The 55,077-nt window shown below is 69.7% G+C and carries 56 protein-coding genes, 2 tRNA genes and 3 pseudogenes (1 of these 61 only partly in view); 14 read left to right on the forward strand and 47 right to left on the reverse strand.

The window, feature by feature from the left end:
• The 13 genes and pseudogenes from AVW11_RS37075 to folC all read right to left on the reverse strand — a co-directional run.
• Positions 1–575 (reverse strand): annotated as a pseudogene (locus AVW11_RS37075) (hypothetical protein); the annotation flags it as partial.
• A 234-nt stretch (positions 576–809) separates the two neighbouring features.
• Positions 810–1,589 carry a TIGR03936 family radical SAM-associated protein gene (locus tag AVW11_RS06130; RefSeq protein ID WP_030840799.1) on the reverse strand — a complete coding sequence of 260 codons (780 nt, stop codon included), beginning with the start codon at positions 1,587–1,589 and terminating at the stop codon, positions 810–812.
• Between the two features lie 110 nt (positions 1,590–1,699).
• Complete coding sequence (locus AVW11_RS06135) at positions 1,700–2,785, reverse strand: hypothetical protein (protein WP_076043453.1); 1,086 nt, start codon at positions 2,783–2,785, stop codon at positions 1,700–1,702.
• Positions 2,786–2,848: 63 nt separating this feature from the next.
• Positions 2,849–4,774 (reverse strand): TIGR03960 family B12-binding radical SAM protein, encoded by a 1,926-nt coding sequence (locus tag AVW11_RS06140; RefSeq protein ID WP_183065374.1) that lies wholly within the window; start codon positions 4,772–4,774, stop codon positions 2,849–2,851.
• A gap of 73 nt (positions 4,775–4,847) precedes the next feature.
• Positions 4,848–6,368: a CYTH and CHAD domain-containing protein gene (locus AVW11_RS06145; RefSeq protein WP_076043455.1), complete on the reverse strand. Its 1,521-nt coding sequence runs from the start codon at positions 6,366–6,368 to the stop codon at positions 4,848–4,850.
• A gap of 49 nt (positions 6,369–6,417) precedes the next feature.
• On the reverse strand, positions 6,418–7,617 hold the full coding sequence (gene rodA, locus AVW11_RS06150; RefSeq protein WP_060178037.1) for a rod shape-determining protein RodA: 1,200 nt from the start codon (positions 7,615–7,617) through the stop codon (positions 6,418–6,420).
• A 15-nt stretch (positions 7,618–7,632) separates the two neighbouring features.
• Positions 7,633–9,804, reverse strand: coding sequence for a penicillin-binding protein 2 (mrdA, locus tag AVW11_RS06155; RefSeq protein ID WP_060178036.1), 2,172 nt, complete (start codon positions 9,802–9,804; stop codon positions 7,633–7,635).
• A gap of 13 nt (positions 9,805–9,817) precedes the next feature.
• Entirely contained in the window at positions 9,818–10,525 is a 708-nt protein-coding gene (mreD, locus tag AVW11_RS06160; protein ID WP_060178035.1) for a rod shape-determining protein MreD, read from the reverse strand.
• Between the two features lie 13 nt (positions 10,526–10,538).
• Complete coding sequence (gene mreC, locus AVW11_RS06165; protein ID WP_030840773.1) at positions 10,539–11,486, reverse strand: rod shape-determining protein MreC; 948 nt, start codon at positions 11,484–11,486, stop codon at positions 10,539–10,541.
• 134 nt (positions 11,487–11,620) lie between these two features.
• On the reverse strand, positions 11,621–12,640 hold the full coding sequence (locus AVW11_RS06170; protein ID WP_008738981.1) for a rod shape-determining protein: 1,020 nt from the start codon (positions 12,638–12,640) through the stop codon (positions 11,621–11,623).
• 295 nt (positions 12,641–12,935) lie between these two features.
• Positions 12,936–13,346, reverse strand: coding sequence for a nucleoside-diphosphate kinase (gene ndk / locus AVW11_RS06175; protein ID WP_076043456.1), 411 nt, complete (start codon positions 13,344–13,346; stop codon positions 12,936–12,938).
• A gap of 99 nt (positions 13,347–13,445) precedes the next feature.
• On the reverse strand, positions 13,446–13,814 hold the full coding sequence (locus tag AVW11_RS06180; RefSeq protein ID WP_030840770.1) for a DUF4233 domain-containing protein: 369 nt from the start codon (positions 13,812–13,814) through the stop codon (positions 13,446–13,448).
• 2 nt (positions 13,815–13,816) lie between these two features.
• Positions 13,817–15,364, reverse strand: coding sequence for a bifunctional tetrahydrofolate synthase/dihydrofolate synthase (gene folC / locus AVW11_RS06185; RefSeq protein ID WP_030840761.1), 1,548 nt, complete (start codon positions 15,362–15,364; stop codon positions 13,817–13,819).
• 117 nt (positions 15,365–15,481) lie between these two features.
• Here folC and AVW11_RS06190 point away from each other — a divergent pair, with 117 nt between their 5' ends.
• Positions 15,482–16,531 carry a rod shape-determining protein gene (locus tag AVW11_RS06190; RefSeq protein WP_076043457.1) on the forward strand — a complete coding sequence of 350 codons (1,050 nt, stop codon included), beginning with the start codon at positions 15,482–15,484 and terminating at the stop codon, positions 16,529–16,531.
• Positions 16,532–16,570: 39 nt separating this feature from the next.
• Here the strand turns inward: AVW11_RS06190 and AVW11_RS06195 are convergent, their stop codons facing one another.
• Together AVW11_RS06195 and AVW11_RS06200 are read right to left on the reverse strand one after the other, a co-directional pair.
• A complete protein-coding gene (locus AVW11_RS06195) occupies positions 16,571–17,719 on the reverse strand; it encodes a sensor histidine kinase (RefSeq protein ID WP_076043497.1) in 1,149 nt (382 codons plus the stop codon).
• A gap of 317 nt (positions 17,720–18,036) precedes the next feature.
• Positions 18,037–20,658: a valine--tRNA ligase gene (locus AVW11_RS06200; protein ID WP_030840757.1), complete on the reverse strand. Its 2,622-nt coding sequence runs from the start codon at positions 20,656–20,658 to the stop codon at positions 18,037–18,039.
• 127 nt (positions 20,659–20,785) lie between these two features.
• On the opposite strand from AVW11_RS06200, the gene AVW11_RS06205 reads away from it, so the two are divergent.
• A complete protein-coding gene (locus AVW11_RS06205; protein WP_076043458.1) occupies positions 20,786–21,718 on the forward strand; it encodes a hypothetical protein in 933 nt (310 codons plus the stop codon).
• A gap of 68 nt (positions 21,719–21,786) precedes the next feature.
• Here AVW11_RS06205 and clpX read toward each other — a convergent pair whose 3' ends face one another.
• The 5 genes from clpX to AVW11_RS06230 all read right to left on the reverse strand — a co-directional run bounded on the left by clpX (position 21,787) and on the right by AVW11_RS06230 (position 26,489).
• On the reverse strand, positions 21,787–23,073 hold the full coding sequence (gene clpX / locus AVW11_RS06210; RefSeq protein WP_030840753.1) for an ATP-dependent Clp protease ATP-binding subunit ClpX: 1,287 nt from the start codon (positions 23,071–23,073) through the stop codon (positions 21,787–21,789).
• A gap of 153 nt (positions 23,074–23,226) precedes the next feature.
• Positions 23,227–23,895, reverse strand: a complete 669-nt coding sequence (locus tag AVW11_RS06215; protein ID WP_030649987.1) for an ATP-dependent Clp protease proteolytic subunit — start codon at positions 23,893–23,895, stop codon at positions 23,227–23,229.
• Between the two features lie 55 nt (positions 23,896–23,950).
• Positions 23,951–24,568, reverse strand: coding sequence for an ATP-dependent Clp protease proteolytic subunit (locus AVW11_RS06220; protein ID WP_030760907.1), 618 nt, complete (start codon positions 24,566–24,568; stop codon positions 23,951–23,953).
• A gap of 297 nt (positions 24,569–24,865) precedes the next feature.
• Positions 24,866–26,260, reverse strand: a complete 1,395-nt coding sequence (gene tig, locus AVW11_RS06225) for a trigger factor (RefSeq protein WP_030840747.1) — start codon at positions 26,258–26,260, stop codon at positions 24,866–24,868.
• Between the two features lie 152 nt (positions 26,261–26,412).
• Positions 26,413–26,489: transfer RNA gene (locus AVW11_RS06230), tRNA-Pro, on the reverse strand.
• A gap of 168 nt (positions 26,490–26,657) precedes the next feature.
• Here AVW11_RS06230 and AVW11_RS06235 point away from each other — a divergent pair.
• Positions 26,658–26,728 (forward strand) — tRNA-Gly (locus tag AVW11_RS06235).
• Positions 26,729–26,803: 75 nt separating this feature from the next.
• Here AVW11_RS06235 and AVW11_RS06240 read toward each other — a convergent pair.
• The 11 genes from AVW11_RS06240 to AVW11_RS06285 form a co-directional block, all read right to left on the reverse strand.
• The gene (locus AVW11_RS06240) at positions 26,804–27,943 is read right to left on the reverse strand and encodes a tyrosine-type recombinase/integrase (protein WP_076043459.1); all 1,140 of its coding nucleotides are present in this window, start codon (positions 27,941–27,943) and stop codon (positions 26,804–26,806) included.
• A complete protein-coding gene (locus AVW11_RS06245) occupies positions 27,943–28,146 on the reverse strand; it encodes an excisionase family DNA-binding protein (RefSeq protein ID WP_030819205.1) in 204 nt (67 codons plus the stop codon). Before AVW11_RS06245 ends, AVW11_RS06240 begins: the two co-directional genes overlap by 1 nt.
• Complete coding sequence (gene repSA / locus AVW11_RS06250) at positions 28,139–29,464, reverse strand: replication initiator protein RepSA (protein ID WP_076043498.1); 1,326 nt, start codon at positions 29,462–29,464, stop codon at positions 28,139–28,141. The genes AVW11_RS06245 and repSA overlap by 8 nt, the downstream gene beginning before the upstream one ends.
• A 47-nt stretch (positions 29,465–29,511) precedes the next feature.
• Positions 29,512–29,697 carry a hypothetical protein gene (locus AVW11_RS06255; protein ID WP_076043460.1) on the reverse strand — a complete coding sequence of 62 codons (186 nt, stop codon included), beginning with the start codon at positions 29,695–29,697 and terminating at the stop codon, positions 29,512–29,514.
• Between the two features lie 90 nt (positions 29,698–29,787).
• Positions 29,788–30,123, reverse strand: coding sequence for a SpdD-like protein (locus AVW11_RS06260; protein WP_076043461.1), 336 nt, complete (start codon positions 30,121–30,123; stop codon positions 29,788–29,790).
• A gap of 22 nt (positions 30,124–30,145) precedes the next feature.
• Positions 30,146–30,304, reverse strand: a complete 159-nt coding sequence (locus AVW11_RS36385) for a hypothetical protein (protein ID WP_107048169.1) — start codon at positions 30,302–30,304, stop codon at positions 30,146–30,148.
• Positions 30,305–30,323: 19 nt separating this feature from the next.
• Entirely contained in the window at positions 30,324–30,515 is a 192-nt protein-coding gene (locus AVW11_RS06265) for a mobile element transfer protein (RefSeq protein ID WP_030650006.1), read from the reverse strand.
• 9 nt (positions 30,516–30,524) lie between these two features.
• Positions 30,525–31,172, reverse strand: coding sequence for a DUF2637 domain-containing protein (locus AVW11_RS06270; protein ID WP_076043462.1), 648 nt, complete (start codon positions 31,170–31,172; stop codon positions 30,525–30,527).
• A 78-nt stretch (positions 31,173–31,250) separates the two neighbouring features.
• Complete coding sequence (locus tag AVW11_RS06275) at positions 31,251–32,609, reverse strand: FtsK/SpoIIIE domain-containing protein (protein WP_076043463.1); 1,359 nt, start codon at positions 32,607–32,609, stop codon at positions 31,251–31,253.
• Between the two features lie 2 nt (positions 32,610–32,611).
• Positions 32,612–32,950, reverse strand: a complete 339-nt coding sequence (locus tag AVW11_RS06280; protein WP_030650012.1) for an SCO3933 family regulatory protein — start codon at positions 32,948–32,950, stop codon at positions 32,612–32,614.
• A 139-nt stretch (positions 32,951–33,089) separates the two neighbouring features.
• Complete coding sequence (locus tag AVW11_RS06285; RefSeq protein ID WP_076043464.1) at positions 33,090–33,872, reverse strand: GntR family transcriptional regulator; 783 nt, start codon at positions 33,870–33,872, stop codon at positions 33,090–33,092.
• Between the two features lie 18 nt (positions 33,873–33,890).
• Between AVW11_RS06285 and AVW11_RS06290 the strand changes: the two genes are divergently transcribed.
• Entirely contained in the window at positions 33,891–34,355 is a 465-nt protein-coding gene (locus tag AVW11_RS06290) for an NUDIX hydrolase (RefSeq protein ID WP_076043465.1), read from the forward strand.
• The gene (locus AVW11_RS06295; RefSeq protein ID WP_076043466.1) at positions 34,352–34,561 is read left to right on the forward strand and encodes a hypothetical protein; all 210 of its coding nucleotides are present in this window, start codon (positions 34,352–34,354) and stop codon (positions 34,559–34,561) included. Before AVW11_RS06290 ends, AVW11_RS06295 begins: the two co-directional genes overlap by 4 nt.
• 372 nt (positions 34,562–34,933) lie before the next feature.
• Here AVW11_RS06295 and AVW11_RS06300 read toward each other — a convergent pair whose 3' ends face one another.
• The 7 genes and pseudogenes from AVW11_RS06300 to AVW11_RS06330 all read right to left on the reverse strand — a co-directional run bounded on the left by AVW11_RS06300 (position 34,934) and on the right by AVW11_RS06330 (position 39,281).
• Positions 34,934–35,671 carry an HNH endonuclease signature motif containing protein gene (locus AVW11_RS06300; protein WP_143568813.1) on the reverse strand — a complete coding sequence of 246 codons (738 nt, stop codon included), beginning with the start codon at positions 35,669–35,671 and terminating at the stop codon, positions 34,934–34,936.
• Between the two features lie 26 nt (positions 35,672–35,697).
• Positions 35,698–36,969, reverse strand: a complete 1,272-nt coding sequence (locus AVW11_RS06305; RefSeq protein WP_076043468.1) for an AAA family ATPase — start codon at positions 36,967–36,969, stop codon at positions 35,698–35,700.
• Between the two features lie 547 nt (positions 36,970–37,516).
• Entirely contained in the window at positions 37,517–37,804 is a 288-nt protein-coding gene (locus AVW11_RS06310) for a hypothetical protein (protein WP_076043469.1), read from the reverse strand.
• Positions 37,801–38,235, reverse strand: a complete 435-nt coding sequence (locus AVW11_RS39190; protein ID WP_420856367.1) for a UTRA domain-containing protein — start codon at positions 38,233–38,235, stop codon at positions 37,801–37,803. The genes AVW11_RS06310 and AVW11_RS39190 overlap by 4 nt, the downstream gene beginning before the upstream one ends.
• Positions 38,236–38,440: 205 nt before the next feature.
• Positions 38,441–38,533 (reverse strand): annotated as a pseudogene (locus AVW11_RS39195) (GntR family transcriptional regulator); the annotation flags it as partial.
• A complete protein-coding gene (locus AVW11_RS06320) occupies positions 38,527–38,691 on the reverse strand; it encodes a hypothetical protein (RefSeq protein ID WP_318658163.1) in 165 nt (54 codons plus the stop codon). The pseudogene AVW11_RS39195 and the gene AVW11_RS06320, both read right to left, overlap by 7 nt.
• Positions 38,692–39,002: 311 nt before the next feature.
• Entirely contained in the window at positions 39,003–39,281 is a 279-nt protein-coding gene (locus AVW11_RS06330) for a hypothetical protein (RefSeq protein ID WP_076043472.1), read from the reverse strand.
• 76 nt (positions 39,282–39,357) lie between these two features.
• Between AVW11_RS06330 and AVW11_RS06335 the strand changes: the two genes are divergently transcribed.
• Both AVW11_RS06335 and AVW11_RS06340 read left to right on the forward strand, forming a co-directional pair.
• Positions 39,358–40,113: a GntR family transcriptional regulator gene (locus tag AVW11_RS06335; protein WP_076043473.1), complete on the forward strand. Its 756-nt coding sequence runs from the start codon at positions 39,358–39,360 to the stop codon at positions 40,111–40,113.
• A 29-nt stretch (positions 40,114–40,142) separates the two neighbouring features.
• Entirely contained in the window at positions 40,143–40,412 is a 270-nt protein-coding gene (locus AVW11_RS06340; protein ID WP_076043474.1) for a hypothetical protein, read from the forward strand.
• Positions 40,413–40,428: 16 nt separating this feature from the next.
• Here AVW11_RS06340 and AVW11_RS06345 read toward each other — a convergent pair whose 3' ends face one another.
• Positions 40,429–40,785 carry a hypothetical protein gene (locus AVW11_RS06345; protein ID WP_076043475.1) on the reverse strand — a complete coding sequence of 119 codons (357 nt, stop codon included), beginning with the start codon at positions 40,783–40,785 and terminating at the stop codon, positions 40,429–40,431.
• A 69-nt stretch (positions 40,786–40,854) separates the two neighbouring features.
• On the opposite strand from AVW11_RS06345, the gene AVW11_RS06350 reads away from it, so the two are divergent.
• Together AVW11_RS06350 and AVW11_RS38240 are read left to right on the forward strand one after the other, a co-directional pair.
• Positions 40,855–41,055: a dehydrogenase gene (locus tag AVW11_RS06350; protein ID WP_076043499.1), complete on the forward strand. Its 201-nt coding sequence runs from the start codon at positions 40,855–40,857 to the stop codon at positions 41,053–41,055.
• Between the two features lie 424 nt (positions 41,056–41,479).
• Positions 41,480–41,836: pseudogene (locus tag AVW11_RS38240) on the forward strand (DUF6578 domain-containing protein); the annotation flags it as partial.
• Positions 41,837–42,175: 339 nt separating this feature from the next.
• Here AVW11_RS38240 and AVW11_RS06355 read toward each other — a convergent pair.
• The 6 genes from AVW11_RS06355 to AVW11_RS06380 form a co-directional block, all read right to left on the reverse strand.
• Entirely contained in the window at positions 42,176–42,370 is a 195-nt protein-coding gene (locus AVW11_RS06355) for a membrane protein (RefSeq protein ID WP_030026959.1), read from the reverse strand.
• Between the two features lie 156 nt (positions 42,371–42,526).
• The gene (locus tag AVW11_RS06360) at positions 42,527–42,982 is read right to left on the reverse strand and encodes an HD domain-containing protein (protein WP_076043476.1); all 456 of its coding nucleotides are present in this window, start codon (positions 42,980–42,982) and stop codon (positions 42,527–42,529) included.
• Entirely contained in the window at positions 42,979–44,367 is a 1,389-nt protein-coding gene (locus tag AVW11_RS06365; protein ID WP_076043477.1) for a pyridoxal phosphate-dependent decarboxylase family protein, read from the reverse strand. Before AVW11_RS06365 ends, AVW11_RS06360 begins: the two co-directional genes overlap by 4 nt.
• 118 nt (positions 44,368–44,485) lie before the next feature.
• Positions 44,486–45,628, reverse strand: a complete 1,143-nt coding sequence (locus AVW11_RS06370; RefSeq protein ID WP_060177981.1) for a PP2C family protein-serine/threonine phosphatase — start codon at positions 45,626–45,628, stop codon at positions 44,486–44,488.
• A 209-nt stretch (positions 45,629–45,837) separates the two neighbouring features.
• Positions 45,838–46,647: an Fpg/Nei family DNA glycosylase gene (locus AVW11_RS06375; protein WP_076043478.1), complete on the reverse strand. Its 810-nt coding sequence runs from the start codon at positions 46,645–46,647 to the stop codon at positions 45,838–45,840.
• 97 nt (positions 46,648–46,744) lie between these two features.
• A complete protein-coding gene (locus tag AVW11_RS06380) occupies positions 46,745–47,230 on the reverse strand; it encodes a ribose-5-phosphate isomerase (protein WP_046774897.1) in 486 nt (161 codons plus the stop codon).
• Between the two features lie 220 nt (positions 47,231–47,450).
• On the opposite strand from AVW11_RS06380, the gene AVW11_RS06385 reads away from it, so the two are divergent.
• Complete coding sequence (locus AVW11_RS06385; RefSeq protein WP_076043479.1) at positions 47,451–48,890, forward strand: amino acid permease; 1,440 nt, start codon at positions 47,451–47,453, stop codon at positions 48,888–48,890.
• Positions 48,891–48,982: 92 nt separating this feature from the next.
• Here the strand turns inward: AVW11_RS06385 and AVW11_RS06390 are convergent, their stop codons facing one another.
• Positions 48,983–49,567: a biotin transporter BioY gene (locus tag AVW11_RS06390; RefSeq protein ID WP_030840723.1), complete on the reverse strand. Its 585-nt coding sequence runs from the start codon at positions 49,565–49,567 to the stop codon at positions 48,983–48,985.
• A 284-nt stretch (positions 49,568–49,851) separates the two neighbouring features.
• Between AVW11_RS06390 and AVW11_RS06395 the strand changes: the two genes are divergently transcribed.
• The 3 genes from AVW11_RS06395 to AVW11_RS06405 all read left to right on the forward strand — a co-directional run bounded on the left by AVW11_RS06395 (position 49,852) and on the right by AVW11_RS06405 (position 53,690).
• Positions 49,852–51,270: an amino acid permease gene (locus AVW11_RS06395; protein WP_060177978.1), complete on the forward strand. Its 1,419-nt coding sequence runs from the start codon at positions 49,852–49,854 to the stop codon at positions 51,268–51,270.
• A 199-nt stretch (positions 51,271–51,469) separates the two neighbouring features.
• Positions 51,470–52,873 (forward strand): amino acid permease, encoded by a 1,404-nt coding sequence (locus tag AVW11_RS06400; RefSeq protein ID WP_076043480.1) that lies wholly within the window; start codon positions 51,470–51,472, stop codon positions 52,871–52,873.
• 160 nt (positions 52,874–53,033) lie between these two features.
• Positions 53,034–53,690, forward strand: a complete 657-nt coding sequence (locus AVW11_RS06405) for a superoxide dismutase (protein WP_030840714.1) — start codon at positions 53,034–53,036, stop codon at positions 53,688–53,690.
• Positions 53,691–53,814: 124 nt separating this feature from the next.
• On the opposite strand, the gene AVW11_RS06410 is transcribed toward AVW11_RS06405, so the two are convergent.
• Positions 53,815–54,465 (reverse strand): mycothiol-dependent nitroreductase Rv2466c family protein, encoded by a 651-nt coding sequence (locus AVW11_RS06410; RefSeq protein ID WP_030840711.1) that lies wholly within the window; start codon positions 54,463–54,465, stop codon positions 53,815–53,817.
• Between the two features lie 138 nt (positions 54,466–54,603).
• On the opposite strand from AVW11_RS06410, the gene pepN reads away from it, so the two are divergent.
• Positions 54,604–55,077 carry the 5' portion of an aminopeptidase N gene (gene pepN / locus AVW11_RS06415; RefSeq protein WP_076043481.1) on the forward strand. 2,085 nt of this gene lie beyond the right edge of the window, so the window shows 474 of its 2,559 coding nt (coding positions 1–474); the start codon lies at positions 54,604–54,606; its stop codon lies off the right edge, out of view.

Consider the following 55,077-nt stretch of genomic DNA (forward strand, 5'->3'; position numbering starts at 1 on the left):
GCGGCAGCCTCGGCGGCAGCCGGAGCCTCCGCAACCGGAACCTCGGCAGCCTCAGCGGCCGGGGCGGCCACGGCACGGGTCGCACGACGACGGACCCGCGGAGCCGGAGCCGCAGCAGCCTCCTCCACGACCGGAGCGGCAGCCTCGGCGGCAGCCGGAGCCTCCGCAACCGGAACCTCGGCAGCCTCAGCGGCCGGGGCGGCCACGGCACGGGTCGCACGACGACGGACCCGAGGAGCCGGAGCCGCAGCAGCCTCCTCCACGACCGGGGCGGCAGCCTCGGCGACCGGGGTCTCGGCGGCGGGCTCGACGACGACGGCCTCCACGGCCTGCGTCTTCGGAGCGGCCACGGCGCGGGTCGCGCGGCGGCGGGGACGGGCGGGTGCGGCGGCCGGAGCTGCCTCCTCGACGGGGGCGGGCTCCGTCACCGCAGTCACCTCGGCGGCAGGGGTGCCGCCGGGCGGACCGGCCGGCCGGGAAGCGGCGCGGCGACGCCTGCGCGGGGGCAGGTTGTCGCTGGGGCTGCCGCTGTCGGCGCCGGCGGAGTTGGTGGTGTCGTTCTCGTTGTTGAGCATTGCGGGCGGTTCTCCCGTCACGCTCCCGGGCGCCGCGGCTGACTTCCGGTCCGGCACGGCTCCGCACGATGCGCGGAGCCGGCCTCCGGGGCGCGTTCGCCACACGGGAGCTGTAGTCCATGGCCGCCGGTTCCGTACGTGTTTGCCCGTACGGCCTGGCGGAAGTCTTCAGGTCTGTACGCGGCCCGACCCAGGTGGCTCCCGAGTACCAGGGCTGCGCGACGACGACGATCCCTACGCGGCGGGACCTTCCGGCGCCTTCGCGTCGGCGGTCACGGCGACCGTGGGTGGGGCGGCCGTGTCTGCCTCGCGGTCGGGCGCGAGCGGGTCGGTCACCGTGCCGGACTCCTCGTCGAAGAGCCCCTGCGCCAGCCTGGTCACCGCAGAGGGGACCGGCGGCGCCAGGTCGGCCACAGCTCGGAGACCGGACAGGACGTCGTCGGGTCGCACGGCAGGTGTCAGATGCCGAACAACCAGCCGCAGTATCGCACAGGCATTGTCCAGCGGCCTATCAGCCGGCGCCGGAAGCGCTTCGAGGCTGACGACCGCGCCGCGGGTGTCGAAGGTCCGCACCCCGTTCTTGGTCTTGCGCTGCACCTCGACGCTCTCGGCGGCGAGGAAGACCTCCACGGCCCGCTCGGCCTCGGCGAGCTCCACGCCGTCCAGGCGCAGCTCCCACACGGAGGCGGTCAGCCGGTCGGCCAGGCCCGAGGTGCGGGCCTCGACGGCGTCGATGATGTCGAGTCCGGCCGGCATCGACTCGTCGAGCAGCTCGCGGAGCTTCTCGGGGTCGCGCGGCGCGGCGAGGCCGATCTCCAGGTATTCGGCCTCGCTGCCGGTCCCGGTCGGGGCGGCGTTCGCGTAGCTGACGCGCGGGTGCGGGGTGAAGCCCGCCGAGTACGCCATCGGCACCTCGGCGCGGCGCAGGGCCCGCTCGAAGGCGCGCTGAAAGTCTCGGTGGCTGGTGAACCGGAGGCGGCCGCGCTTGGTGTAGCGCAGTCGGATGCGCTGCACCACCGGTGCGGGAGGCGGGCCTTCGGGCTGTCGCTTGCCCAGTGGTTCTTCTCCTTGTGCGGGGCTCCGCGGCTCGCGCATCGCCCTGAGGTCTGTCGACCCGCTCCGGCTCACCCCTGCCGTCGGGGCAGGGAGATCTCGTCTGCGGGTGCCGCGTCGGCGGCTGTCGTACTACCCAGAGTACGCGCCCGTGACCTCGCCGGTTCCACGGGAGGAGTACCGAAGAGCGCACGGCGTACGGTGGCGCGTGCCTCGCGGACGGCGGCGCGGCCGGTCCGCCAGACCTCGCGCGCGGCGTGGCCGACGGGGGTGAGGACGTGCCGGTACACCCGGGAGGCGGGCCACCCGACCAGCACCCGGCCGACCAGCTTGAGCCCGCGCCACAGGGCGGCGACGATCCGCCCGGCCACGTGCCAGGCCCACACGAGGACCTGCCCGAGCGGGGTGAGGAGGTACCGGTACAGGGCTGCCGCGAGCCATGCGATGCCGAGCCCGACAGGCCGCAGCAGATACCGGTACAGGGCGGCCACGAGCCAGGCCAGCCCCACCCCGACGGGCCGCAGCAGGTACCGGAACACCGCGACGAGGAGCCATACGAGGCCGTGCCCGACGGGGGTGAGCACGTACCGGTACACCGCCGCGGCCAGCCAGGCGATCCCGCGGCCGACGGGTGTGAGCACGTACCGCCACAGCGCGACCCACGGCCAGACGAACAGGGTCATGCCGACGGCCCAGGCGATCCAGGCGACGCCCTTGGCGAGGGGCGCGAGCAGGTAGCGCATACCGCCCCGGCCCAGCCAGGCCAGCCCCGCCCCGAGGGGACGCAGCAGGTGGCTGGTCAGGAACCGGCCGGCCGGCGCCAGCGCCTGGTCGTACAGCCCGCGTGCCAGCCACGCCAGTCCCTGCCCGACCGGGACGAGCAGGTACCGCCACAACCCGATCCACGGCCAGACGAACACCAGCTTGAGCAGGGTGGTCAGCAGCCACCCCAGCGCACGCAGCAGCGGCTCGACGACATGGATGTACAGCGGCCCGAGCACATGCCGGTGCACGGCCCGGGCCGCGGCGACCAGCAGTTCCCACACCACTCGTACGGGCAGTACGACGAGTACGGCGACGATCTTCACGGGGATCCTGATGACGCCCACCAGGCACCCCTCGCCGCCGCCGGCGGGAGCCCGTTTGTCCATGTCCATGCCGTCAAGGACACGACGGAGGCCCCCACCCGTTGCGGGCGGGGGCCTCTCGTGACCCAAGGGTTACTTCACGACCGACAGCGGCAGCAGCTTCTTGCCGGTCGGGCCGATCTGGATCTCGGTCTGCATCTGCGGGCAGACGCCGCAGTCGAAGCACGGGGTCCAGCGGCAGTCGTCGACCTCGGTCTCGTCCAGGGCGTCCTGCCAGTCCTCCCAGAGCCAGTCCTTGTCGAGACCGGAGTCCAGGTGGTCCCAGGGCAGGACCTCCTCGTAGGTGCGCTCACGCGTGGTGTACCAGGCCACGTCCACGCCGTAGGCGGGCAGCGTCTTCTCCGCGGCCTGCATCCAGCGGTCGTAGCTGAAGTGCTCGCGCCAGCCGTCGAAGCGGCCGCCGTCCTCGTAGACGGCGCGGATGACGTCGCCGATGCGGCGGTCACCGCGCGAGAGGAGGCCCTCGACGATGCCCGGCTTGCCGTCGTGGTAGCGGAAGCCGATGGAGCGGCCGTACTTCTTGTCGCCGCGGATCTTGTCGCGGAGCTTGCCCAGGCGGGCGTCCGTCTCCTCGGCCGACAGCTGCGGCGCCCACTGGAACGGGGTGTGCGGCTTGGGTACGAACCCGCCGATGGACACCGTGCAGCGGATGTCGTTCTGGCCGGAGACCTCGCGGCCCTTGGCGATGACGTTGACGGCCATGTCGCCGATCTGGAGCACGTCCTCGTCGGTCTCGGTGGGCAGGCCGCACATGAAGTACAGCTTCACCTGGCGCCAGCCGTTGCCGTAGGCGGTGGCGACGGTCCGGATCAGGTCCTCCTCCGAGACCATCTTGTTGATGACCTTGCGCATGCGCTCGGAGCCGCCCTCGGGGGCGAAGGTCAGACCGGAGCGGCGACCGTTGCGGGTCAGCTCGTTGGCCAGGTCCACGTTGAAGGCGTCCACGCGGGTCGACGGCAGGGACAGGCCCACCTTGTCGTCCGAGTAGCGGTCCGCGAGGCCCTTGGCGATGTCGGCGATCTCGGTGTGGTCCGCGGAGGACAGCGAGAGCAGGCCGACCTCCTCGAACCCGGTCGCCTTGAGGCCCTTCTCGACCATCTCGCCGATGCCGGTGATGCTTCGCTCCCGCACGGGGCGCGTGATCATGCCGGCCTGGCAGAAACGGCAGCCGCGGGTGCAGCCGCGGAAGATCTCCACGGACATGCGCTCGTGGACGGTCTCGGCGAGCGGGACCAGGGGCTGCTTGGGGTAGGGCCACTCGTCGAGGTCCATGACGGTGTGCTTGGACACGCGCCAGGGCACGCCGGACCGGTTGGGCACGACGCGGCCGATACGGCCGTCCGGGAGGTACTCGACGTCGTAGAAGCCGGGGACGTAGACGTTGCCGGTCTTGGCGAGGCGGAGGAGGACCTCCTCGCGGCCGCCCGGCCTGCCCTCGGCCTTCCAGGTGCGGATGATCTCGGTCATGTCGAGGACGGCCTGCTCGCCGTCGCCGATGACCGCGCAGTCGATGAACTCCGCGATCGGCTCCGGGTTGAAGGCCGCGTGGCCGCCCGCGAGGACGATCGGGTGGTCCACCGTGCGGTTCCGGGCCTCCAGCGGGATGCCCGCGAGGTCCAGGGCCGTGAGCATGTTGGTGTAGCCCAGCTCCGTGGAGAAGGACAGGCCGAACACGTCGAAGGCGGAGACGGGGCGGTGGCTGTCCACGGTGAACTGCGGCACCTTGTGCTCGCGCATCAGCTCTTCGAGGTCCGGCCACACGCTGTAGGTGCGCTCGGCGAGGACGCCCTCGCGCTCGTTGAGCACCTCGTACAGGATCATGACGCCCTGGTTGGGCAGCCCGACTTCGTATGCGTCCGGGTACATCAGCGCCCAGCGGACGTCGCAGCTCTCCCACGGCTTCACCGTGGAGTTGAGTTCACCGCCGACGTACTGGATGGGCTTCTGCACGTGCGGAAGCAGGGCCTCAAGCTGAGGGAAGACCGACTCGGTCATCACGCGACTTTCGTGAAGCGGGCAGGGGGCAGCTATCTAGCGTACCCCGACGGCTCAGCCGCCCCCACCCGCATGATCACTGGAGGGCCGCCCGCAGGGCGGGGGCCGAGGCCTTCGCCCAGAGGTCCGGAAGCTCCCGCTCGCGCCGCTCGGCCAGGGCCTCCTCGCGGCCGTAGAGCACGCCCCAGGTGAAAGCGGACTCCCCGGCGTCGGCCGCCTGGGCGGCGAGGCCGCGCAGGGCGTCGCGGGCCACGACGCTGTCCTGGTGGTCGCCGAGCAGGGTCTGGACCTTCTTCACGGCCTTGGCCAGGTGTTTCGCCGGCTTGCCGAGCTCGGGCTCGGCCGACTCCGCCGCGTAGCGGACGCGCTTGGCCGCCTTGCGTGCCTCGTGCAGGGCCACGTCCCGCTCCTTGCCGGCGTCGAGGGCGAGGGCGCTGTCGATGCGGGTGGCGAGGCGGGCGTAGTCGCGGAGCACCGCCTTGGGCAGGACCTTCTTCGGGGACTTGGCGGCGCCCGCCAGCAGCGGGGGCGCGTCCAGCAGGGCGTCGAGGGAGTTCAGCAGGGTGACGTAGCGGTCGCTGTCGAGGGCGGCCAGGGCCCTGCGGCGCGAGCCGGAGCGCCGGGCGGTGTTCCATGTCCGCAGCCGGCTGCGGACGGGGCCGGTCAGCAGGGTGCGCGGCAGTTCGGCGAGGTGCGACTGGAGGCGCTCCATGAGGACCTCCTGGTCGCGGTCGACCCCGAGTTCGGCGGCCAGCCAGCGCAGCTCCTCGCCGATCGGGTCGGTGACCTCGCGGTCCAGGACCTTGCGGTAGGTCTTGAAGGCGCTGCGCAGCCGGCGGGTGGCGACCCGCATCTGGTGGACGGAGTCCGGCAGGTTCCGCCGTACGGCCGGGTCCTGGGCGACGAGGGCGTCGCGCTGCTCGGCGAGGTACGCCACGACGTGCGCGCCGGCGGTGCCCTCGGGGCCGCCTCCGGCGGGCCGGGCGGGGGGCTCGGCGTCGGTCTCGGCGAGGGCGCGGGCGAGTTTGGAGGGGGCGTCGGAGACCTTGAGCCCGGCCTTGCGGAAGGTCTTCTCGACGGCGTCGAGCAGGTCGGGGTCGACGCCGTCGGCGAGTTCCACCTCGACCTCGGTCCAGCCGGCGGTGGTGTCGCCGCGCTCGGCCAGGACCTCGTCGGTGCTCAGTTCGGCGAGGAGTGCTCCGTCGGCGTCGAGCAGGTGGCTGACGCGGCGCGAGGAGACCAGGCGGACCTGCGGCCCGAGGCCGGCGTCGCGGACGCGGGAGCGTACGAGGGCGGCCAGGGCGGGTGGGACGGTGTCGCTGAGCTCCGCCCCGACCTCGTCGCGCACCCCCGGGGAGACGGGCAGTTTGAGGTGCCAGCCCTCGTCGGCGCCGCCCGTTCTGCGCCGGAGGGTGAGGCCGTCGGCTGCGAGCCGCTGGTCGGGGGTGTCGTAGTAGACGGCGTCGAGGTCCACGGTGCCCTGGTCGGTGACGGCCGCGATCGCGGCCGTCCCCGTCAGGTCCGGCACCCCGCGCCGGGCAGATTTGGCCTTGGAGAACTCGAATTTCCGCTCGATCTCGCGCTTTGTGTCCGCCATGTACCGAACTTAGTCCTGAACGGAACACGTCTGCAGGATGAACGGAACATCAGGCTGACAATGGCCGCTGGACCTTGATCGACTGGAGGAGTCCGACCGCTATCCACACGGCGAACATCGAGGAGCCTCCGTAGGACACGAACGGCAGCGGCAGACCGGCGACGGGCATGATGCCGAGGGTCATCCCGATGTTCTCGAAGGACTGGAAGGCGAACCAGGCGATGATGCCGGCGCACACGATGGTCCCGTAGAGCTCGGTGGTCTCCCGGGCGATCACGCAGGCCCGCCAGAGGATGACGCCCAGCAGCACGAGGATCAGTCCGGCCCCGACGAAGCCGAGCTCCTCGCCGGCCACGGTGAAGACGAAGTCCGTCTGCTGCTCGGGCACGAACTGGCCGGTGGTCTGGGAGCCCTTGAAGAGCCCGGAGCCGGTCAGGCCGCCGGAGCCGATCGCGATGCGCGCCTGGTTGGTGTTGTAGCCGACGCCGGCGGGGTCGAGCTCGGGGTTGGCGAAGGCCGCGAAGCGGTTGATCTGGTACTCGTCGAGCACGCCGAGCTGCCATATCAGGACGGCTCCGCCGACGCCGGAGGCGAGGAGGCCGATGACCCAGCGGTTGGAGGCCCCGGAGGCGAGCAGCACGCCGAGCACGATGACGACCATGACCATGACGGAGCCGAGGTCGGGCATCAGCATGACGATGCCCATCGGGGCGGCGGCCAGGCAGAGCGCCTTGACGACCGTGCGGTGGTCGGGGTGGGCGAGGTCGCCCGCGTCCACCCGGGTGGCGAGCAGCATCGCCATGACCAGGATGATCGTGATCTTCACGAACTCGGACGGCTGGAGGGAGAATCCGCCGCCGATCACGATCCACGCGTGGGCGCCGTTGATGGTGGCGCCGAGCGGGGTCAGCACGGCGAGGATGAGCACGAGGGAGAGGCCGTAGAGGACGGGCACGGCGCCGCGCAGGGTGCGGTGGCCGAGCCAGACGGTGCCGATCATCAGCACCAGGCCGATGCCGGTGTTCAGGGCGTGCCGGGCGAGGAAGTAGTAGGGGTCGCCCTGGTTCAGGGTGGTCCTGTTGCGGGTGGCCGACCACACGAGCAGGGCGCCGAGGAAGGACAGGGCGAGCGAGGAGAGCAGGATCGGCCAGTCGAGCCGGCGCAGCACGGAGTCGCGGGCGGTGAGCTTGGCCATCGGGCCGCGCTCGGGCGCGTACCGGGAGACGGAGAACTTGTTGGCGGTTGGCATGTCGGTATGGGGTCCTCAGTCGTGCCGTGTCGGGGGAGGCCCGGCGAGTGCCGGCGGTTCCAGTTCCTCCGGGGACGGCGGTACGTACGGCCGGATCTCGGGGGAGTCGATGGAGCCGTCGGGGTTGATCTTGGGCAGTTTCGCCTCCGGGGCCGGCAGCAGGGCCTTCTTCAGGTCCTGCTTCCCGTCCATGGTCAGACCGTAGAGGGCGTTGTAGAGGTTGCGGACGGCGGGGCCGGAGGCTCCTGAGCCGGTGCCGCCCTGGGAGATCGTCATGACGATCGTGAAGTCCTTGGTGTAGGTGGCCAGCCAGGAGGTGGTCTGCTTGCCGTAGACCTGGGCGGTACCCGTCTTCGCGTGCATCGGGATCTTGTCCTGGGGCCAGCCGCCGAAGCGCCAGGCGGCGGTGCCGCCGGGCTCGACGACCATGCGCAGGCCCTTGTCGAGGTCCGCGACGGTCTGGGCGGCGATGGGGAGCCTGCCGTGGGACTGGGGCTTGATCATCTCGATGCGCTTGCCGTCGGGGCTGATCACGGCCTTGCCGACGGTGGGGTTGTAGAGCGTGCCGCCGTTGCTGATGGCGGAGTAGGCGGTGGCCATCTGGATGGGGGTGACGAGGACGTCGCCCTGGCCGATGGCGAAGTTGATGCTGTCGTACGCCTTGAGCTGGTTGCCTTCCAGGCAGCTCTCGTAGGCGATCTGCTCGACGTAGGTGCCGCCCCGCTTGCCCTGCTTGCACCAGGAGTTCTTGTTGGCCGCCCAGAAGCTCTGCTTCCACTGGCGGTCGGGGATGCGGCCCTTGACCTCGTTGGGCAGGTCGATCCCGGTCTCGGAGCCGAGGCCGAACTCGCGGGCGGTCCGGTAGAACCAGTCGTGGGCGTCCTTCTTGGGGCTGAGGCCTCCGTCGCGCTGCCACTCCTTGTGCCCGAGGGCGTAGAAGACGGTGTTGCAGGAGAACTTGAGGGCTTCGCCGAGGGTGATGGGGCCGTGCCCCTTGGACTCGAAGTTCGCGAAGCTGCGGCCGCCGAGGCTGTAGGAGCTGCTGCAGTTGTACTTGTCGTTGAACTTGTAGCCGGCCCGGACCGCGGCGCTCGCGGAGACCACCTTGAAGATGGAGCCGGCGGGGGCCATGCCCTGGATGGCCCGGTTGAGCAGCGGGTAGTTGGAGCTCTTGCTGGTGAGCTTGGCGTAGTCCGCGCCGGAGATGCCGCCGACCCAGGCGTTGGGGTCGTAGTCGGGCTGGGAGGCCATCGCGACGATGCGGCCGGTCTTGGCCTCCATGACGACGACGGCGCCCGAGTCGGCCTCGTACTTGCGGCCGGTGATGTTGTCGGTCTCGTTGCGGACGACCTTCATCGCCTGCTGGAGCTCGAATTCGGCGACGGCCTGGACGCGGGCGTCGATGCTGGTGACGAGGGTGGATCCGGCGATTCCGGGGTCGGACCTGGTCTGGCCCATCACCCGGCCGAGGTTGTCGACCTCGTAGCTGGTGACCTGCGCCTTGCCGCGCAGCTCGCGGTCGTAGGTGCGCTCGATCCCGGAGCGGCCGACCTGGTCGGACCGCAGGTGCGGGGAGTCGGTGTCCTTGGCCTTCTGGATCTCGTCGTCGGTGACGGGCGAGAGGTAGCCGAGCACCTGTGAGGTGCGGGCGCCGCCGGGGGCCGGGTAGCGGCGGACGGCGGTGGGCTCCGCGGTGATGCCGGGGAACTCCTCGGGTCGTTCGCGCAGCTGGAGTGCCTGCTGGGTGGTCGCCTCCAGGGTGACCGGGATCGGCTGGTAGGGGGAGCCGTTCCAGCAGGGCTTGGGCGTCTGGGAGTCGCAGAGCCGGACCTTGTCCATGACCTCCTTGGGGGTCATGTCCAGCACGTCGGCGAGGCGGGTCATGACGCCCTTGCCCTTGTCCTTCATCTTCATCAGCGCGGTGCGGCTGGCGGAGACGACCAGGCGGGTCTCGTTGTCGGCGAGGGGGACGCCGCGGGCGTCGAGGATGGAGCCGCGCACGGCGGGCTGGACGACCCGCTGGACGTGGTTGCTCTTGGCCTCGTGGTAGTACTCCGCGCCGTTGCGGATCTGGAGGAACCAGAGCCGGCCGCCGAGGGTGACGAGCATCGAGAAGACGAGGACCTGCATGATGACGAGCCTGATCTGCACCCGGGAGGTGCGGCCGGTCTCCGGGACGTTGGTCACGTCTGCTCCTCCCTCACAGCTTCTTGGCGCTCTTCACACCCTTGGTCGGCTTGACGCCCTTTATGCGGACCGCCTTGTTGGCGCGGGACCGCGCGGTCTTCAGGCGCAGGCCGCCGCGCTGGCTGCCGATGCGCAGGCCGGTGCCGCCGGCCAGCCAGCCGGCGGAGACGTCGGCGGCCTTGCCCGTGGGGCCGCCGCCGGCCTCGACGGCCATCGGGTCGTTCTCGGCCTTGCGGGCCAGCGCCATGATCCAGGGGACGGTGAAGGGCGCGAGCAGCAGGTCGTAGAGGGTGGCGGTGAACACCAGCCCGGTCAGGCCCACGTGGCGGGCGGCGGTGTCGCCGACGAGGGCGCCCACGCTCGCGTAGAGCAGGGTGGAGCCGATCGCGGCGGCGACGACGGTCAGCATCGGGCCCCAGGCGGAACGGAACCGCCCGCCGTCGGGGCGGACGAGGCCGGCGACGTAGCCGATGACGCACAGGACGAGCGCGTACCGTCCGGCCGCGTGGTCGGCGGGCGGTGCCAGGTCGGCGAGGAGTCCGGCGCCGAAGCCGATGAGCGCTCCGCTGACGTGCCCGTACACGAGTGCGAGGGAGACGACGGTGAGGAGCAGCAGGTCGGGTACGGCGCCGGGCAGTTGGAGCCGGCCCAGGACGGTGACCTGGATGACGAGTGCGACCACGACGAGCGTGGCCGAGAGCAGGATCCGGTTGAAGCGCATGCGGGGTCGGCTCCTAGTCGTCGGCCGGCTGGGCGAGCGGGCTGGCGGACCCGGACGGGGTGACCGTGACGGTGACCGTCGGGGTGGGCTTGGGGGCCTCGGGCTTGGGCGGCAGGACGGCGTCGCGCGGGTCCTCGCGCGGCGGCATCACCACGACGCCGACGATGTCCAGCCGCGAGAAGCCGACGAACGGACGCACCCATACGGTGCGGGTCAGGTCGCCGCGCGAGGGGTCGACCTTGACGACCTCTCCGATCGGCACGCCGGGCACGAAGGGCTTGTTGCCGCGGGAGCCGAAGGTGACGAGCCGGTCGCCGGGGCTGACCTTGGCCTTTCCGTTGAGCATCTGGACGGACAGGGCGCGGTCGCCCTGGCCGGTGGCGAAGCCGAGTTCGCCGGTCTTCTCCAGGCGCGTGCCGACGGTGAAGTCGGGGTCGTTGGCGAGGACGACGGTGGCGGTGTCGGGGCCGACGGTGGTGACGCGGCCGACGAGTCCGTCGCCGTTGAGGACGGTCATGTCGCGTTCGATGCCGTCCTTGCTGCCGGCGTCGATGGTGACGGTCCAGGAGAAGCCCTGGGCCGCTCCTATGGCGATGACCTCGGCGCCCTTGATGCCGTACTGTCCGGCGCCGGCCCGCTTGAGCATCTCGTCGAGCTCGTGGATGCGGCTGCGGGTCTGGTCCTCGCTGCCGAGCCTGGCCTTGAGCGCCGCGTTCTCGCGCTCCAGCGTGGCGATGCGGTTGTGGCGCTCCCCGGAGTCCCGTACGGCCCCTATGGCGTTGGCGACCGGATCGACCGCGGTCGCCACACCTTCCTCGACCGGCCCGAAGACCGCCGCGGCGGCCTGCCGGGCACCGTCGACCGGTGACTCCTCGCCTGCCCTGATGTCCACCGTGATCAACGCGAACGCGATGGCGATCAGAAGCACCAGGAGCAGCCGGCTTTCTCGTGTGTCCCTCACGTGCGGCGGCCGTGCCTTCCTCGTCGGAATTCTCTTTTGCCTGTATATCAACGATCCGCCGCACGGGCCCGGTAGCACCCGTACGGCGGATCCTTGTGTTCCGCTTGGCCCCTCCCCTGCCGGGAGGGGTGTGGTCAGCGACGGGGCTGAGCGTCCAGGACCTGCTGGAGGGCCTCGAACTCCTCGACGCACTTGCCGGAGCCGAGCGCGACGGAGTCGAGGGGGTCCTCGGCGATGTGGATCGGCATGCCGGTCTCCCGGCGCAGCCGCTCGTCGAGGCCGCGGAGCAGGGCGCCGCCGCCGGTCAGGACGATGCCGCGGTCCATGATGTCGCCGGACAGCTCCGGCGGGCACTTGTCGAGCGTCGTCTTGACCGCGTCGACGATGGCGTTGACCGGCTCCTCGATGGCCTTGCGGACCTCGGCGGCCGAGATGACGACCGTCTTGGGCAGGCCCGAGACCAGGTCGCGGCCGCGGATCTCGGTGTGCTCGTCCTTGTCGAGGTCGTACGCGGAGCCGATGGTGATCTTGATCTGCTCGGCCGTCCGCTCACCGAGGAGGAGGGAGTACTCCTTCTTGATGTGCTGGATGATGGCGTTGTCGAGCTCGTCGCCGGCCACCCGGATGGACTGTGCCGTGACGATTCCGCCGAGGGAGATGACGGCGACCTCGGTGGTGCCGCCGCCGATGTCCACGACCATGTTGCCGGTGGCCTCGTGGACGGGCAGGCCCGAGCCGATGGCGGCGGCCATGGGCTCTTCGATGATGTGCACCTGGCGGGCGCCGGCCTGCGTGGACGCCTCGATGACCGCGCGGCGCTCGACTCCCGTGATGCCGGAGGGAACGCAGACCACGACGCGCGGGCGGGCCAGGTAGCGACGCTTGTGGATCTTGAGGATGAAGTACCGGAGCATACGCTCGGTGATCTCGAAGTCGGCGATCACGCCGTCCTTGAGGGGTCGTACGGCGACGATGTTGCCGGGCGTGCGCCCGATCATCTTCTTCGCCTCGGAGCCGACCGCGAGGATGCCACCGGTGTTCGTGTTGATGGCGACCACGGACGGCTCGTTCAGGACGATCCCCCGGCCCCTCACGTACACCAGCGTGTTGGCGGTCCCGAGGTCGATCGCCATGTCACGGCCGATGAACGACATGTTGTTCCCCTTGTTCCCCATGAGGAGCGTCTGGCCTTCCAGTTGATAGCGGCTGCTGTCAGGTCGGCGAGGTGGGTGTGTGGGTGGAGGCCCCATCGTAGTGCCGGGGTACGGACACCGCGCGACGGGACTCCGGCAATCCCGCCGGAATGGATACCCGCCCCCTTAGTGGTGACGACGTCTCCTGCCCAGGCGTTCCCGCTCGGGCCCGGAATTACCTGGGGGCGACCGAAATTACTTCGGTCGCCCCAGGTCATGAGCGCTATTCGGCTGATGTCTCGTCAGGAATGACTGATCAGAGCGCGGGGAAGAAGAGCTTCAGCTCACGCTCGGCGGACTCCTGCGAGTCCGAGGCGTGGATCAGGTTCTCGCGGGTGACGGTACCGAAGTCGCCACGGATGGAGCCGGGCGCCGCGGCGATCGGGTCGGTGGGTCCGGCCAGCTGGCGGACGCCCTCGATCACGCGCTCCCCCTCGACGACCAGGGCCACGACCGGGCCGCTGGACATGAAGCCCATGAGCGGCTCGTAGAACGGCTTGCCCTTGTGCTCGCCGTAGTGCGCCTCCAGGGTCTCCTGGTCGAGCGTGCGCAGCTCCAGTGCGGGAATGGTCCAGCCGGCCTTCCGCTCGATGCGGCCGATGATCTCGCCGACCAGGCCACGACGGACGGCGTCGGGCTTGAGCAGGACGAGGGTGCGCTGGGTCATGTTGCGGCTCCTTGCGGCATACGGGTGCGGTAGGGCGAATCTACAGGGCCGTCCGGGGCGCTCCCGCCGCCCGGGTGGCCCGGGGACCCCTCGGATCCGTCAGGCGGTGTCGGCCGCTCCGGACGCCGCGGGAGCCTCCTGTGCGGCGGCCCACCGCTCCTTGATCGAGTCGATCTTGCGGCCGTAGTGCACGGAGCACCACCACAGGCCGGCGAACACCGCGCCGAGGAAGAACATCGTCGGGACGACGAACCCGCTCGCGATGAGGCCGATCTGCAGGGCCCAGCCCAGCTGGACCGCCCCGGGGCGCGACAGCATGCCGCACAGCAGCACCGACAGCAGCATCGAGACCCCGCACACCGTCCAGACCGTGGCCTGGGTCAGGTCCGGGTCCTTCATGGCGACCAGTCCCGCGAAGCCGATCACGAAGAACTCGCCGATCAGCGTGCTCGCACACAGCGTGCGCATCCTCAGCCCCTCTTCAGCAGCAGGCGGGCCTCGCCCACCGTGATCACGGAGCCGGTCACCAGGACCCCGGCCCCTCCGTACTCGGCCTCTTCCTCCGCCAGCGTGATCGCCGCCTCCAGGGCGTCGTCCAGCCGCGGCTCCACCTGCACCCGGTCCGTGCCGAAGACCTCGACGGCGACGGCCGCCAGCTCGTCCGCGCCCATCGACCGGTGGCTGGAGTTCTGCGTGACCACGACCTCGGCGAAGATCGGCTCGAATGCCTCCAGCACCCCGCGCACGTCCTTGTCCCCGCTCGCGGCCACGACGCCGACGAGCCGGCTGAAGCCGAACGCCTCGGTGACCGCTTCCGCGGTGACCGCCGCGCCCGCCGGGTTGTGCGCCGCGTCCAGGATCACCGTCGGGCTGCGCCGCACGACCTCCATGCGGCCGGGCGAGGTCACCGAGGCGAAGGCCTTGCGCACGGTGTCCACGTCCAGCACCCGGGCGTGCTGCCCGCCGACCCCGAAGAAGGCCTCGACCGCGGCGAGCGCCACCGCCGCGTTGTGCGCCATGTGGGCGCCGTACAGCGGGAGGAAGATGCCGTCGTACTCGCCGCCCACACCGCGCAGCGTCAGCTGCTGCCCGCCGACCGCGACCTCGCGCGAGACGACGCCGAACTCCATGCCCTCGCGGGCCACCGTCGCGTCGACCTCGACGGCCTTCTTCAGCAGCACCTGCGCCGCGTCCACCGGCTGCTGCGCCAGGATCACGGTCGCGTCCTGCTTGATGATGCCGCCCTTCTCCACGGCGATCTCACCGGGCGTGGAGCCGAGCCGGTCGGTGTGGTCCAGGCTGATCGGGGTGACCACGGCGACGGAGCCGTCGATGACGTTGGTCGCGTCCCAGCTGCCGCCCATGCCGACCTCGACCACGGCCACGTCCACGGGGGCGTCCGCGAAGGCCGCGTAGGCCATCCCGGTGAGCACCTCGAAGAAGGACAGCCGGAACTCCTCGGCGGCGTCGACCATCTCCACGTACGGCTTGACGTCGTGGTACGTCTCCACGAAGCGCTCGGCCTCGATCGGCGCCCCGTCGAGGCTGATCCGCTCGGTGATCGACTGCACGTGCGGGCTGGTGTAGCGGCCGGTGCGCAGCTCGAAGGCGTTCAGCAGCGCCTCGATCATGCGGGCGGTGCTGGTCTTGCCGTTGGTCCCGGTGACGTGGATGGAGGGGTACGCGCGCTGCGGCTCGCCCAGTACGTCCATCAGCGCCGCGATCCGCGACACCGAGGGCTCCAGCTTGGTCTCACCCCATCGGGTGGAGAGTTCCTGCTCCACCTCCAGCAGCGCCTTGGCGACCTCCGGGTCGACGGGCCGGGCGGGCACCGGGTCCCCCTGGGGCGGTCCGGCCTGGGCGCGCAGGGTGCGGCTGCCGGCCTCGATCACCGCCAGGTCGGGGTCGCGGTCGGACTCTTCCGCCACGATCTGGTCGAACTCGTCGAGTTCGCCGAAGGCACCGGCGAGGTCTTCGTCGTCGTGGCGGTCGTGGTTCTCGGGCTGCTGGTCACTCACAGGGCCAGTCTACGGACGGCCACCGGCAGGACTTTCGGCCCGGCCGTTTCGGGACCTCCGGCGGCCGGAGCGACCGGATCGTTATGCAAGCCTTGCCAGCAGCAGATTGGGGAACAAATGCCGCAGGCCAGCAGCAACAAGACAGCATCCAGCCGCGACATAGGCATCGACCTGGGAACCGCCAACACCCTCGTCTACGCGCGGGGGCACGGGATCGTCCTCAATGAGCCGTCCGTGGTCGCCGTCAAGGCGGGCACCACCACCGCTCTGGCCGTCGGGGCGGACGCCAAGGAGACCATCGGGCGCACCCCCGGGTCCATCACCGCGATCCGCCCCCTGAAGGACGGCGTGATCTGCGACTACGAGGCAGCCGAGGAGATGATCCGGCATTTCGTGCGCAAGGCGGTCCCCGGTCGGCGGACCCGCACCCGGATGGTGGTCTGCGTGCCCTCCGGCGTCACCCCGGTCGAACGGCGGGCCATCGTCAACGCCTCCACCCGGGCCGGCGCCAGGGCGGTCCACCTGATCGAGGAGCCGATGGCGGCGGCGATCGGCGCCGGCCTGCCGGTGGCGGAGGCGCGCGGCTCCATGGTCGTGGACATCGGCGGCGGCACCTGCGAGGTCGCCGTCATCTCCCTCGGCGGCATCGTCACCTCCCGCTCGGTGCGCGTGGGCGGCGACCGGCTCGACGCGGCGATCATGGACCATGTGCGCCGGGAGCACTCGCTGCTCATCGGCGAGCGCACCGCCGAGCAGGCCAAGCTGGCGATCGGCTCGGCCTGGCCGGTGCCGGACCGGCCCGAGCTGGAGACGGCGACCTTCACCGTGCGCGGCCGCGAGAAGGTCGGCGGGATGCCGAAGACGCACCGACTGGGAACGGCCGAGGTGCGCGCCGCCCTCGACGAGCCGGTCGAGGCGGTCATCGCGGCGGTCCGCGGCACGCTGGAGGAATGCCCGCCGGAGCTGTCCGGCGACGTGATGGAGCACGGCATCGTCCTCACCGGCGGTGGCGCCCTGCTGCCGGGGCTCGACCTGCGCATGGCCTCCGCGACCGGCATCCCGGTCTTCGTCGCCGACGACCCGCTGGACTGCGTGGCCCTGGGCTCCGGCCGCTGCGTGGAGGACCTGGACACCCTGGGCGGCCTGCCGGCCCCGGCCCGGGGCTGAGCCGTGTCCGCACCCTCCCGCCCGCCCCGGGCAGCGCCCTTAGCCTCGCGGCAGGGTGGCGACGACCTCGTAGGTGTCGTCCGTGCGGGTCGCCGTCAGGGTGCCGCCCAGACTGCGGACCCGCTCGGACATGCTCGCGGTGCCGGAGCCGGCCGAGACGGGGGCCCGGCCCGGGGTCCGGGCCGGCAGGGCGTTGCTGACGGCGATCCGCAGCCGGGGGCCGTCGGCCGCGATCGACACGTCGATGGTCTCCCCGTGCGCGTGCTTGGCGGCATTGGTCAGGCATTCCTGCACCACCCGGTAGACCGCCGCCTGCCGCAGCGGCGACAGCCCGTGCACGTCGTCGTCCATGGCCAGCCGGACGGGTGAACCGGCCCGTCCGCTCTCCTCCGCCAGCGCCGCCAGCCCCTCCACTCCCGGGGTCGAGGCCCGTTCGCCCCGCTGCACGATGATCTCGTTGAGCGCCAGATGGGCCCTGCGGGCGGTGTCGGCCAGCTCCTCGAAGTCCTTCGCGTGCGCGCTCCCGCGCGCCCGTACCGACAGCACCTCGGACCGCACCGTCAGCAGGGTCAGCTCCCGCCCGACGAAGTCGTGCACGTCGCGGGCGACGGAGACGCGTTCCTGCTGGACGGCCCGGAACACGGCGGACTCGGCCCGCCGGGCGGTCAGCTCCCGCACCAGGTCGTGCCGGTAGGCGGCGATGCCCACCGCCGAGGCGAGCGCGCCGATGGGCACGACGATGCCGAGGAAGGCGCTGAGCGTCTGCCCCCGGGGCTCGGGCCAGCCGGGCACCCAGAACATGACGAGCGCGAAGGCGATGTATCCGAGGGTCGCCAGGATGCCCGCCCGGCGTCCGCGGAAGCGGCCGACCGAGTACAGCGCGAACTGGATCAGGGTCAGCTCGTGGAGCCATCCGATGAAGAGCAGCGCCGCCAGGTACGAGATCCAGGGCGTTCGGCGGCGGACCAGCAGCGTCGCGCAGCCCAGGGCGAGCACGACGGCCGCGGCGAAGCCGCTGAGGGAGTTGTCGGCGGCGGCGAGACCGGGCAGGTCGAGGGCCATCAGCCCCAGACAGCCGAGCGCGGTGAGCACGTCGACGGCCCGCGGCGTACCGGCCCAGGTGTCGGCCAGTCGGCGGCCGGCGGCCACGCAGCGGTGGTACACCGGGGCGACGGGCTTGACGTGCATGTCCTCCATCATCCGTGGCCGGGGGCGCGGATGAGATCCCACCGACAGGAAAACGGCGTGATGTAGGGCACTTCGGACAGGCCGGAGGTCCGGGCACCGTGCGACCTTTCGCCCCTCCCCCGGGCCGGACCCGTTCCCGGCCTCGCAGGGACGACGACCGGAACGGCCGCCCCACCGGGGCACGACCCCTGGAGGACCCGCTCCTCGTCCCGGCGGCGACCGCCTGCTCCGGGGCCGGCCGTGAGCGGCGTACGGCGAGGGCCCCCGCACCGGCGTCCGGTGCGGGGGCCCTGGCCCGTCCTTCTGGCTGCCTGCTGTCAGGCGGCCGGCAGGGACGCCAGCTGGGCCTGGATCCGGGCGATGTCCGCCTCGGCCTTGGCCAGCCGTCCCTTGATCTTGTCCACGACGTTGTCGGGGGCCTTGGCCAGGAAGGCCTCGTTCCCGAGCTTCGCCTCGGCCTGCTGCTTCTCCTTCTCGGCGGCGCCGAGGTCCTTGGTGAGGCGCTTGCGCTCGGCGTCCACGTCGATGGTGCCCGACAGGTCGAGGGCGACCGTGGCACCGGCGACCGGCAGGGTCGCGGTGGCGCTGAAGGACTCGCCCTCGGGCTGCAGCCGCAGCACCTGGCGGATGGCGGCCTCGTGGGCGGCCAGCACGGTGCCAGCCAGGTCCAGGCGCGCCGGGACCTTCTGCTTGTCGTCGAGGCCCTGCTCCTTGCGGAAGCGGCGGACCTCCTTGGTGAGCGTCTGGATGCTGCCGATCTCGGCCTCGGCGGCGTCGTCGCGGAAGCCGCTGTCCTTCGGCCAGTCGGCGACGACCAGCGACTCGCGCCCGGTGAGGGTGGTCCACAGGGTCTCGGTGACGAACGGCACCACCGGGTGCAGCAGGCGCAGCATGACGTCGAGGACCTCGCCGAGGACCCGCGCGGAGACCTTGGCCTGCTCGCCGCCCGCGAAGAAGGTCGTCTTCGACAGCTCGACGTACCAGTCGAAGACCTCGTCCCACGCGAAGTGGTAGAGCGCCTCGCTGAGCTTCGAGAACTGGAAGTCCTCGTAGTACGCGTCGACCTGCGCGATCGTCTTGTTCAGGCGGGAGAGGATCCAGCGGTCGGTGGCCGACAGCTGCTCGGCCGGCGGCAGCTCGCCCTCGATCGTGGCGCCGTTCATCAGCGCGAAGCGCGTGGCGTTCCAGATCTTGTTGGCGAACTTGCTGGACGCCTGGACCCAGTCCTCGCCGATCGGGACGTCGGTGCCGGGGTTGGCGCCCTTGGCCAGGGTGAACCGGACGGCGTCGGAGCCGTACTTGTCCATCCAGTCCAGCGGGTCGACGACGTTGCCGAAGGACTTCGACATCTTCTTGCCGCGCTCGTCGCGGACGAGGCCGGTCAGGGCGATCGTCTTGAAGGGGACCTCGCCGTCCATGGCGTACAGGCCGAACATCATCATCCGGGCGACCCAGAAGAAGATGATGTCGTGGCCGGTGACCAGGACGTCGGTGGAGTAGAACTTCTCCAGGTCCGGGGTCTTCTCCGGCCAGCCGAGCGTGGAGAACGGCCACAGGCCGGAGGAGAACCAGGTGTCGAGGACGTCGGTGTCCTGCGTCCAGCCCTCGCCGGTCGGCGCCTCGTCGTCGGGGCCGAGGCAGACGACCTCGCCGGCCGGGCCGTACCAGACCGGGATGCGGTGGCCCCACCAGAGCTGGCGCGAGATGCACCAGTCGTTGAGGTTGTCGACCCAGTCGAAGTAGCGCTTCTCCATCTCCACCGGGTGGATGGCGACGCGGCCGTCGCGGACCGCGTCACCGGCGGCCTTGGCGAGGGTCTCGACCTTGACCCACCACTGCAGCGACAGGCGCGGCTCGACGGTGGTGCTGCAGCGCGAGCAGTGGCCGACGGAGTGCAGGTACGGGCGCTTCTCCGCGACGATGCGGCCCTGCTGGCGCAGCGCGCCGACGACCGCGGAGCGCGCCTCGTAGCGGTCCAGGCCGAGGAAGGGGCCGTGGACGGTGATGACACCGTGCTCGTCCATGATCGTCATGTTGGGCAGGCCGTGGCGCTGCCCGATGGCGAAGTCGTTCGGGTCGTGCGCCGGGGTCACCTTGACGCAGCCGGTGCCGAACTCCGGGTCGACGTGCGTGTCCGCGACGACCGGGATGGTGCGGTCGGTCAGCGGCAGCTTGATCTGCTTGCCGACGAGGTGCTTGTAGCGCTCGTCGTCCGGGTGGACGGCGACGGCGGTGTCACCGAGCATCGTCTCGGCGCGGGTGGTGGCGACGACGAGGGTGTCCTCGCCCTCCCCGTACTGGATGGAGACGAGCTCGCCCGCGTCCTCCTGGTACTCCACCTCGATGTCGGAGATGGCCGTCAGACAGCGGGGGCACCAGTTGATGATGCGCTCGGCGCGGTAGATCAGGCCGTCGTCGTAGAGCTTCTTGAAGATGGTCTGGACGGCCTTGGACAGGCCCTCGTCCATGGTGAAGCGCTCACGGGACCAGTCGACGCCGTCGCCGAGGCGGCGCATCTGGCCGAGGATCTTGCCGCCGTACTCTTCCTTCCACTGCCAGACGCGCTCGACGAACGCCTCGCGGCCCAGGTCGTGGCGGGACTTGCCCTCCTCGGCGAGCTGCTGCTCGACCTTGTTCTGGGTGGCGATGCCGGCGTGGTCCATGCCGGGCAGCCACAGCGACTCGTAGCCCTGCATCCGCTTGCGGCGGGTCAGGGCGTCCATGAGCGTGTGCTGGAAGGCGTGCCCCAGGTGCAGGGAGCCGGTGACGTTCGGCGGCGGGATGACGATCGTGTACGGGGGCTTCTCGCTCGCGGGATCGGCCGTGAAGTACCCACGCTCCACCCAGCGCTCGTAGAGCTTCCCCTCTACGTCGGCCGGCGTGTAGGCGGTCGGCAGTTCGGAGTCGGGGCTGCTGGGTGTCTGCGTGTTCTCGGTCACGGGGCTCAGTTTAGGGCCGTAACAGTCCAGTCATGAAACCGGTTAGGGAGGGGCCCGGCGCCCTGCACGGCTTCGGGTTCAGACAGGATGTGAGGAACGTATAAGCAACCTCAGAGGGGGACGCGGGATGAGCTACAACCAGCCGGGGCCGTACGGACAGCAGCCTCAGCAGCCGGGACCGTACGGGCAGCAGCCCCCGCCGCCGCCCGGCCCGTACGGCCAGCAGCCGGCCCAGCCGGGCCCGTACGGCCAGCCCGCACCCCCGCAGCCGGGCTACGGCTACCCGCAGCAGCCGGGCGTCCCCCCGCAGGGCTACCCCCAGCAGCCGCCGACGCCGGCCTACGGCTACCCGCAGCAGGCCCCGTACGGCGGCCAGCCCCCGAAGAAGTCCAAGGCGGGCCTGATCATCGGCGTGGTCGTGGCCGTAGCGGTGATCGCAGGCGGCGGCTGGTACCTCCTGGGCGCCGACGCGGGCGGGAAGATCTCCGCGGACACCAAGGGGTACAAGCTGGTCGCCCCCGAGTCGGTGGACGACTTCAAGAAGGACCCGAACTTCAAGGAGAAGTCCTTCACCGACAAGGACAAGAAGGAAGCCGAGGCCGCCGGCGTCAAGAACCCGACCCAGGTCGGCATGAACTACCAGGCAGGCGACCCGAAGAACCCCTTCACCCTCAAGGGGCTCAACTTCTCGGGCGTGTACGGCGAGATCGCCGACCCGGAGAAGGCCGTGGACGGCTACTTCGCCCAGGCGCAGCTGCAGGCGTCCAAGGACGGCAAGTCCGAGGTACAGCTCCTCGGCAGCCCGAAGACGATGTCCCCGGCGAACTTCAAGGGTGCCGTCATGAAGTGCCAGGACATCAAGTTCACTTCGAAGGACACCTCCGCCAAGGGCCCCAAGGAGGCCACCCTCCCGTTCTGCATCTGGGGCGACTACAGCACGCTGGCCATGGTGAGCGCCTCCGACGTGGCGTCGATCATGGCCGGCAAGCCCGGCTACACGCAGGAGCAGACCGCGGAACTCGCCGCGAAGCTCTACAACACCTCCCGCGTCAAGAAGTAGCGGGACGACGGGACATGCAGAAGGGGCGCCCCCGGCCGGGGGCGCCCCTTCTGCGTACTACCGTGCGGCTAGGCCGACTTCTCGTGCGGGCCCTGGTCCTTCGGGACGATGCGCGGGACCAGCGTCGGGTTGACGTTGGAGCGGACGACGTCCGCCGTGATGACCACGCGGGCCACGTCCTTGCGGGACGGGACCTCGTACATCACCGACATCAGGACCTCCTCCATGATGGCGCGCAGGCCGCGCGCGCCCGTCTGGCGGAGGATCGCCTGGTCCGCGATGGCCTCCAGCGCCTCGCGCTCGAAGTCCAGCTCGACGCCGTCGAGTTCGAACAGCCGCTGGTACTGCTTGACCAGCGCGTTGCGAGGCTCGATCAGGATCTGGAGCAGGGCCTCGCGGTCCAGGTTGTGCACCGAGGTGATGACGGGCAGACGGCCGATGAACTCGGGGATCATCCCGAACTTCACCAGGTCCTCCGGCATGACCTCCTGGAACTGGTCGCTGGCCTCGATCTCGCGCTTGGAGCGGATCGTCGCCCCGAAGCCGATGCCCTTGGCTCCCGCACGCGACTCGATGATCTTCTCCAGGCCGGCGAAGGCGCCGCCCACGATGAAGAGCACGTTCGTCGTGTCGATCTGGATGAACTCCTGGTGCGGGTGCTTGCGGCCGCCCTGCGGCGGCACCGACGCCGTCGTGCCCTCAAGGATCTTCAGCAGGGCCTGCTGCACGCCCTCGCCGCTCACGTCGCGCGTGATCGACGGGTTCTCGCTCTTGCGGGCGACCTTGTCGATCTCGTCGATGTAGATGATCCCGGTCTCGGCCTTCTTGACGTCGTAGTCGGCGGCCTGGATCAGCTTCAGCAGGATGTTCTCGACGTCCTCGCCGACGTACCCGGCCTCCGTCAGCGCCGTCGCGTCGGCGATGGCGAACGGGACGTTCAGCATGCGGGCCAGCGTCTGCGCGAGGAGCGTCTTGCCGGAGCCCGTCGGGCCGAGCAGCAGGATGTTGGACTTCGCGAGCTCGATCGCGTCCTCGCGGCCCTGCGCGCCGCCGTTCTCGCCGGCCTGGACCCGCTTGTAGTGGTTGTAGACCGCTACGGAGAGCGCCTTCTTCGCCGGCTCCTGGCCGACGACGTAGCTCTCCAGGAACTCGTAGATCTCACGGGGCTTGGGGAGTTCCTCCCACCGGACCTCGGAGGTCTCCGCGAGCTCCTCTTCGATGATCTCGTTGCAGAGGTCGATGCACTCGTCGCAGATGTACACACCGGGTCCTGCGATGAGCTTCTTCACCTGCTTCTGGCTCTTTCCGCAGAACGAGCACTTGAGCAGGTCGCCGCCGTCACCGATGCGTGCCACGAGGTGCTTCCCCTTCGCCTGGGAGACGCCTGGTTCAGCGCTCCTGGTGCCTCATATCCGACGGTACCTTGCCGGGGGCCCCGTGCGGGGCCCCCTTGACGTGGTTCACATCGCCGAATCCGGTGGTGTGCCCGCGCCAACTGGCGGCAAGGGTCAGAGCTTGTTGCTCTTGCGGGTGGAGATGATCTGGTCGATCAGGCCGTACGCGAGGGCGTCCTCGGCCGTGAGGATCTTGTCGCGCTCGATGTCGTCGCGGATCTTCTCGATCGGCGTCGTCGAGTGCTTGGCCAGCATGGTCTCCAGCTGGTCGCGCATGCGCAGGATCTCGTTGGCCGCGATCTCGAGGTCCGAGAGCTGCTCACGGCCGGTGCCGCCGGAGGGCTGGTGGATCAGCACGCGGGCGTTCGGCAGGGCCATGCGCTTGCCGGGGGTGCCGGCGGCGAGCAGGACCGCGGCGGCGGAGGCCGCCTGGCCCATGCAGACCGTCTGGATGTCCGGCTTGACGAACTGCATCGTGTCGTAGATCGCCGTCAGCGCGGTGAAGGAGCCGCCGGGGCTGTTGATGTAGATCGAGATGTCGCGGTCCGGGTCCATCGACTCCAGGCACAGCAGCTGCGCCATGACGTCGTTGGCCGAGGCGTCGTCGATCTGCACGCCGAGGAAGATCACGCGCTCCTCGAAGAGCTTCGCGTACGGGTCGTACTCGCGCACGCCCTGCGAGGTGCGCTCGACGAAGCGCGGGATGACGTAGCGGTTGTCCACCTGCGGGCCGGAGTAGAGGCCGCTCGCGGAGAAGTTGTTCTGCATCTGGGTGTTCACCATCCTGGTGGCGTTCTGCGGGCTGTCGGCTGCGGGGTACTGGCGGTGGGTGCCGGGATCAGGCCCCGGTGCCGCCGCCGCCCGGAACGTTGGACGCGGCCGAGATGATCTCGTCGATGAGGCCGTACTCCTTGGCCTCCTCGGAGGTGAACCAGCGGTCGCGGTCACCGTCGCGGATGATCGCCTCGACGGTCTGGCCCGAGTGGAACGCGGTGATCTCGGCCATCCGCTGCTTGGTACGCAGCAGGTACTGGGCCTGGATCTTGATGTCCGACGCGGTGCCGCCGATGCCGGCGGAGCCCTGGTGCATCAGGATGTCGGTGTTCGGCAGGGCGAAGCGCTTGCCCTTGGCGCCACCGGTGAGCAGGAACTGGCCCATCGAGGCCGCCATGCCCATGCCGATGGTCACGACGTCGTTGGGGATGTACTGCATGGTGTCGTAGACGGCCATGCCGGCCGTGACCGAGCCACCGGGGCTGTTGATGTAGAGGTAGATGTCCTTCTCCGGCTCGGCGGCCAGGAGGAGGAGCTGCGCGGTGATCTTGTTCGCGATCTCGTCGTCGACCTGCTGGCCGAGGAAGATGATGCGCTCGCCGAGCAGCCGGTTGTAGACATGGTCGCCGAGGCCGCCACCGATGGACGGCTCACCCGCGGCGTAAGGCTTCAGATTCGTCACGTATCCACCTGCTCGTCTCCGACGGCCATGTGCCGTCTCAGCGTCTCGTTCTGGGGCACGGTCCAGCCGGAGCGGACGGGTCCGCCGGCGCCCGGATACTCACGTGCCCTCGTATTCATGGACCCTAACGCGCAGGTCGGACAACGCCATCCCGCTTCCCGAACTGTTCGCTCGGAGCGCAAGCTCCGGGAGCCCCGCGGAGGCCTTGCCGCGGCCGGGCCGCAGCCGCGCAGAAGGGCCCGGACGCGGCTGCGTCCGGGCCCTTCGGGCACTGCTCGGCGGGCTTCGCCGGGGGTGTTACTTGGCCTCGTCGGCCTTGACCTCGTCGTCGCCGTCAACGGCGGCCTCGACGGTCTCGGCGGCCGTCTCGACCTCGTCCTCGTCGTCGGAGAGGTCCACGACGTCACCGTTGGTGTCGACGACCTTGGCGGCCTCGACGACGACCGCGAGGGCCTTGCCGCGGGCGACCTCGCCGACCAGCATCGGGACCTGGCCGCCCTCGACGACGGCCTGGGCGAACTGGTCGGGGGACATGCCGGAGGACTGCGCACGGCGCATGAGGTGCTCGGTGAGCTCCTCCTGGTTGACGCCCAGCTTCTCCTTGTTGACCAGGGCGTCCAGGACGAACTGGGTCTTGATGCCCTTGATCGCCTGGTCCTTGGTCTCGGCGTCGAACTCCTCGACCGTCTTGCCCTGGAACTCCAGGTACTTCGCCAGGTCGAGACCCATCTGGCCGAGCTGGTGGTGCTCCAGGTTGTGCTTGCGGGTGTTGACCTCGTCCTCGAGCAGCTTCTCGGGGATCGGCACCTCGACGAGCTCCAGCAGCTTCTCCAGGACGCGCTCCTGGGCCTGCGTGGCCTGGTCGTACTGCTTCATGTTCTCGAGGCGCTTGCGGCTGTCGGCCTTGAGGTCCTCGAGGGTGTCGAACTCGCTCGCCATCTGGGCGAACTCGTCGTCCAGCTCCGGGAGCTCCTTGGCGGAGACCTTGGTGACCTTGACGGTGACCTCGGCGTCCTTGCCCTCGGCGGAGCCGCCCTTCAGCTGCGAGGTGAAGGTGGCCTCGCCGCCGGCCTCCAGGCCGGTGACGGCCTCGTCGATGCCCTCGAGCAGCTCGCCCGAGCCGATCGTGTAGGAGACGTCGGAGGCGACGCCGTCGGGCAGCACCTCGCCGTCGACCTTGGCCTCGAGGTCGATGGTGACGACGTCGCCCTCGGCGGCGGCGCGCTCGACGTCCTTGGTGGACGCGAAGCGGCCCCGCAGCTGCTCGACGGACTTCTCGACGTCCTCGTCGGAGACCTCGATGGCGTCGACCTCGACCTCGATGCCGGAGTAGTCCGGGATCTCGATCTCGGGACGCACGTCGACCTCGGCGGTGAAGGCCAGCAGCTCGCCGTCCTTCAGCTCGGTGATGTCGACCTCGGGCTGGCCCAGCGGGTTCAGGTCGGCCTCGTTGACGGCCTCGGTGTAGAACTTCGGGAGGGCGTCGTTGACGGCCTCCTCCAGCACCGCACCGCGGCCGAAGCGCTGGTCGATGACGCGGGCCGGGATCTTGCCCTTGCGGAAGCCCTTCACCGTGACCTGCTGGTTGATCTTCTTGTACGCCGCGTCGAGGCTGTCCTTGAGCTCCTCGAAGGGCACCTCAACAGTGAGCCGAACCCGCGTCGGGTTCAGGGTCTCAACGGCGCTCTTCACGGTTCGGTCTCCTTGTGGCTGACTGCTGGGATATCTGCCGTCTCGCTGCGATTCAGCGGTTCAGCGGACTTCGGCCCGGTACATCAGACACACGGGCACGCAGCTTGCATAGTAGCCGCAAGCGGCAATCAGCCCACAACGCGATCTTGCGGTGGTCGGGGTGGCCGGATTCGAACCGACGACCTTCCGCTCCCAAAGCGGACGCGCTACCAAGCTGCGCCACACCCCGTCGGTGCGACACGTAGGGTACATGCCCGGAGACCCTCTGATGCGCGGTGTTTCCAGAGCCCTTTCGGACAGGCCGCGGAGCGGGCACGGAATGTGGTGTGCGATCCGCCGGAACGACCCGCTAGGATGCTGTCCGTGCCAGGGTCCCCGGACCTGCGGCGCACGCAATGCGGGCGTAGCTCAATGGTAGAGCCCTAGTCTTCCAAACTAGCTACGCGGGTTCGATTCCCGTCGCCCGCTCTCCATGGCTCAGGGCCAGGTCAGAGGATGTTTCCTCGACCTGGCCCTGATGCGTTCCCGGGGCTGTGACGGGGGCTACGTGTCCCCCGCGTGCCCCCTGGCCTCGCTCGTGCCCCGCCGGCCCTTCTGCACAAGCCCGCTCAGCGCGTCGGCGATCAGCCGGTCCCGGTCGGCGCTGGCGTGCTGATAGATCAGCGCGGCGCGGGCGGTGCTGTGGCCCATCCTCGCCATCAGCTCCCGGGTGCTGGCGCCGGTGGAGGCGGCAAGGGTGTTCCCCGTGTGCCGGAGATCATGGAAGTGCAGCCCCTTGATCCCCGTCTTCCGGCACGCCTTGTGCCACAGCAGATTGAAGTGGTTCCGGCGCGGAGTCGCTCCCTTGGCGCCGACGAAGACACGCCCATCGGCCCCCGGTTCGGCGTAGGTGTCCAGGTGATCGCGGATCTCCGGAACGATCACGTCAGGAATGGAGACGGTCCGCTTCCCTGCCGCACTCTTGGGCGCCTTGATCTCCCGCTGGCCGTTGTCCAGCTCCGCGACGGACCGGCGGACGCGAACAGTTCTGTGCTCCAGGTCGACGTCGCGGCAGTGCAGCCCGATCAGCTCACCCCAGCGGAGTCCGAGGAACCCGGCCATCAGGATCAGCGCGCGGTACCGGGCCTGCACTGCCGCGGCCAAGGCGTAGACCTCCTCGACGGTGGCGGTCGGCCGCTCCGGGGTGTGCACGGTGCTGGCGCCCTTGATCTGGCACGGGTTCCGTTTGATCAACTGATCGGACAGGGCCGTACCCAGGATGGCCCGCAGCAGGGCGTAGGCCTTGGCCACGGTGGTGGGACCGGTGCCGGCGGCGAGCTTGTCGGCACGCCAGCGCCGAACGAGCGGTGCCGAGATCTCCCCCACGTTGACGGCACCGAACGCCGGCTCCAGGTGGTGCTTGAGGAGCGATCCGTAGAGCTGCCGCGTGGTGCTGGTCAGCTCCCGCTCCTTGATCCAGGCGGCGGCGTACGGACCGAAGGCGACCTTGCCGGCGTCCGGGTCGTACCAGTCGCCGCGACGCATCTCGGTCTGCTTGTCGGCGAGCCAGTCGTCCGCGTCCCGCTTGGTCCGAAAGGTCTCCGGGGCCGGTCGGAGCTGCCCGTCCGGTCCGACGTACCGCGCCTGATAGCGGCCGGAGGGAAGCTTCCGCACCCGCCCGAACTGACGACGCTTTCCAGCCATCAGGCAGCCACCCCCAGACGGCGCCGACGCGGCTCGACGGTGTGGGCGGCGATGTACGCGCGCACGGCGCTCTCGGGGATCCGCACGTGCCTTCCGACCTTCACGTAGGTGATGCGCCGCTCCTCGACGAGCCGCCGCGGGAACCGGACGGTGGTGCCGAGCAGTTCGGCGACCTGGACGACGCTGAGGTAGCGCTCATTCATGCTGCTCTCCTTGCAGGGCTTCGCGGGCGGTCTGGCGGTTGAGCTGAATGCCGCGGGCGATGGTGGCGGCGAGGACGGACTCCCCCGGGCTGTGTCCGTGGCCGGCGTACTGCCAGGAGGCGAGGACGAGCACGGTGTCCGGCTCGACGTCGCCGAGGCCGCGGGCTTCCCGCTCCTGCGCCGCGCGGTAGTCGGCGCGGGTCTGGCGGAGTGCGCCGAGTGTGGTCGAGTACTGACGGGATTTGGTCGAGAAGTGCCCGCGGAAGCCGAGCATGTGGGACCAGGCTGCGAGGCGGCGTTCCGGGTAGAGCGGGTCCAGGTCGAGGCATGCCGCGATGAGCCGGGCGGCGTGGTCGGGCACGTCCAGGAGCAGAAGTGCTTCCCGGTTGCCGATGCGGCGGTCGAGGGTGCCGGTGTTCTCCGCGGCCTTGGTCGCGTACTTGGCGACGTACGAGGCCACAGCCTGTTCGGTGATGTCGGAGCCGTCCCCGAATGCCTTGATGGGCCGTACGTCGAGCTGCGAGCCCCAGCGGAAGGTACGGGCGGGCTGGTCGGCAGCGGCCGGGACCGTGACCGAGGTGTACGCGTGGGCGACGGCGGCGCGGACGGAACGGTCGAGTAATCCGGTGGTGGCCCAGGCCGGCGGCGGAGTGTCCGGGCCGTCGGGTCCGTCGATGCGGATCACGGCGTGGAAGTGGACGGCGCCGCGCTTCTGGAACTCGGCGACCTTGCCGTAGGAGACCCGGGCGACCTCCTTGAGCTCGCGTTGGGTCAGTCCGGCGGAGGCGGCGATCTCTCGGCGAAGGCGGGTGGTGAAGCGCTGCCAGAGCTGTCCGGCGTGGTTGTTGAAGAGGACGGCGGCGGCGTAATCGTAGGCGGCCGGGTCGAGGGCGGTGCCGAGCTCGGGCGCGTCCTCCTGGTGGTACCTGCCGCAGCGGCACGGGCGGCCGGTGGAGCGGTTGTGGACCGGGCCGAACGACGGCGCTGTGAGGGTGGCGAAGACTCGGGGGTGCTCGCGGACCGCGGCGGGGATGTTCCGGCGGTCGTCCCCGGCGAGGCCGGCCCGGATCAGGTGGTAGGTGTCCCCGGAGTAGGTCCAGGCGCAGGCAGGGCAGCGGGAGGCGCGACGGTTGCCGCAGGCGATCCGGAGCCGGGCGCCGGGCTCGTTCTCGGTGGAGTACCGGTGCAGGACCTCCCCCGAGGCCTTGTCCTTGGCAACGCTCCAGCCGGTGATGTGGATCGGGTCGGAGCAGCCGCCGGTGCGGCGGATCTGGTCCTCCCAGCGGGCGTAACCGGGAGCCCCGGCCACCTTCAGCATGTCGCCGAGGAGGCCGGGATCCAGGTCCGCGAGGGTCTCGGAGTCGTTCACGTGGTCACCCGCCCGTCAGTGCAGGCGGGGCGGCGCAGGCCGATGCCGTGGCAGGCCGGGCAGTGGGCGGTGATGGTGCGCAGGGCGCCGGTGCGGTCCCGGCCGCCGAGGGAGACCCTCACGGCGGGGAAGCCGGCGCAGTTCGGGCAGACCTGCGCCGAGGTGGGGTGGTGCTGGGACATGATGGTGCTTCCTTCCGGATCTTCTGGTTCGGGCAGGAGCACGGCGCCGGGACGGCGGAGACTTGGCGGTTGAGGCCGTCCCGGGGCCGGTCAGCCGTGGTGCTGGCCGTTGAGCAGCGAGCGCATCACGACGGCGCAGACGGCGACCGAGGCGCCGATGATGGCGACAGCCAGGAGCATCGAGACGAGGACCGCGCCGACGACGAGCACCAGGCCCGCACCACCGGCAACGGCGGCGACGAGGCTGGCCGGAGTGAGGCGCACCGCGGGCAGCGCGCGGGAGGCCGACTCGCCGGGCACAGGAGTCTGAGAGCAGCCGCAGACTGGGGCCGGGCCGCGGTGGGGCTCGACAGCGGTGGTCGGCTGGATGAGCGGCGTGACGAGGCCGGTCGGGAGCGGGTTGACCGGGATCTTGGGCCGGATCATGAGGTTCTCCTTCCAGGGCGGGTTACTTGTTGATCGCGGTGTCGATGGCCGGGGCGAGGAAGCTGTCCGCGAGGAGGAAGCCGCCGAGGAGGATCACGGCGACGAGCCAGAGAGGCGGGCGGATGAGCTTGTAGCCGAGAACGCCGACGACGATGAGGGCGAGCCAGAGCGGGACATCCACGAGAGGGCTCCTTCTGGGGTCAGCTGACGCGGCAGCGGTGAGAGCGGGCGGCAAGCTGGGCGGCGGTCGACGAGCTGTAGTCGGAGGACCAGCCGCATCCGTCGTTGACGCAGACGGCGGCGTCCTTCGTGCGTCCGTGCCGGTCGCGGTAGGTGCCGATCTGGACGGGGCCGATCTTCATGAGCGAGCGGAAGTTGATCCGTACGGGCATGAGAGCTCCTCAGACGAGCTGGGCAGCGATGGCTTCTGCCATCGGCGACGGGACGCCGAGCCGGGCGCGCAGGGTCTCGGTGTCGATGGCCGAGCCGGTGCGGGCGCGGTGGTCGGCGGCGATCTTCTGGGCGTGCGCGACGAGCGCGGGCGGAGCGGAGACCGCAGCCGCGGGCTCCGGGGCCGGCAGAGCGGGGGCCGAGGCGACCTGTACGCCGGGTTCTGTCGCCCTCTCGACCGCGGGCGGTAGCTCCGGGCCAGGCACCGTCTCCGGCTCGCTGGACGGCGTAGGCCGATGGACCAGGAGCGTGCCGCCCAGGAACGCGAGGGCGGGCCATCCGGCGACGAGGATCCGGAGCCAGTCCGGGACGTCGCCCAGGTCGAGGAGGCCGGCGGTGGCGACGTTCGCGCCGAGTGAGGCCGCGAGGGCGACGACGAACCAGGACCAGGCCGAGCCCGCGGGCTCCCCCGCGTCGCGCAGGCTGCGGAGGCGGTGCCAGGCGGCGACGAGGAGCAGGTCCACGCTGACCGGGTAGGCCCAGGCCTTCCAGCCGTGCTGTCCGGCGGCTTCGGCGAGGTCGTGCAGGTGGGCGAAGGAGAGGGCTCCGGCGATGACGGCCTGGACGAGGACGGCGTCCGGACGGACCAGGCGGGGCATGGGGTTCACCTCCTTTCAGGCATGGGTGGGGTAAGGACTTGGCGCGTGAGGCCGCGCCGACCGGGTGGGGCCAAGTGCTTAGAAGGCAGTTGCCGTAGTGGTCTTCGGCTGGACCTTGCCGATGAGGACGCGTACCGGGACGGCGGGCCGGAAGGGCTCCAGCTCCGGGATGCTCGGGGTGCGGTGCGCGTGGGCGTTGCAGGTGTCCACGGCCTGGCGGAGCGTGGTGTGCGGTGCCCGGATCCGGGACCAGCCACCGGAGGAGTCGCCAGCTACGGCCGTGCCGGGGCGGTTCTTGTCGATCTGTACCGCGGCGAGGACGGCGTCCGGGGAGGTGTCCCCGAAGGCCATGTTCGCCGAGGTCTCGTCGTTGACGCGGTGGGCGGTGCGGCCGGTGAGCTGGGCGCGGAGCATGGTGATGCCCTTGCCGAGCTCGGAGCCGAAGCGCTGCCCGCAGATCTCCAGGTAGATGCCGGCGGCGCGGCCGAGCTGGGAGAGCCGCACGAGATGGGTGACGATCTGATCCCGCCGAGCCTCCTCGGCCTTGTTCGCGGCGAGTGCGAGCTCCGCGACTTCATCGACCAGGAGCACGACCGGAACAGGTCGCAGGTGCGCGGGGAGGTCCCAGATGTCCGCAGTGATCTCCGCGTCCGGCAGGGCAACGCTGATCCGCTGCTCGGTACGAATGAGTTCGTAGACGCGGCCCATGTAGGCGACGAGAGCCGCCAACAGGTCAGCCGCGGCACCCGGGTTGTCTGCCAGGGCGGTGAACCGCGCTGCCAGCGGCGCGAGCTCCACGCCGTTCTTGCAGTCGATCCCGACGAGGGCGACGTTCTGCGGTGCCAGCCCCGCAACAAGTGTCCGCTGATAGACGGACTTCCCCGACTGGGTCGCGCCGACGTTCAGAGCGTGCGGGACCTGCCGGTAGTCCCGGTAGTGGACCTCCCCGTCCTCCCGGAGAGCCACCGGCACCCGGAGCCCCTCACCGGGAACGACCGTTGGCATGCGCACCCGCCTGAGCACGTCGTACCCCGTCATCCTCAGCTCGACCACACCGGAGCGGACCTCTCGTGAGACGACGTTGTGGAGCGAGAAAGAGTGGCGCAGCCGGTCGGACGACGCGGAGAAGTCGAAGGCGTCCTGACCGGGCCGGAGTTTCAGCCTCAGCACCAGGCCGGTCACGGTGGGACGAAGCCAAAGGATGCGGGGCGACCGGGCTTCAGGAACAGGCCGGTTGGCGACCCGGGCGAGGGCCAGCCGCCAGCGGGACGGCGGAACGGTGAGCCCGCAGGCGTCCATCACCGAGCGGTAGCGGATCAGGACGCGGACCGCCGCGAAGGTGACCCCGAAGGTCAGCCAGTACCAGGTAGGCCGCATCCAGCGCAGCAGGAGCGCGGCGACGAGGACCACCAGCAGCGGGACCCAGCAGGCGTCCATGCTCAGCCCGCCTTGACCAGCGAGGTCACCGCCACGGCGCGGAAGCTGATCCCGTGGCGCTTCTGGCCGTTGAACTCGTTCTCCCACGGCCGGGCGACCAGGCCGGTCAGTGCGACCGGCGTACCCATGGCCAGCTCACCCGAGATGCCGGGCTCGGCCACCGTCACCGGGATGACCTCGGCGTTGCCGTTCATCACGAACAACACGTCCACGGTCATGAGGTTGTCTCCGGTGTCGCCATCCAGGGCGATCTGGCCGGTCTTCTTGTCCCGCATCTTCAGCTGCGGGGGCTGGGCGACCATCACGGTCGCGCCGGAGGTGTCGACGGGAATCTGACGCACAGCAGATCACTCCTCTAAAGGGGTCGAACTCCTTCACTCCTCTACAGGAGTGACATGAAGAAGAGTGCATCACTCCTATACATGAGTCAACCCGCCGCGAGCAGAAACTCGGGGCGGGCTGTGAGGAGTTGAGCGAGCGTCAGTCGCGCGCGGGGATCCGGTACTCAAAGACGAACTGGTCAGCAGCCATGAGGGTGTCGCAGACCTCGACGACGCGCCCCTCCTCCGTGACAGCGTTCCGCAGCAGATGCACGACCGGTGAGCCGGGGCTCAGCGACAGTTCGGTGGCTTCAGCCTTGGCCGCCGGCCGGGCCTGGAGCGTCTCCACGAACTCGGCGAAGACGTGCCCGTGGTCCTCCAGCCGGGCATAGATGCCGCCGGGCCCGGGGTTGTCGGCGAACAGCTCGGGGATGTCCTTCGCGACGTCCCACGGCAGGTACGAGGTAGCCGTCTCGACCGGCGTCCCGTCCCGGAAGTACAGCCGCCGCCGGGCGAGCACCTGAGTCCCCACAGCTACCCCGAGCCGCTCAGCGATCTCTTCCGGCGCTTCCATGGGCCCGCGGAAGAGCATGCTCACCGAGGCCTCAGCCCCGGACTGGGCCGACTCGGCGAGGTACGCCGCCTTGCCCTCCTGCCGGTGGGTACGCCGGAAGCGATCGGAGGACCGATGCCGGACGGGCGGCCGGGCCTTCACGAACGAGCCCTTGCCGTGCCGTGTCTCGACCAGCCCACTCGCGCGGACCTCGACCATGGCCTTGCGGATCGTCCCGCCGGCGACGCCATAGCGCTCAACCAACTCGGACTCGCTCGGCACCATGTCGCCGGCCTTCAACGCGCCGGCGCGGATCTGCTGCACGATGTCGTCGGCGATCTGCACGTAGCGCGGCACAGCCCCTCGGCCACCTCCTACTGCGGTTCCCATAGTCCTTCTCTTCCTCCTATGCTCCTGTACATGAGTACGGGTTCCCCGCAGGCCAAGTCAACGCCACTGCACTCCGTGTCCGTAGCCGGGGCAGTGCTCCGCGAGGACGGCCGACTCCTGGCGATCCGCCGAGCGGACAACGGAACTTGGGAGCTCCCGGGCGGAGTCCTCGAACTCACCGAATCCCCGGAGGCCGGCGTCCGCCGCGAGGTCCTGGAGGAGACCGGCATCGAGGTCGAGGTGAATGACCTCACCGGGGTCTACAAGAACACGACCCGCGGCATCGTCGCCCTGGTCTTCCGCTGCGAGCCGACCGGCGGCACAGAGCGCACCTCGGAAGAGTCGACCGCGGTTGCCTGGCTCACCCCCGACGAAGTCGCAGCCCAGATGTCCGAGGTCTACGCAATCCGACTCCTGGATGCCTTGGACGAAGCAGGCCCCCACGTCCGTAGCCACGACGGCCGCCACCTCCTCACGGCGTGACACGCGACGAAGTCGTGGAGCTCGTCCAACGCCTCATGGACGGCAGCATCACCGACGAGGCCGAAGCAGACGCAGCCCTGGAGTCCCTCAAAGTCGGACTCAGGTGTCCGTACATCACCGACTACATCTTCTGGGACTTCACCCCCGACCTGAGCGCCGAGAAGGTCGTAAACCGAGCCCTGGCATACCAGCCGTTCGCGCTCTGAGCCGGGCAGCGCGGTAAGAGTTTCCCTACTTCATCAAGGCACCCGCCGCGCACGGCGCGGCGCGCGCGGCCCGTCGCCCGGGCCTGCGCTCCTGTCTCCGCCCCGCTCCAGCCCGACCGCCAGCCGCACGCCTACGGCTCGGGTAGGTGGTGGGGAAACCCGCTGTGGCCGGGGCGGTCGCCTCCACGGCTTTACCCACCTCCCCGGTTCGGGTCCCGCGTCGAGCAAGACCAGGGGGCCACTCGATCACATTGCGGTCAGGCCCAAAGACCTGACCGAGTTGCCAACTAGCGTACGGCCCCCTGATCATGCTCGACCCCAAACCGGGCAGGACACCGGCCAAAGCCGCTCCGCCAACCTAGTTCTACATGTTCAGGATTCCAGTGCGTTGAGCGCCTGCCGACACGCAAGTGAGCAGAATTTGCGCCACAAAGCGGGGTGATCTCTCTTAATGGAAACGAACGATTCGATCCGGCTGCCCTCCCTGAAGGCGAACCAGGAAGCCAGCCCAAACTCGTCATACTTAACTACCTTGACGAGTGTGCGCCTAACAGCGTCCGTGTCTCCCTCCAAGACCGCGCTCTCGGCAACGTCAAGATACCTCTCCGCGGCCCGCCTACGCCCTTCCACAGTCGCCTCGTCGTTGACTGGAGACACTACGTCCAGCGTGTACTCACCGCGAGCGTCAAAGTTACCGTTGAAGTATCTCGGAGCCATCACGCCAGAGTCGACATCCAATACGAGATGGTCCCAGGGGTCCACTGCCGTTGGGTCAACAAGGAGGGGCTTTCCATCGAGACCATACTCAAACTTCGATCCCTTGCAGCGGTTACATTCAGGGCAGATCAGGATGAAGTTTTTCCACTTGAAGGTAACGCGGAGATCGAGCTTCACCGGCTTGAAGTGATCGATATCTGAGGACCGCGAATCGCAGCAATAGACACAGCGCTTCCTGCTACCAAGCATCTTTTCCAGGGTTGAGACGAGTGACTTCGCCCCCACGGTATCCCGATACCGCTTCCATTCCGCACGGGCCTCGTCATACGTCCCGACCTTTGCGGCCCGCTTATGGAGTTCAACTCTTCTTCGAAGAGCGATGACCTCTCGCACAATCCTACGCACCCCCCACCCACCCCTCAGACAAAGAGCTCGAGTTGTTCCAACTCCTTCTGCTCTTCCGGGAATAGCGCTTGCCCAGACATCTCCTTCGACTTAAGCCGAGCCCTCCTCTTGCGTGCGTCGACCGCCATAGGAGATCTCGTATTCCGCATCCCAAATGCAGGCGTCAATAGGATTTCGTCAGGCTTGCCAGCAATCACCTTTTCGTAATCTTCCCTGGTCAGCATGAACGGCTCACCATGACCAGGCTGCGGCACGTGATAGATCCTGCCATGATCTGCCGCCTGACAAACCAAGGGACTGTGCGTGGTGACGATGAACTGCACGAGGGGGAAATGCCTCTTAAGCCAGAACCCGATCTCCCGCTGCCACGCTGGGTGCAGATGCGAGTCCACCTCGTCGATAATGACAACTCCTGGACGATCCACGAAATACGTACCATCTTCTCTCTGCCGAATAAGATCAACAGAGCCGTAAACGTCAACCATATGACGAAAGATATCGATTAGCATTGCGAGAGCCGATCGATACCCTTCACTCATATCCGACAACGGCATGCGCCGTCCTGCGGCATCATTAATCCAGATTCCATCACTGTCGATGCCCGAGATGCTAACTCCCTCTCGGAGGAAGTCATCTCCGATGAGCTGAAGGAGACGGTCCAGGGTTTCAGTCTCAGTTTCCTTCGATTCGAGCTTCTTGTAGTTAAGCTGCTTCACCCACTGCTCACACTCCCCGAGCGTGGCATCTTCCTTGAACAGCGTGGCGAATTTAGGGATCCTCCCCGGGATCACCATGAGGCGCTGCGCTTCCGGGCTACTGCCATACAGTCTGCGAAATGGACCGTATCCGAGAGTGAACCAGCCCGCAGTACCTGGCGCCCACGGGCCATTAACCGCACTCTTCTTCTTATTCCGAAAGATATCGGCAGGCTCCATTAGCCATGCATTATTACTCTTCACAAACTCCACTTCAGCCCAAAATGTACTTTGGACTGGAAATCCACCCTTGGCACTCTTGTCGTATTCATGGTTTGGTTTCACCTCAACCGAGATGGACCCGGATTCCTCCCCTTCGGTAACCCAGCCGCGAAATTCCGGAACCAGGGCCCTTGAGTCACCAGGACCCAAAAGCGCCAAAGTGATTGATTTGAGGAATGCAGTCTTCCCGGATCCGTTGTCCCCAGTGATTACACACCAGCCGGGGTAGCTTTCCCCATCTGGGCAAAGTTCCAGATCGGCTTCCGTAAAACTTTTTACGTTCTTGAGAACTACCCTCTTAATGTACACCGATCACCTATTCTGCGTAGGAAAGCTTCACCGCCACCATGCCTGCCTAGGCTCTATCTTCCCTCCTCTGATGTCACTCGGTCCATAGTTGAACGACTCATCGGGTGGCCAAGTCTTCGATACTCACTACCAGCTGAGCCGCTGCTGGTCCCGGTTCAGCTGGGGGGCTGATCCGGGGTGCGGGTTGCCTCGCGAGGCGTAGATCGGCACGAAGCCGATAGAGGCAAGGAAATCCGCTCCCCAAACAGTGGACGAGGTGGCGGTCCCGAAGGCGTGATCGGCGGCTCCCAGGAGCTGACGAACAGTCGGATCTGACCGGCGGGAAGAGAGGCCCATGCCAGCGCGGGCCGCAGATCTCGTCGCCGCAGGACGCGAAGACGGACGCTGTTAGGAGGTCTAGGTGCGTGATCTCGTAGACGCTTCTAGACGTTGTGGGCTCCGCAGCCGTGGGCTCCTGAGCGGCCCGACTAGGTCTGGGCCGCTCAGTTGAATAGCGCGAGCTCCTGCTAGCTGGGCCGAGTCAGCGGTTCATCGTAGGCGGACCGGGCTACGCGCGGGGCAGGCGGTGGCCGCGGCTGGTTGCTACGCGGAGCGCGTCCTGCAGGGCGCCAGTCAGATCTGTTGCCAGGAGGCGGAGTTCTTCCAGATTCGAGTCTGCATCGGCGAGTACTTCCGCAGCGTGGGCCAGCAGCTCGGACCCCAAACCGAGTTGAATCTCTTCGGTGTTGTCGGCGAGGCGCGACAGGTAGCCGGCGGGGGTGTCGGCACTCAGGTAGCAGGGCTTGTCGTCGGGGCCAGACCACGGGAGAAGGCGCAGTTCGTTGCTCTCGGTCATGCCTTCGAGCTCCTCTCCTCGGCGACGCGGGTGGTGAAGAGGGCGTCTGCTCGGTCTCCAGGGAGAACGAAGAGGGCTGCCTCGACCACGCGGCCGGTGGCGTCGGTCGCCACGCGGATGAGTGAGAGGACCGCCAAGGAAGAGCTGATTCGGAGGATCGCTGCTTCCTCCTGGGTCGGGAGGCGAGCGCTAACGCGCTCTCGGACTTCGGACAGTGGCGGGCGGCGGTCTGCCAGGGCTGCGGTTATCTGCTCGGGCAGGGGTGGAGCGGCCGGCGCGAGGTCGTGAGGTACGTAGGTGTAAGCCAGGCTGTGGGGCGCCTTCCCCTCGTGGGTGGTGAAGAGGATTTCGGTCAGGGGCGTCCGGGGCGGCACACCCAGCAAGGTGGTCAGGTGGCTGGGCGCCTCGATGTTCGTGGTGCGGGCCGTCATTCGTAAGGGTGCGGAGAACGGAGTCCAGGGCACCAGTGCAGCCGTCCCACCGGTGTACGTGATCCGGCGGACGGGGCGGCTGACAAAGTTGCCGTTGCCGTGGATCTTCTCGACCAGGCCTTCGCCTTGGAGGAGCGCGAGGGCGTTTCGAAGGGGTTGATGTGCTGACCGTGTAGTGGGTGGCGAGTTCAGCCTCCGAGGGGAGGCGTTCGCCAGCTTTGAGATTGCCCGACGAGATCTGGTGACGGAGGTCGTCGGCGATGGTGTGGCGGCGAGAGGGCACAGGGGTCGTCACCACTTCCTCATCAGCCGGAGAGCGATGAGGCGGCTGCGCGCGTGCATCGTCAGCACCTCGCCCGACTCGAAGAACACCCGCTTGGCGCCGGCAGGGAGCTGGACGAGGTCGGTGACGCGGCACGGCTGGCCGCCGATCTGGATGACGTCACCGCGTTGCACGCTGATTGAGGTGATCTCGATGTGGCCTGCGAGCGCGCCTCTGGGCGCCCAGCCGCTCAAGGGTTCACCTGCCGCGGGGTCGGCGCAGCGTCCGGGGCGTGGCAGGAACAGTCGCAGGCCTCGTAGATCACAGGGACGCCGACGGGTGCGGTGGAGGGGGACGACTGGGCGCACTCCGAGTGCGTGCCAATCGCGCATGAGCTCGACCGGTAGGCGGCGCTCGTGGGCGGCGCAGGTGGGGGTGCCGGGAGGTGTCGCCCACTGGTGCGGGCGGTGGTGGGGCCCATACGGTTGTGCACGCTGATCAGCTCCTATCGCTGACGGCCAGGTCCCCGGACATCGCCCGTCGCGGGGACCGCTTCGTTTACGGCGGCCCAGAGGGTGCGGCCGGTCAAGCTGCTGGCGAAGAGGCCGAATCGGTCGGCCTCTGCCACGACTTCCAGGACCTCCTGCCACGATTCGGCGGGCAGCGCTTCCGGTACCTCCACTTCGATCGATGTGTACGTGCTGTGCGGCTCCACGCGCGTGGCCAGCCCGAGGGCCGACAGGCGGGCGGCGAGGTCCTCGGCCCTTGATTCCGATGCGGGCACAGGGCCTCCGTCGCCGTTTGAACACGTTGAGTGAAGCTAGTTAACTAGATTAGAGCTAGTGGACTAGATTTTCCACATGCCTGAGCAGCCGCCTTATCTCCGCATCGCCGACGTCCTGCGGCAGCGGATCGCGGAGCACGTGTGGACCGCCGGGGATCGGCTTCCTTCACGTGCTCAGATCGCCGAGGAGTGTGGTGTGGGCGAGAACGTCGTGCGCAGGGCGCAGGAGTTGCTGATCTCCCAGGGAGTGCTGGAGGGCCGCGCGGGGTCGGGCACGTACGTCGCCGAGCCTCGTCGGCGTGTGCGGGTCGTACGGTCCTCCGCTCGCGAGCAGCCAGGTGGTTCCCCGTTCCGGGCGGACATGCAGGCCCTCGGGAAGCAGGGCAACTGGGAAAGCCGGACCGAAGCGAAGGTGCCGGCACCGGGTGAGATCGCTGCCCGGCTTGGGATTGCGGAGGGTGAGCTGTGTGTCCGGACCGTTTACGAGTTCCTCGCTGATGGTCGGCCCGTGCAGTTGTCGACGAGTTGGGAGCCGTACGGGCTCACGGCCGGGACGCTTGTCGTCCTGCCGGAAGGTGGACCGCACGCCGGCGTGGGGGTAGTGAACCGGATGGCTGCGATCGGGATCACCGTCAGCCATGCCGTGGAGCAGCCGGAGCCGCGGCAGGCGACGACCGAGGAGGCATCGCTCCTCGGAATCCAGAAGGCCGCTCTGGTCACCCACATCCGACGGACGTACTACAGCGACCAGGGACAGCCCGTGGAGACGGCCGACATCGTCATCCCCGCCGCGTTGTGCGAGATCGTCTACGAGATCCCTGTAGACCGTTAGAGCGACTGGCGGAAAGGGAGAGGAACGCTGTGGATGCGGAGCGAACGGCCCGCATAGCCGAACTGGCTGCGACGGCAGGGCGCGTGTGGGCGGAGAACCACGACGGCGCGGCTCTCCAGGCGTTCTTGAAGGAGATCGGCTGCGACGGTGTCGATGCGGTCATGGTGACCAGACAGGTGGTCGGATGCAGCCTCGGCGAGGCTCAGGAGATGTTCCTCACCGCGCCCTGCCGGGCTGCGGAGCTTGCATCCCACAATGCGTTCATGGAGGGGCTTGAGCGGGCTCAGGGCGACCTCTGACCCGCCGAGCGAACTGCTACTGGGGTGCGCGCCGCTCGGGCCGCCGTCCGCCGATGCAAGCCACCAGTTCGCTGCCGTCTTCGGTGAGGAAGAGCTGGTAGCTCCAGGAGCTGTCGACAGCTGTGATCTTCCCTGTGCGGATCGGCTGGGTGCGCTCGCGGAGCAGTTGCACCGCTCTTTCCCAACCCAGGAGCTCTATCCCTCTTCGCTGGAACGACCTACGTCGGCTCTCATAGCCCCGGGCGTAGTCCTCGGAGGACAACCCCACGCCCTCCCACACGACATAGTCGGCGCCATCGACGAGGGCGGCCAGGGCAGCTTTCGATGCCTCGTCGTCGCCGGCCAGCAGCCGCATCAGCTCATGCCGTTCCATGGTCAGCCCTCCCCGCCTGAATCCTGCTGGAGCGCGGCAGGGCAACGCAACGCCGTTATGGTCCTCAACATGACCAGCAACGCGCCGACCTGTCCTGAGTGCAGCCAGGCCATGAAGTTCGGCGGATTCGTGCTCTGCCGCCGGGAGGACGACGGCGAACGGGTCTGCCGTTCGCTGTGGAAGTGCCCTGCTCGACATGTCTGGTGGCATTGGGCCGACCGGCCGGACGAGGCGCTGGAGGCGTGCCCGATGCCGGAGATGTTTCTCTGACGTCCGTGTCTGCCCGCGTGCCCTTCGTGTGCCCGATCAGGCGGCGAGCAGCGGGAAATAGCGGTCAACAGCGGTGGGCGCTCGGCTCGCGTGCAGGTCAGAGGCTTGCCAGGTCGGATCTCCCGCGCGTACGCGATCTTCCAAACTAGCTACGCGGGTTCGATTCCCGTCGCCCGCTCTGAAGCACGAAGGGCCAGGTCAGAGGATGTTTCCTCCGCCTGGCCCTTGGTCATTCCCGGGGCCGGCATCAGCGCCGCCCATCCGTGTGCGCCGGCGCCGGAGCCCGTCCCGCGCCGTAGGTGGCCCCGCTGCCGGGGCAGCCGGGGCAACGCTGGGCGAGCGCATGGTCGGGCGGCTGGCCCGCGGGGCCGGTGGGGCCGGGAAAACGCTGGTGGGGTGGGTTGGTGGGGCGGACCATGGCCCCATGACACTGACCGTTTGGGTTGACGACTGGCAGATGCAGTGCTGCGGCGAGGACTTCGCGCCGGGGGACGTCGTGTCGTGGCAGCTCCTGGAGGCCGATCCGGAGGACTACGCCGATGTCGTCGGCGAGGATCTGGCGGCCGGGATCGACTTCCACGAGGAGCACCACGGCGGGGGCGAGGGGGCTCCCACCGCTCTGGAGGTGCTGACGGTCAACGAGGTGCACTGCCAGTTGGCGGTGCCCGCGGGGAGTGCGGAACGCATGCACCGCCCCGTCCCCGGTTCGACCGTGCTGGTTGCGGCCGAGAAGGCCGACGGGTGGGCGAAGGAGCGGCCGGGCGTCCGGTTCTCCGGCTATCTGGTGACCGCCCGGCGCGTCGCCGACGCGTTCGCGGAGCCGCCGTACGGCGGGACCGCCGAGAACGCCGCCGCCTTCCGGGGAACGCGCTCCGGGCTCCGCGGGGCCGGATTCCGGGCCGCCCCGGTACGTGCAGGGACGGCGAGCCGGTCCGCGTGGCCTCCGGCCACCCGCTGGTGGCAGGAACCGGCCCCGAGCCCGTCCCCGCGGATTCGCCGCGGGCAGGGCGTCGCACGGAGTCGGCCCGCGGTCCGGCTCGGCGGTGGCGGGGCCGGGCGGGTGCCGGAGGATCGGCCGGGGGGCGAGGGCCGGGGCTCTATGGCGTCATGGCGCCGGGTCTCAGAGCTTGATGTTGGCGATCATCGTGGCCAGCGAGTTGAGGAAACGGTTCACGTCGTCCGCGATCGAGCTGGACGCCAGGAAGAAGCCGAAGAGGGCCGCGACGATGGCGGGGCCCGTCTTGATGTGGTTGCCGCGGATCAGCACCACCAGGATGACCCCCAACAGAACCACCACTGACAGCGAAATGGCCACTTCTGATCACACCTTCGGTCGTCCCCTGGTCGGCCGGGGGCGCAACGGCCGGGAATGCCCCCACATGGACCATCCTCCCACCAACGGGCCGCAGTCATACGCCCCGTGACGAAAGGCCATCGTCCCGCCGTCGCGCACCGCGTGGGGCGAGGGGGCTCAGGGGGCGGTGAGCCCCAGGAGGGAACGGACATACGCGTACTTCGCGGACAGCCGCTCGCGGGTGGGGCCGTCGAGCACGGCGAGGCGTGCGGGGTCGGCGTTGTGGGCGAGGTCGGCCTCCTTGACGAGGAGGGCGCCCGGGGTGGCCAGGATGCGGGCCGCGTAACGCTCGACCGGCTCGCCGGGGCGCTTGGTGACGGCGAGGACCATGTCCTTGACGGACTGCGCGAGAGCGGCGGAATCCAGCCAGGTGAGGCTGAGCGCCTCGTCCTCGATCGCGTCGTGCAGCCAGGCCGCCGCCTGCTGTTCGGGGCTGCCGCCGCGCACGCGTACGCCCTCGGCGACGGCCGCGAGGTGCTCGGCGTACGGCCTGCCGGCCTTGTCGGTCCGGCCCTCGTGCGCCTCGCGCGCCAGGGCCTCGACCTCCAGGAGGGTCAGCGGACTGCCGGTCATGCGATCTCCCTCGCTGCCGTGCGCAGGGCCTCGGCGGCCCGGCGGACATCTGCCTGCGTCGTACGCCAGTTGGAGAACGCGGCGCGCAGCCCGGCGGTTCCCTCGTGGACGGTCGGGGTGACGAACACCTCGGCGGACACCGCCTCGCGCAGGGCGGTCAGCCGGGCCGGATCGGGGTCCTCGGCGAGGGTGAAGCAGACGACGTTGAGGCGGACCGGGGCGAGGAGGGTGAAGGCGGGGTCCTCCTCCAGGGCCGCGCCGAGGGCCCTGGCGCCGGCGATGTTGCGTTCGACGATCTCCCGGTGGCCCTGGCGGCCGTAGGCGCGCAGCGTGAACCAGGCGGCGAGGGCGCGCAGTCGGTGGGAGTTCTCCGGGGTGAGGTGGACGAGGTCGGGGTGTTCGCCGAGGGGGCCGAGGTAGGCGGCGGAGTTCTGGAAGACGCGGGCCTGCAGGTCGCGTCGGCGGGTGAACTGGACGGCGCTGTCGTAGGGGACGTTGAGCCACTTGTGCAGGTCGACGCAGACGGAGTCGGAGGCGTCGAGGCCTGCGGCGAGGTGCGCGTGGTCCGGGGAGAGCGCGGCGAAGGCGCCGAAGGCGGCGTCTGTGTGCAGCCAGAAGTCGCGGCGCGGCCGGAGGGCGGCGATGGCGGGGAGGTCGTCGAAGTCGACGGTGTTGACGGTGCCGGCGTTGGCGACGACGACCGCCGGGCCGGGGGTGTCGGCCAGCGCCCGGTCGAGGGCGGCGGGGTCGACGGCCTCGCGCCCGGGCAGGGTCGGGACGCGTACGAGGGAGCTGCGGCCGAGGCCGAGGAAGGAGAGGGCCTTGGCGATGGAGGAGTGCGGGGCGCCGGAGAGGACGCGGACCGGTCCGAGGGCCGCGGCACCGTCGTCGGCCGGGGACACGCCGAGGCGTTCGCCGAGCCATTCGCGGGCGATGGCGAGGCCGGTGGTGTTGGACATGGTGGCGCCGCTGACGAAGGTGCCGGTGTGGGCGTCGGAGAGGCCGAAGAGCTCGCGCAGCCAGCCCACCGTCTCGCGTTCGAGGTCCTGGCCGGCGCCGTCCATCGAGGAGTTGGAGTTCTGGTCGTGGGCGGCTGTGAGCCAGTCCCCGGCGAGTGCCGCGGGGGTGGCGCCGCCGGTGACGAAGCCGAGGTAGCGGGGGCCGGCGGAGGCTGAGAGCCGCGGCTCCCAGCGTTCGCGGAACGCGGCGAGGGCGCTCTCGGTGCCGCGGCCCTCCTCGGGGAGCGGTGCGGGGTCCCGCGGCTTCGGGGCGGGCGGTACGACGGGGCGCTCGGCCAGGGTGGCGAGCGCCTCGGCGGCGGCGCGGCGGGTGGCGTCGAGCAGGTCGGGGAGCCGGGCGAGGTCGGCGGCGAGCGTGCGGTCCATGGGGGCACGGTAGGCCCGCGCGCGGCCGCCGGGGCGGGCCAATCCCGGGCGAGTGGCCCGGGCGAGTGGCCCGGACCACGTGGAGCGGCCCGGGGTCCGGGGGCAGGTCCCGCCCGGATCAGGGAGAGCGGCGGATGAGGAGCAGGGCGCGGTCGTCGTTGACGTCCTTGGCGACCTTCTCGATCAGGTGCCAGGCCGCGCCCTCCCAGCCGGCGGAGACGTAGCGGTCGGCTTCGCCGGTGAGGCGGTCGATGCCCTCGCTGATCTCGCGGTCGGCGGTCTCGACGAGGCCGTCGGTGAAGAGCATCAGGACGTCGCCGCGGCGGAGGTTGCCGCGGGCGGGGGTGAACTCGGCGCCGTCGTAGACGCCGAGGAGCGGGCCCTCGCCGGACTTCTCCTGCCAGCGGCCGGTGCCGGCGCAGAGCTGGAGGGCGGGCAGGTGGCCGGCCGAGAGGAGTTCGTAGTCGCCGGTCTGCAGGTCCAGGACGAGGTGGATGGAGGTGGCGAAGCCCTCGTCCCAGTCCTGGCGGAGCAGGTAGCCGTTGGCGGCGGGCAGGAAGCCGTGCGGCGGCAGTGCGCCGAGCAGCCCGCCGAAGGCGCCGGACAGCAGCAGGGCCCGGGAGCCCGCCTCCATGCCCTTGCCGGAGACGTCGGTCAGGACGATCTCCAGGGTCCGGCCGCCGTTGGTGCGGGCCGCGACCACGAAGTCGCCGGAGAAGGACTGGCCGCCGGCGGGGCGCAGGGCCATCTCGCGGTGCCAGCCGCGTGGCAGGGTGGGGAGCTTGCTCTGTACGCGGATGCGTTCGCGCAGGTCGAAGAGCATGGTGCCGCCGCGCCGCCAGGGCACACCCACGCGGCTGCGGAACTGTGCGATGAGAAGACCGAAGAGCCCGCAGGCGGCGACGACCAGCACGGTGCCGGGGGTGACGCGCGCCGGGCCCTGGGTGTAGGGGCCGAGGACGAGGGCCTCGACGATCAGTGCGGCCGCGGAGGCGGCGTACAGGGCGAGGAGGCTGGCGGGGCGGAGCAGGAGGCCGCCGGCCACGATCGGCAGGACGAGCGCCGCCGGCGAGAACCAGACGGGCAGCATCAGCGTGCCGCAGGCTATGGCGGGGACGGTGAGCAGCAGCCCGGCGAAGGCGAGCCAGTCGGAGGCGTCTCCGCGGAAGTAGTCGACGGCGGATTTGCGCAGGGCGGTGCGGCCCCGGTGCGACCGCATGCGCATCCGGGCCAGAAGGGTCTCCACGCGTGCTCCGGCCATTGCTTCGGGACCTTATCCATCCTGGCTGTGAATGCGCAGGGGTACCCCCGCACCCGGGGTTCGGGGCTGCCCGGAAACGCCCGTGCCGTCATGGATTGCCCGGTCGGGGATGGCCGCATGGCTCTGAAGATGTGCGGATTGCAGACTTTACGAGGCGATGGGCGGGATGTCCGGTACGACTGCACGAACAGCCGTGCGACGAGAGAGCGCTAGTTCTGCTGGCAGGCGGGACACCAGAAGAGGTTGCGGGCGGCCAGGCCGGCGGTGCGGATCTCGCTTCCGCAGATGTGGCAGGGCATGTTCGCCCTCCGGTAGACGTACACCTCGCCGCCGTGGTCGTCCACCCTGGGCGGCCGGCCCATCGCCTCGGGGAGGTGCTCGTCGCGGACGGTGTCGATGCGGTTGTCGCGCATGCCCTGGCGCATCAGGGCGGCCAGGTCCTCCCACATGGCGTCCCACTCGGCGCGGGTGAGGTCCTTGCCCAGGCGGTACGGGTCGATGCCGTGCCGGAAGAGGACCTCGGCGCGGTAGACGTTGCCGACGCCGGCGACGACCTTCTGGTCCATGAGCAGCGCGGCGACGGTGGTGCGGGAGCGGGAGATGCGGGCCCAGGCCCGGTCCGGGTCGTCACCGCTGCGCAGCGGGTCCGGGCCGAGGCGGGCGCTTATCGCGTCCTTCTCCTCGTCGGTGATCCAGGCGCAGGTGGTCGGGCCGCGCAGGTCGGAGAAGTGGTCGTCGTTGACCAGGCGCAGCCGGACGGTGTCGGTGGCCGGCGGGGCGGGTGCGGGGCCGACCGCGTACTTGCCGAAGAGTCCGAGATGGATGTGGATCCATCCGCTCCCCCTGAATCCGAGGAAGAGGTGCTTGCCGTGGGCGTCGACGCCGTCCAGGATCCGCCCGTCGAGGAGGGCGGCGCTCTCGGCGAACCGGCCCTGGGGGCTGCTGACGGCGACCGGCCGTCCGGCGAACCGCGCCAGGTGGTCCTCGGCGAGGCGGTGGATCGTATGCCCCTCGGGCACTGCGCACTCCTCAGGAGAAGAGGGAAGGAGACGACGGGGGGGGACAAGACGACGGCCGTGCCACCCGCATCCGCGGGCGGCACGGCCGGAAGCGGGATCAGCCCTGCGGGTGGTGGGCCGGGATCGGGGGGAGCTCGCCGGTCTGCTCGTAGGCGGAGAGCATCTCGATGCGGCGGGTGTGGCGCTCCTCGCCGGAGTACGGCGTCGCCAGGAAGGCCTCGATGAAGCTGACGGCCTCGTCCTGGGTGTGCATCCGGCCGCCGACGGAGATGACGTTGGCGTTGTTGTGCTCACGGCCGAGCTGGGCGGTCTGGACGCTCCAGGCCAGGATGGCGCGGACGCCCTTGACCTTGTTCGCGGCGATCTGCTCGCCGTTGCCGGAGCCGCCGATCACGATGCCGAGGCTGCCCTCGTCCGCTGCGGTCTTCTCCGCGGCGCGGAGGCAGAACGGCGGGTAGTCGTCCACGGCGTCGTAGATGTGGGGGCCACAGTCGACGGGCTCGTGGCCGTTGTTCTTGAGCCAGTCCACGAGGTGGTTCTTGAGCTCAAAGCCGGCATGGTCGGATCCGAGGTACACGCGCATGGGACGAGTGTGGCACGAGGAGCCCAGACAGCCCGCAGCGGGTGTCGCGTAAGTCACTTCTAAAGCTCAAGTAAACCCAAAGGACGCAGATGGGACACGGCAGGACGCCGGTCCTGGACGTTCCTCCCGGCGCAGCGATCCGGATTGAGGTCTTCCGTCCCGCGTTCATCTCAGGTTTGAATGCCGGGGCTCGCAACCCGAGAAACCTAAGGATCCGTCCATGAGCTCCACGACGACCCTTCAGAAGGCAGGCGACCCCACCGGCAACCCCGGTGAAGGCCTGCCCTCCGACGGTCTGAAGGCCGGTCTCAAGAACCGCCACCTGTCCATGATCGCCATCGGCGGCGTCATCGGCGCCGGCCTCTTCGTCGGCTCCGGTGGCGGCATCGCCAAGGCCGGCCCCGCCATCCTGATCTCCTACGCCCTCGTCGGCGCCATGGTGGTCTTCGTGATGCGGATGCTCGGCGAGATGGCCGCCGCCAGCCCGAACTCGGGCTCCTTCTCGGCCTACGCGGACCGCGCGCTCGGCCGTTGGGCGGGCTTCTCCATCGGCTGGCTCTACTGGTTCTTCTGGGTCGTCGTCCTCGCGGTCGAGGCCACCGCCGGTGCCGCCATCCTCGAGAACTGGATCCCGGCCGTCCCGCAGTGGGCCTGGGCGCTGATCGTGATGGCGGTGCTGACCGTCACCAACCTCGGCTCGGTCGCCTCCTACGGTGAGTTCGAGTTCTGGTTCGCGGGCATCAAGGTCGTCGCCATCGGCGCCTTCGTCGTCATCGGCATGCTGGCCGTCTTCGGCCTCCTGCCCGGCTCCGACAACCCCGGCGCGGGCTTCGCGCACCTGACCGACACCGGCGGCTTCTTCCCCAACGGTTACGGCGCCGTACTCACCGGTGTGCTCATGGTCGTCTTCTCCTTCATGGGCAGCGAGATCGTCACCCTCGCCGCCGGCGAGTCGGAGAACCCCCGCAAGGCGGTCACGCAGGCCACCAACTCCGTCATCTGGCGCATCGGCGTCTTCTACCTCGGCTCGATCTTCGTCGTCCTGACGCTGCTGCCCTGGAACGACAAGTCGATCACCGAGAAGGGCTCGTACGTCGCCGCCCTCGACTCGATCGGCATCGCGAACGCCGGCACGATCATGGAGGTCATCGTCCTGACCGCCGTGCTGTCCTGCCTGAACTCGGGCCTCTACACCGCCTCCCGCATGGCCTTCTCGCTCGGTGAGCGCGGCGACGCCCCCAAGGCGTTCGCGAAGGTCAACGCCAAGGGCGTGCCGGTCGCCGCGATCCTCGGCTCCACGGTCTTCGGCTTCGTCGCCGTCTACTTCAACTACGCGTTCAAGGACACGGTCTTCAACTTCCTCCTGAACTCCTCCGGCGCCATCGCGCTCTTCGTCTGGCTGGTGATCTGCTTCACCCAGCTGAGGATGCGCGGGATCCTGGTCCGCGAGGCCCCGGAGAAGCTCACCGTGAAGATGTGGCTCTTCCCGTGGCTGACCTGGGCCACCGCCGCACTGATCATGTTCGTGATCGGCTACATGTTCGTGGACGACGCCAACCGCGAGGTGGTCACCCTCTCCACCCTCGTCGCCGGCCTGGTCGTGGCCGTCGGCGTGGCCCTGGACCTCCGCCGCAAGCGGGCCGCCGCCGTCGAGAGCTGACCGAGCCCGGTCCTGCGCCCCACGCACCGGAGCCCGGCCCGCCTCGTCAGGCGGGCCGGGCTCCGGCCGGTACGGGGGTGGCGGCGCAGGCGTCAGCCGCGGCGGCCCACCAGCTTCCAGGCGGCCGGCAGGGCGCCCATCGCGAGGGCCGCCTTGAGGGCGTCGCCGATCAGGAACGGGGTCAGCCCGGCCGCGACGGCGGCGCTCAGGGACATCCCGGTGGCGGCCATCAGGTAGGGGACGCCCACCGCGTAGATCACCGCGGAGCCGAGTGCCATCGTGCCCGCCGTACGCAGGACCGAGCGGTCGGCGCCGCGCCGCGCGAGGGCGCCGACGACGGTGGCGGCGAGCAGCATGCCGAGCACGTAGCCGAAGGAGGCGCCGCCCGCGCCGGAGGTGCCGCCCGCGAACCAGGGCACGCCGGCCATGCCGACGAGGGCGTACAGCGCCAGCGAGAGGAAGCCGCGGCGGGCGCCGAAGGCGGTGCCGACGAGCAGCGCGGCGAAGGTCTGGCCCGTGACGGGGACCGGGGAGCCGGGCACGGGCACCGCGATCTGCGCGGCGATCCCGGTCAGGGCGGCGCCGCCGACGACGAGCGCGATGTCGCGCACGCGGCTCGCGGGCAGCAGGTCGGCGAGGACGGTGCCGGGCCGGAGGGAGACGGAAGCAGTGCTCATGAGGGGGCTCCGCGAGGTGGTGGGGGTGGGAACGATCACCGACGTTAGTGCGCGGTCCCGGGCCGCCCCACCGCCGCCCGGAACAAAGCCCCGCTCCCCGCGATGGTGGGGAATGAACAAAGTCCGCCCCCCGGACCGCGTCGGCGTGATCCTCGTCACGAGCAACATCCAACAACACGTCCGTTTTGCACGGACAGCCGCCGCTCAGCGAGACTGTTGGATCCCGCCAAGTCGAGGCGGAGTCCACACCATCGCCGGGCCGAACGAGAGTACGAGCACCCCTCATGCGTGAGCGCCTGCAAGACGCACCTCCCACGACGGGCGACCTGCCCTCCGAACCCCTCAGCCACAGCCTCAAACAGCGCCACCTGACCATGCTGGGGCTCGGCGGCGTGATCGGCGCCGGCCTCTTCGTCGGCTCCGGCGCGGGCATCGGCATCGCCGGTCCCGCGATCATCTGCTCGTACCTCCTCGCCGGTGTCCTCGCGATGCTGGTGATGCGCGCGCTGGGCGAGATGTCGGCCGCGATGCCCGCCTCCGGCTCGTTCTCCGTCTACGCGGAGCGGGCGCTCGGCCGCTGGGCCGGCTTCTCGGCGGGCTGGCTGTACTGGTTCCTGCTGGTCGTGGTGCTCGCGGTGGAGGCCACCGGCGCCGCGAAGATCGCGAACGGCTGGGTGCCCTCGGTCGACCAGTGGATCTGGGTGCTGCTCTTCATGGTGGTCTTCACCGTGAGCAACCTGGCCGCGGTGAAGAACTTCGGCGAGTTCGAGTTCTGGTTCGCCGCGCTCAAGGTCGGCGCGATCGTGCTCTTCCTGATCCTCGGCACCCTCGCGATCCTCGGCGTGCTCCCGGACACGGATCCGGTCGGCATGGCCAACCTGACCGGCCACGGCGGCTTCTTCCCCGAGGGCTTCGGCGGCGTGGTCGCCGGCATGCTCGCCGTCATCTTCGCCTTCGGCGGCCTGGAGGTCGTCACGATCGCGGCCGCAGAGTCCGACGACCCGGCCCGGTCGGTCTCCCGCGCGGTCCGCAGCGCCGTGTGGCGCATCCTCTTCTTCTACGTCGGCTCGATGGTGGTCATCGTGACCCTGCTGCCATGGGACTCGCTGGAGCCGGGGCAGAGCCCGTACGTCGCCGTCCTGGACTCCATCGGCATCCCGGGGGCCGGCCAGATCATGAACATCGTGGTGTTCGTGGCCCTGCTCTCGGCGCTCAACGCGAACCTGTACGGCTCCTCTCGCATGATCTTCTCGCTGGCCGAGCGCGAGGAGGCGCCGAAGTCGCTGCTGAAGGTCTCGGGCGGCGGCGTGCCGCGCCGGGCGGTGTTCGCGTCGGTGGCCTTCGGCTTCGTGTCGGTGGTGCTCAACCTGCTGTGGCCGGACACGATCTTCCTCTACATGCTCAACGCGGTCGGCGCGGTGCTGCTGTTCGTGTGGGCGCTGATCGCGGTCTCGCAGCTGAGGCTGCGCCGCCGGATCGAGCGGGACATGCCCGAGCGGCTGGTCCTGCCGATGTGGCTGTTCCCGTACGCCACCTGGGCCGCGCTGGCCGGGATGGCGGCGGTCCTGGTGCTGATGCTGTTCGACGACTCGGCCCGCCCGCAGCTGCTGTGGTCGACGGGTGCGGCCCTGCTGGTCCTCGCCGTGGCGGGCGTCCGCGAGCTGCGGGAGCGGCGGCAGCAGCGGGAGCGGAAGGCCGGCTGAACCGGCCCCGGCGGGCCGCTCCCCCGGACCAGGACCCCTCGTGCCCGCGCGGCACGGGGGGTCCTGCCGTCCCCCGGCCCGTACGGCGTGATCACCTTCCGTGAAGCAGGTGTCCGAATATCGGACGAAGCGCGTCCGATGATCGGACACTCGGCACACTGGGGCCCGCTCCACCCCCGCACCTGACAGGCACCCACCCATGAGCCACAGCAGCACCGTCGCACCTCCCGAGCCGCCGCGGACCGAGGCTGGTTCCCCGCTCGGCAACGGACTCAAGCAGCGCCACCTCTCGATGATCGCCCTCGGCGGTGTCATCGGCGCCGGACTCTTCGTCGGCTCCGGGGCCGGCATCGCCGCGGCGGGACCCTCGATCGTGCTCGCCTACGCCGCGTCCGGACTGCTCGTGATGTTCGTGATGCGGATGCTCGGCGAGATGTCCGCCGCCAACCCCGCGTCCGGCTCCTTCTCGGTGCACGCGGAGCGGGCGATCGGCCCGTGGGCGGGGTTCACCGCCGGCTGGATGTTCTGGACGCTGCTGTGCGTGGGCGTGGCCATCGAGGCCATCGGCGCGGCGCACATCATGACGGGCTGGTTCCCGGGTACCCCGTCCTGGATGTGGGTGCTGGTCTTCATGGCGCTGTTCTGCGGGTCCAACCTGGCGGCCGTCTCGCACTTCGGCGAGTTCGAGTTCTGGTTCTCCGCCCTCAAGATCGGCGCCATCGCCCTCTTCCTGGGCCTCGGCGTGCTGGCCGTCCTCGACCTGCTGCCCGGCACCGGCGCCCCCGGCACCGCCAACCTGCTCCACGACGGCGGCTTCCTCCCGAACGGTGTGGACGGCCTGCTGGTCGGCCTGCTGGCCTCGGTCGTCGCCTACGGCGGGCTGGAGACGGTCACCATCGCCGCCGCCGAGTCGGAGAACCCCGTCAAGGGCGTGGCCCGGGCCGTGAAGACGACGATGTGGCGCATCGCCGTCGTCTACGTCGGGTCGATGCTCGTCATCGTCACGCTGCTGCCGTGGAACGACCCGAAGGTCACGGAGAACGGCCCGTACGCGGCCACCCTGGACCACCTGGGCATCCCGGCGGCCGGCGAGATCATGAACGTGGTCATCCTCATCGCCCTGCTGTCCGCGATGAACGCCAACATCTACGGCTCCTCGCGCATGGCCTACTCCCTGGTCTCCCGCGGCCAGGGCCCCAAGGCGCTGGGCCGGGTCACCGGCGCCGTGCCGCGCCGGGCGGTGCTCGCCTCCTCCGGCTTCGGCTTCGTCACCGTGCTGCTGTCGTACTGGTACCCGGACACCCTGTTCGCCTGGCTGCTGAACATGGTCGGCGGCGTCATCCTCGTGGTCTGGGGCTTCATCGCCGTCTCGCAGTTCGCGCTGCGCCGCAGGCTGGAGCGCGAGGCCCCCGAGAAGCTCGTCGTGCGGATGTGGTGCTTCCCGTACCTGACGTGGGTGGCGCTCGCCGGGGTGGCCGGGGTCCTGGTCCTGATGGCGCTGGGTGAGGACACCCGGGTGCAGGTGATCTTCACCGGCGGCCTGACCGCCGCCCTCGCCGTGACCGGATACGTGGTGCAGCGCCGGGCGGCCGCCGCCGCCTGACAGCCCCTCGACCGCAGGTGGGCCCCGTGCGAACGCACGGGGCCCACCTGCGTTGTACAGAGGCAACCCTTACGTGTGAGGCGGAATAGATGCTGCTAGCGTGCAGTTGCGCATTAATTGCAATTAGCGATTGGCACGCCGAGGGGACCGGATAACACGCATGGCCATCTACACGCTTCCTGAGCTTCCGTACGACTACGCGGCGCTGGAGCCGGTGATCAACCCGCAGATCATCGAGCTGCACCACGACAAGCACCACGCGGCCTACGTCACGGGCGCCAACAACACGCTGGAGCAACTGGCGGAGGCGCGCGACAAGGAGAACTGGGGTGCGCTGGGCGGCCTGGAGAAGAACCTCGCGTTCCACCTCTCCGGCCACATCCTGCACAGCATCTACTGGCACAACATGGCCAGCCCGAAGACCGGCGAGGGCGGCGGCGAGCCCACCGCGGCCGACGGCCTCGGCGACCTGGCCGACGCGATCACCGAGTCCTTCGGCTCGTTCGCCAAGTTCAAGAAGCAGCTGACCTTCGCGTCCTCCGCCACCCAGGGCTCCGGCTGGGGCGTCCTCGCGTACGAGCCGGTCAGCGGCCGCCTGGTCGTCGAGCAGGTCTACGACCACCAGGGCAACGTGGGCGTGGCCAGCACCCCGATCCTGGTCTTCGACGCCTGGGAGCACGCCTTCTACCTGCAGTACAAGAACCAGAAGGTGGACTTCATCGAGGCGATGTGGAACGTCGTCAACTGGCAGGACGTCTCCAAGCGCTACGCCGACGCCAAGGCGAACACCCCGCTGCTGATCCCCGCCAAGGGCTGATCGCACCCCCGAGCCCGTCCGCCTCGTGATCGTCTTCTCACCCTTCACCGGCGGGCGTGTCCAGCAGGAGACCCCCGTGAGGACGTGACTCACGGGGGTCTCCTGTGTCGTGCGGCCGTACGGGCTACTCGAAGGACGGGCCCTTCGTGCGGCTCCGCTTGATCTCGTAGAAGCCGGGGGTGGAGGCCACGAGCAGGGTGCCGTCCCACAGCCGGGCCGCGGCCTCGCCGCGCGGGGTCGGGGTGACGACCGGGCCGAAGAAGGCGACGTCGCCCTCGCCGCCGGCGCCCGGAACGGAGATCACCGGGGTGCCGACCTCCTGGCCCACGCGGTCGATGCCGTTGTTGTGCGACGCCCGCAGCACCTCGTCGTACTCGTCGGAGTCGGCGTAGGCGAGCAGCTCCGCCGGCAGGCCGACCTCGGCCAGTGCCTCGGCGATCACCTCGCGGGTGGCTCCCTTGTCCTCGTTGTGGATGCGGGTGCCGAGCGCGGTGTAGAGCTTGCCGGTGACCTCGTCGCCGTGCTTCTGCTGGGCCGCTATGACCACGCGCACGGGAGCCCAGCCCTTGGGGCCGAGGAGCTCGCGGTACACCTCGGGCAGCTCGTCGAGCTTGTTCTCGTTGAGGACGGCGAGGCTCATCACGTGCCAGCGCACCTCGACGTCGCGGACCTTCTCGACCTCCAGCATCCAACGGGACGTCATCCAGGCCCAAGGGCAGAGCGGGTCGAACCAGAAGTCGACCGGGGTCTTCTCGCGCACCTGGGTCTCGGTCATGTCTCTCCTCTGTGTCGGTCTCAGGCGGAAAAAGGCATCAACGGCGCATGTCCTCCGTCGCCAACCAGGACGCCCTCGCACGCATTCCCCTCGTGCGAGGATTCGACCAAGAACGCGATCACGCACGAAGGAGTGCAGGTGCCCGGAGAGAATCTGTCCCGCGATGAGGCCCGCGAGCGGGCCGAGCTGCTGTCCGTCGACGGGTACGAGGTCGTCCTCGACATCAGGTCGGCGGTGGACGAGGCCGAGCCGGCCGAGGGCCCGCGGACCTTCCGCTCGGTGACGACGATCCGCTTCCGGGCCGCGGCCCCCGGCAGTGCCACCTTCGCGGACCTGATCGCCCCCTCGGTGAACTCCGTCACCCTGAACGGGCGCACGCTGGACGTGGCCGCCGTCTTCGACGGGGCCCGGATCGCCCTGGACGACCTGGCCTCCGAGAACGTCCTGGTCGTGGACGCGAACTGCGCGTACAGCCGGACGGGCGAGGGCCTGCACCGCTTCGTGGACCCGGAGGACGGCGAGGTCTACCTCTACACGCAGTACGAGCCGGCCGACGCCCGCCGGGTGTACGCCAACTTCGAGCAGCCGGACCTGAAGGCGCCCTACCGCTTC

The organism is Streptomyces amritsarensis (genome assembly GCF_001953875.1).
Lineage (GTDB): Bacteria > Actinomycetota > Actinomycetes > Streptomycetales > Streptomycetaceae > Streptomyces > Streptomyces amritsarensis.

Bases quoted from the DNA above. Each gene is read 5' to 3' on its own strand.
- AVW11_RS06135 (WP_076043453.1), bottom strand. From the start codon at position 2,785: ATGGACATGGACAAACGGGCTCCCGCCGGCGGCGGCGAGGGGTGCCTG.
- AVW11_RS06145 (WP_076043455.1), bottom strand. From the start codon at position 6,368: ATGGCGGACACAAAGCGCGAGATCGAGCGGAAATTCGAGTTCTCCAAG.
- rodA (WP_060178037.1), bottom strand. From the start codon at position 7,617: ATGCCAACCGCCAACAAGTTCTCCGTCTCCCGGTACGCGCCCGAGCGC.
- mreD (WP_060178035.1), bottom strand. From the start codon at position 10,525: ATGCGCTTCAACCGGATCCTGCTCTCGGCCACGCTCGTCGTGGTCGCA.
- AVW11_RS06170 (WP_008738981.1), bottom strand. From the start codon at position 12,640: ATGTCGTTCATCGGCCGTGACATGGCGATCGACCTCGGGACCGCCAAC.
- ndk (WP_076043456.1), bottom strand. From the start codon at position 13,346: ATGACCCAGCGCACCCTCGTCCTGCTCAAGCCCGACGCCGTCCGTCGT.
- AVW11_RS06180 (WP_030840770.1), bottom strand. From the start codon at position 13,814: ATGCGCACGCTGTGTGCGAGCACGCTGATCGGCGAGTTCTTCGTGATC.
- AVW11_RS06190 (WP_076043457.1), top strand. From the start codon at position 15,482: ATGCCGCAGGCCAGCAGCAACAAGACAGCATCCAGCCGCGACATAGGC.
- AVW11_RS06195 (WP_076043497.1), bottom strand. From the start codon at position 17,719: ATGCACGTCAAGCCCGTCGCCCCGGTGTACCACCGCTGCGTGGCCGCC.
- AVW11_RS06205 (WP_076043458.1), top strand. From the start codon at position 20,786: ATGAGCTACAACCAGCCGGGGCCGTACGGACAGCAGCCTCAGCAGCCG.
- AVW11_RS06215 (WP_030649987.1), bottom strand. From the start codon at position 23,895: ATGGTGAACACCCAGATGCAGAACAACTTCTCCGCGAGCGGCCTCTAC.
- AVW11_RS06240 (WP_076043459.1), bottom strand. From the start codon at position 27,943: ATGGCTGGAAAGCGTCGTCAGTTCGGGCGGGTGCGGAAGCTTCCCTCC.
- AVW11_RS06245 (WP_030819205.1), bottom strand. From the start codon at position 28,146: ATGAATGAGCGCTACCTCAGCGTCGTCCAGGTCGCCGAACTGCTCGGC.
- repSA (WP_076043498.1), bottom strand. From the start codon at position 29,464: ATGCTGAAGGTGGCCGGGGCTCCCGGTTACGCCCGCTGGGAGGACCAG.
- AVW11_RS06255 (WP_076043460.1), bottom strand. From the start codon at position 29,697: ATGTCCCAGCACCACCCCACCTCGGCGCAGGTCTGCCCGAACTGCGCC.
- AVW11_RS06260 (WP_076043461.1), bottom strand. From the start codon at position 30,123: ATGATCCGGCCCAAGATCCCGGTCAACCCGCTCCCGACCGGCCTCGTC.
- AVW11_RS06265 (WP_030650006.1), bottom strand. From the start codon at position 30,515: ATGCCCGTACGGATCAACTTCCGCTCGCTCATGAAGATCGGCCCCGTC.
- AVW11_RS06270 (WP_076043462.1), bottom strand. From the start codon at position 31,172: ATGCCCCGCCTGGTCCGTCCGGACGCCGTCCTCGTCCAGGCCGTCATC.
- AVW11_RS06275 (WP_076043463.1), bottom strand. From the start codon at position 32,609: ATGGACGCCTGCTGGGTCCCGCTGCTGGTGGTCCTCGTCGCCGCGCTC.
- AVW11_RS06285 (WP_076043464.1), bottom strand. From the start codon at position 33,872: ATGGGAACCGCAGTAGGAGGTGGCCGAGGGGCTGTGCCGCGCTACGTG.
- AVW11_RS06290 (WP_076043465.1), top strand. From the start codon at position 33,891: ATGCTCCTGTACATGAGTACGGGTTCCCCGCAGGCCAAGTCAACGCCA.
- AVW11_RS06310 (WP_076043469.1), bottom strand. From the start codon at position 37,804: ATGACCGAGAGCAACGAACTGCGCCTTCTCCCGTGGTCTGGCCCCGAC.
- AVW11_RS39190 (WP_420856367.1), bottom strand. From the start codon at position 38,235: ATGACGGCCCGCACCACGAACATCGAGGCGCCCAGCCACCTGACCACC.
- AVW11_RS06335 (WP_076043473.1), top strand. From the start codon at position 39,358: ATGCCTGAGCAGCCGCCTTATCTCCGCATCGCCGACGTCCTGCGGCAG.
- AVW11_RS06345 (WP_076043475.1), bottom strand. From the start codon at position 40,785: ATGGAACGGCATGAGCTGATGCGGCTGCTGGCCGGCGACGACGAGGCA.
- AVW11_RS06350 (WP_076043499.1), top strand. From the start codon at position 40,855: ATGACCAGCAACGCGCCGACCTGTCCTGAGTGCAGCCAGGCCATGAAG.
- AVW11_RS06360 (WP_076043476.1), bottom strand. From the start codon at position 42,982: ATGACCGGCAGTCCGCTGACCCTCCTGGAGGTCGAGGCCCTGGCGCGC.
- AVW11_RS06365 (WP_076043477.1), bottom strand. From the start codon at position 44,367: ATGGACCGCACGCTCGCCGCCGACCTCGCCCGGCTCCCCGACCTGCTC.
- AVW11_RS06370 (WP_060177981.1), bottom strand. From the start codon at position 45,628: ATGGCCGGAGCACGCGTGGAGACCCTTCTGGCCCGGATGCGCATGCGG.
- AVW11_RS06380 (WP_046774897.1), bottom strand. From the start codon at position 47,230: ATGCGCGTGTACCTCGGATCCGACCATGCCGGCTTTGAGCTCAAGAAC.
- AVW11_RS06385 (WP_076043479.1), top strand. From the start codon at position 47,451: ATGAGCTCCACGACGACCCTTCAGAAGGCAGGCGACCCCACCGGCAAC.
- AVW11_RS06390 (WP_030840723.1), bottom strand. From the start codon at position 49,567: ATGAGCACTGCTTCCGTCTCCCTCCGGCCCGGCACCGTCCTCGCCGAC.
- AVW11_RS06395 (WP_060177978.1), top strand. From the start codon at position 49,852: ATGCGTGAGCGCCTGCAAGACGCACCTCCCACGACGGGCGACCTGCCC.
- AVW11_RS06400 (WP_076043480.1), top strand. From the start codon at position 51,470: ATGAGCCACAGCAGCACCGTCGCACCTCCCGAGCCGCCGCGGACCGAG.
- AVW11_RS06405 (WP_030840714.1), top strand. From the start codon at position 53,034: ATGGCCATCTACACGCTTCCTGAGCTTCCGTACGACTACGCGGCGCTG.
- AVW11_RS06410 (WP_030840711.1), bottom strand. From the start codon at position 54,465: ATGACCGAGACCCAGGTGCGCGAGAAGACCCCGGTCGACTTCTGGTTC.